Origin of the sequence: Sulfuricurvum sp. (assembly GCF_028681615.1) — a bacterium.
In the GTDB taxonomy this organism is placed as follows: Bacteria; Campylobacterota; Campylobacteria; order Campylobacterales; family Sulfurimonadaceae; genus Sulfuricurvum.
The window spans coordinates 1-57,671 of record NZ_JAQUHV010000001.1; the positions used below are offsets into that span (position 1 = coordinate 1).

Below are 57,671 nucleotides of genomic sequence, written 5' to 3' on the forward strand. Positions count from 1 at the left end.
GAAAGTCTCGAACCGTTTGACCTACTTAGTTTTCAATGATCTCAAACTCAAACTCAGTACCTTAACTCAAGGCCTATCAGCGTTTGTGGACGGGAATTATAGGGGAAAATATCAAAGAAGTCAAGAGCAAATTGAAAGAATTTATTAAAAAGTGAAAAAAATCACTTTTTAATTGTAGCTGACCGATACATAGCCAGTTTCGGGATGGATTGTGATCACAGATGTACCATCATTATGGGTAAGTGTAATATTACAGTCACTTGTTAACAATCCTGCAGTAGGAATATTACTATCAAAAGTATCATATGGTCTACCTAGATTATCAAAAGAAATTGTTGACCCGCAATTAGAAGTTGCCGTTACATTAAACTTATTAGTCAATAAAAGATTTGGATCACGATCAGGATATGTAGCAGGATCACATTCGCCATTCAACCAATACATTTTTTTACCGGATAAAGGATCAATTGCTGCTTCATCTGCTGCAATATTACTCGGACCACTCAAATCTTCATCTTTTCCAATATAATAATAAGTACCTCCAGTTGCACCACAACTTCTAAAACTTATTTGAGGTCTCGCATAATACCAATGAACCTGTGAAGGATTATAAATATCATCAACCATAGCCAAATGTTGTGTGTATCGGATATGACTGGCAACTTGATCAGTAGCATTTTGAAGAGGATTAGTAGTGAAATTTGGCATTGCCAAAACTGCTAAAATACCTATTATTATAATAACAAAGACTAATTCAAGCATGGTAAAGGCAAAACGTTTCATTATGAATACCTTATAAAACAAATTTCATCAAAAAACGATTATAACAAAAAAAGGGAAAAGATTGATAAAGAAGAGTTTGGACCCCGCATATGCAGGGTTCAAAAAAAGAATTAAATTTCGTCAGCAAGTTCGACGTTATAGAGGATATCGTCTGTCGGATGACGATACATCGGCATACCGAGGCGTTTTTCATCCAAGATATGACCGATAAATCCGATAGAGCGACCGACTACGAAGAATGCGTTCAATGCACCCGCTTCGATAAACCCATCGATCTCTTCTTCAGAGTATCCGAGTGCACGCCACATATCAACCATCAAGATACCGATCGTACCGTCAACGTTCAAGATCAAGTTATCTTTTTTAGATGTTGTCAATTTTTCAACTTCTAGAGCAAAATCAAGCAACGGAGTAGCCGGGAAATGCTCAGCCGCATATTTTTTCAATCCCGATACGCGAAGGTCAGGGTTACGGACCGATTTGATACGGTGACCGATACCTGAAATGGTTTTACCCTCTTTTTTCATATAATCGATAAATTCAGCCGGGCTCATACCACGGTCATTCGCGTATTTGAAATATTTTGCCGCATCATCGATCGCTCCACCGAAACGCGGCCCAATAGTAAGCAAACCGGTAACCAATGAACTGATAACGTCTTTACCTGCACGTGCGGTAACTTTTGCATTGTGTGCACCCGATACGGCAGGACCGTGATCGGCAACGGTTTTAATAACCGTTTCAAGATAATCGGTTGCCCATTTCGGATAACGTTTTTTGAACCAAAGAAGTGAAATGACATCACCGATACCGAATCCGGTTTCCGGAGTTGCAACTGAACTGATCGGGTATCCCGCATACGTTGCTTCATCACCGCGGTCATCAGAGATAGTACAAATGAACTCTTTTTTACGACGTACTTTTGGTACTGAGCGCAATTCAGGTTCAACGATTTCACCGATTGTTCCCTCCGCACGAAGTTTTCCGTACACTTCCGCGATTGTGTGCGGAAGATCGTTAAAGCTTGCCGGAACGTAAATACCCGCTGCTGCCATCGCTTCATTTTTAGCCGCTGCCGTTTCAGCATCCGCATTTGCAGAAGCACCCGCATGACCGAATTGGACACCTGAGCTGAAATGTTTAGCAATAGTACCGATACACCATGCGATAATCGGTTTTTTGATTTTACCCGATTTTACCGCTTCAATCACTTTGTACTCTTCAGTACCCCCTACTTCACCGAGAAGAACCATGTATTTTACTTCAGGGTTGCTCTCCATACGAAGAAGATTGTCAATGAATACAGAACCAACAAATCGGTCACCGCCGATAGCAACACCCTCTGCAATACCATCAGCATTGATAGAGATGATGTTTGAAAGTTCATTGAACAAACCGCCTGAACGGGTTACAAGTCCGCATGAACCGGCACGGTGAAGTTTAGAGTTAATGATATTTTCAATCGTTCCGCCGACGTTAGCGATTTTAAATCCGCCCGGAGCAATACCGCCGACCGTTGCCGGTCCGATAACAACAACACCCGCGTCACGAGCCGCTTGGTTCATTTTACGAGCCAAACGTTCAGGAATACCCTCAGCCGTGACCATAATTGTTTTGAATTGTCCTTTGATCGCGATAGCTTCCATTGTAACATCGTACGCCGTTCGGAACGAACCGAAGTTTAATAAAACGTCTGCATTTGGAAATGCAGCAGCCGCTTCAGTTGTATTACGAAAAACTGGAACCATAACTTCATCAGGACCGTAGAAAAATTTCTCGAATTTATTTCCTGATGTAGGAGCAACGATAGCCGCAACCGATGGTTTAGCACGGTTGATAACATAGTCATAATCCAACATACGTTGGATAGCGCTCGCGTTGTTGTTCCAAAAAATTGCTTGTGTATCTTTGGTAAATAAAGCACCCATCATTCTCTCCTTATTTCTCTAAAGCCATACGTACGATATCCGTTACGTGTGTTTCTGGCCCATAAACTTCGATATAGAGACCTAAACGGTCTGCCGCTTCTTTAATATCTTTTAGACCTTTTTCATAGTTCGGTCCGCCACGACGTACGTAAATACGAGTCCCGACCGCTTTCATTTTGTCTGCATAGGTTTCAAATGACTGGATAATTCCGGTAAAAGTTTTCGCAACATCGGTAAAGTTTGCAATCGCACCGCCGATGATCAAAATTTTATCGCGCCCTTTAGGATCTTTGTGACGTGTCATTAGATCAAGAACAGTATCCGCATAGAATTTAGTTTCGCCCGTTGTCGGTCCGCCTGAATACTCACCGTAGTTCGCAAGATCCGCTACGTTTCCTGATAGGTCCGCAATAGTATCGGCATAAACAACCGATGCTCCACCACCCGCAACCATCGTCCAAATGCGCCCCATCGGATTTAGGATCGTAAGTTTCAAAGAAGCACCTGATTTTGAGTCTGCTTCAGCAATCGCTTTTTCTTCAGGAGATTGATCTTCCATACCGAATGCAGTTGGAAACTCAGCACCGCACCATGCATCACCCATCATGAAACCTGCCGTGTCATCAAGACGAGCGACAAGGTCTAGAATGTGCATATCATTGCCGATCATTACAATCGGATTGATTTCAAGGTAAGCAAAGTTCAAATCACGGTAGAATTTATAAAATTGCTCAGCAAATGTAATGAAACGTTCTTTGTTCTCTGCCGGAATTCCCGCAGGTACATTTGCACGGATCAAATGAGCAATATTCGCATCATCCATAGTAATAGGAATCGTTACTTCGTTAACTTTTTCTTCCCATCCTTCTTCAACTTCCATACCGCCTTCAGCCGATAGATAAAGAACATCGTCTTCACCTACAGTTGTAGCTGAAATATAGTACTCTTGGTCTTGTGAGTGCGGAGTGAACGGCTCAACGATGAAATGAGTCAATGTCCCGTGTTGACCTGAAAGAAGAGTCGTTTCGTGAGAAATTTTATCGTCAATCCATTTGGCAGCTTCTTCGAGCGTGACATCGCCTGGTTTGTTGGTTTTAAACAATACTAGATCGTTTTTACCACGTTTACCAAAAAGCATATCCGGTTTTGCAACCAATGCTTCTTGTTTCAACCATTCAAAACCGTGTTTTTGCGCACATGCACGTAATTCATCACCACTGGTTACCAATACCGATTTAAATCCGTAATGAAACCCGCTGAAATATTTTTCCCAGTGTTTTGAGAAAATTGCTTTACCGTCGTATTCACGAATCGCTCTTTGAGCCATTGCAACTCCTTCGAAGAATCTTTTGCCAAGATTATATCATTTATGGGCTATTTGAATGATTTCTTAGAAGTTTTCAATCAAAGAAGATGCTTATTTGTTTACTTTAGTAACATATGTTACATATACGGGAATATTTTTGTAACTTATTGTAACCTTTTTTCCATTTGAAGTTCGCATATTCTCTAATCGATACGATTGGCACTGAGTGATTCCGTAAAAACGGAGACGCAACTGTAGCTTATCGTTACCTGCATCGATGCATCGGATCTTGTTATGATGTATCACTTGGGATAGTTCTTTCGCTACATGCATCGGATACGAAAAGTGATGGGTCGGATTTTTAATGAAACGATAAAACCACTGATTATAAAAGACGGCCATTACGTTGAGGATCAATATAATAAAAGCACTGTAAAACAATACCCGATATCGTCCCCTGAATTCCCGAAGACGGATTCGATACGTGTGGAAGAACGTTTGTGCCGCTAAAGGAAGAGCAATCAACAAAAACGGGGCAAACGTTTGCACTTCAACTTTTTGGCGGAATGAAAGTAACAAAGATACAAGAAAAGCACTGCTCGCAATCATCCATATCAGATCCCACTCTTTCGCAAAAAAACGGCGATAAAGGACATAAAAAAGATACAAAAAGACGATAGGAGAAAAAATTGCCGCATAGACACCCAATGCATCCAGAAATCGGCTTTCCGGCAATCCGCCAACATGGATACCGTATAAGCGCATTGAAACAAGTAATAATCCCGATCCGATACCGATAAACAAGTAATCTTTTCGATACATTCCATACAAAGCTACTGCAAAAAACAAATAGGCAAACGCCGGATCAACCATCAATAAAAACGGAAGCAATCCCAAAGCGTATTTTTCATATCGAAGATAGAGATAACTAAAGAGGAATAAGGATGCAATGACGAGTCCAGCATTATCAACAACCAAGGCAGCACTGGTGACTCCGGGTAGTAACACGTAAATCAAGATAATCCATAGACGGTCTCTGTCACGTTTAACGTAAAACTGAGATATGGCATACAATAAAATAACCGAAACGAGATGCAACAGTATCATTGGAAGACGCAATGCGTAATCGTTGTGTCCGAGTATATTTAATGAAAGGTTGAGAAAAGACTGTAAAAGGGAAAAGTCGCCATAAAGTATTTTGGCTTCGTTATAACTGATAGAGAGACCTTTAATTTGCAATACGAGAAGAAGAGTATTAACTCCCAGTAAGGCTAAAAAAAAGGCTTTTTCTCTCATAACTTGAGAAAGTTGTCAATAATCTCGTGTCCGAATTCACTCATTATCGATTCGGGGTGAAACTGAACGCCGTAAATCGGTTTATCTTTAATTTCCAATGCCATAATTTCATGATCATCTTCACTGTACGCGGTCGGAATGATCACTTCCGGCAGATTCTCCTGCTCTACAATCAAAGAGTGATAGCGAGTAGCCGTAAACATTTCCGGTAGTTTATGGAAAATCGGTGTATCACCCTGGCGGATCATTTTAGACGTTTTACCGTGCATCATCCGATTTGCACGTACAACGTTCCCTCCGAATACCTGTGCAATGCTTTGATGTCCCAAACATATCCCTAAAATAGGGACTTTATCGGCAAAGTAGCGGATTACTTCCAGAGTAACTCCGGCATCGTCAGGTGTTGCAGGACCGGGAGAAATAATAATTTTTTCCGGATGAAGTGCTTCGATCTCTTCTACCGTCATTTCATCATTACGGATAATTTTTAAATCAGCTCCGAGCTCCAAACAATACTGAACAATGTTGTAGGTAAAACTGTCATAATTATCAATCATTAATATCATTCTATTTCCTTACCACGCTTTAATAACATTATACAAGCTATCACGTTCAATCGGTTCAAATCCGCTGTTTTTAATCAGTCCGACAAATTCGCTCAGATTAACGCCGTGTGCACTTTTTGCCCCCGCCGCCGAGTTGATTGATTCTTTTTCAATCGTCCCGTCTAAATCGTTGGCGCCGAACTCCTGTGCTACAAGCGCCAAATTAACCGTCGAAGTGACCCAATACGCTTTTAGATTCGGTACATTGTCCAAAACAATACGGCTTATTGCCATTGTTTTTAAAATCTCATGTGCAGTAATGTACTCTTTGACGTTCAAAAAGTTATTTTCACTTTGATAGACAAGCGGGATAAAACAGTTAAATCCGCATGTCACATCCTGCAAATCACGAATACGCATCATATGATCGATCCGATGAACACGCTCTTCGACGTGACCGAATAACATCGTGACATTGGATTTCATCCCCCGTTCATGCCATTTACGGTGAATTTCAAGCCACTGCTGTGAATTGACTTTCCCTTTACAGATGTAATCCCGTACTTTTTCATCAAAGATTTCCGCTCCGCCGCCCGGCATCGAATCGACCCCGTTGTCAACCATAAGATCAAGTATCTCATCGTAGCTTTTGCCGTACTCTTCCGCGAGGAAATGGACTTCTGCCGCCGTGAGGGCTTTGATATGCAGCTGTGGATGGCGCGCTTTGATTTTACGAAATACTTCCAAATACCATTCCAATCCCGTATCCGGATTATGGGCGGAGACGATATGCACTTCAGAGATTCCGCGAGAAACAATATCATCAGTGATTGCCACGATCTCATCATGACTCATCGTATAGGGATTGGGATTTTTGCGGCTGGCACTGTATGCACAGAATTTGCAGACGTCTTTACAAACGTTGGTCGGATTAATATGGCGGTTAATATTAAAATAGGTTTGTTTTCCATGAAGCTCGCGTCGTCGCTCATCGGCGAGTTCACCGAGAGTAAAAAGATCTAACTCATAGAGCGCCGTCGCCTCTTCCAAACTCAAACGTTCACGCCGTTTTACTTTATCAATCAAATTCATATTAAAATCTTTAGTCGCTTATTTTTGGCGCATTATAGCAAATGTTTTTTAGGTCTGTCACCTTCTGTGAATGTTGATAAAAACTATAATTTTACAGAAGCTATTGACATTATTACTAATTAGTACTATTATTCTTTTATCTAGAAAATTTCGAGGAGGCAAAGTATGAAACGGGTACAAAGTTACGGCAAACATGAAGACATTGTATTACGAGCCCATATTGAACTTTCGAGGTCTTTGATTAAAATCCGGGCTAAAGAAATAGTATGGCTCTCAGAGAGGGATCTCACCCTGCCCCAATTTGGAATTTTAGAATCGCTCTACCATTTGGGCAAACTCAGTGTCGGACAAATCACAAAATTGACGTTGAGTACTCCTGGCAACATGACGGTCATCGTTAAAAATCTTCAATCAAAAGGATTGATTCGTATTCTGACGTCCGAAGAAGACCGCCGGATTAAAATGCTTGAGATCACGAATGAAGGTTCAGAGATTATCCAATCGATATTTCCAACACATGTGGAAAATCTGACCGGATGGTACGACAAAGCATTAAATGAAGAAGAGGTACAAACTCTCTCCCGATTACTGCGCAAATTAGAAAAAGCGCAATAAAAAAATTTAGCCATATATTACTAATTAGTAATTAAAAGGAAGGTTCCAATGTCATTTACACTTCATCACGCATCTGAACGAGGTGTTGCCGAACACGGTTGGCTGCACAGCCGATTCAGTTTTTCTTTTGCCGAATACCATAATCCTAAACGTATGGAATTCGGAGCTTTGCGTGTCATCAATGATGATATCGTCGAAGCGGGCAAAGGTTTCGGGATGCATCCCCATCAGAATATGGAGATCGTCTCTATCGTCACGAAAGGAGCACTTGAGCACCGTGACTCGGAAGGAAATCACGGCATCATCAAAGCGGGAGAAATACAATATATGAGTGCCGCATCAGGGGTGTATCACTCAGAGCATGCCACCAAAGATGAATCGGTTGCGTTATTTCAAATATGGATACATCCGAATCAAAAGGGGGGATCTCCTCTTTATGATCAACGCAGCTTTATCCACCATGATAAGACGAATAAATGGGTCACTCTCGTCAGCGGTGACGGACGTGAAGATTCCATCGTCATCAAACAAGATGCCTCAATCAGCGTGGCAGAAGTCGAGGATGGGGCAACAATAACGATCCCTCCGGTTACAAAAGATCATGGGCGATTGCTTTTGATCATCGAAGGAAAAGTAGAAATAAACGAACAAATTCTCGACTCAAGAGATGAACTTCAAATCACCGACGAGGAGGAATATGCCCTGATAGCTCATACAGCATCCAAGGTTTTATTATTTGACGTGCCGATGCACTCACACTTATCATGAACCGTCGTCATTTTTTAGCCCTCATGGCAGCTTTGGCTGCCAATGCATCCGAAGAAAGGAGTCTTATTATGCGTCAACCTGCCCTTTTTATCAGTCACGGTTCACCGATGAATATCGTCGATGACAATCCTTATACGCGACGTTTAAAACAGCTTGGCACCACTTTGCCTAAACCGAAAGCGATACTCATCCTTTCAGCGCATTGGGCGACAAACGGTTCGGCGGTGTCCGTCGTCGATAAACCCGAAACGATACATGATTTTTACGGTTTCCCCGATTCTCTTTATTCTATACAATATGATGCAGAGGGTGAGATGACGGCGAGTTTGTTATTAGCCCATCTGACACATGCCCGGATTGATCGTCGTCACGGCCTCGATCACGGTGCATGGTCGGTTCTGGTACATCTTTTCCCCAAACATGATGTTCCGGTTTTTCAATGTTCGATCGATTTGAGTAAACCGGCACTGTGGCATTATGAACTCGGCAAAACACTGTCCACACTTAGAAATCAAGGGGTAATGATCATCGGAAGCGGGAATGTCACCCACAATCTAGGCGATATCGATATGAACCGAGATGCTCCGGTTGCACCATGGGCAAAGGCATTCGACGATTCTTTTGCAGATGCGCTCGTCCATAAGCATGAAAAACTGATTAATTTTGATTTCCCCTACTTTGAGCATGCCCATCCTACACTGGAACATTATCTACCGATATTACCTATACTGGGTTCACAACAAGAGAATGAAAGCATTACGACTATTTACGAAGGGTTTCAACACGGCACTCTCTCAATGCGATGTTTTCAGGTTGGATAGTGGTTATGAATTCTCTGCACCATTACCAATCAAATAATATCGTACAGTTTTTATTCGACTTTTTGGCGCAATAGAGTGCTTTTTCCGCACGGGCGATAATGCCATCAAACGTATCTCCCTGCTGATGAATCGTAACCCCTGCACTGATGGTAACATGAACACTTTTTCCTAAATAGAGCAAATTAGAATGCTCTATTTTTGCGCGGATTTTATCCGCAAGTGCAAATGCCTGTGTCACATCACATCTTGTTAAAACTACAGCGAATTCTTCTCCTCCATAACGATACACTTTATCGGAATCACGAATTATCGATTTAATCGTTTGTGCTATAAAATAGAGAACCTTATCCCCTGCCACATAACCATGTTCATCGTTAATAAATTTAAAGTTGTCCACGTCAAACATCATTAAAACCATGGAAATATTTTTATTCATCCCGGCCTCAATGGACAATTCCATATCTTCTACAAACCCTTTTCGATTTCCGACTTTAGTGATAGGATCAATCGTAAGAGAAGTGAAAGCTTCATGCAAATCGGTAGTAAGCTCGATAATTTTGGATTGTGCTTTGTCAAGTTCACCAGACATATCTTGATTTAAAGCATTCAAATTTTCAATAAAAGTAATATGTTCTTTTTCCGTACTAGATGGAGCATTTTCGAGTTGTTCTTGCTGTTTCTTGGCCACCGAAGTTATATCCGCATGCGTTTCGACAAAAGACATAACGGAGCGTTTGGCAAGATCAAGATGTTTTGTGCCGTCATCTTTTGAAGCTATGAAAATCTGATGTTCAACGTCTTGCTGTTCTCTACGTAACTCTTCATCAGCTAATTCTAAAAAAAGTTCATCAAAATACTTTTTATAATGTGCCGGATAAGGTGAGATTTCCCTAGAACGTAAAAGTCCCATTACTTGATCATGAATGGCCATAACTTTTTTATAATTGTCTGTATTGTTCATACTGATATACTCCTCTTCTGCATATTATATCTTCTATTTATAAATCAATTTAAATGGATATAGTTCATTTTATCAGCAACCATTTCAATAATAAAAAGATCGATTACGATACAATTAAAACAAAAAGTAGTCAGCATGAGTATTACCGAACAGATTGAAGACCTCATCGAACGTAAGGCAAGCGATTTCGAGATATCCAAACTTTTTAAATCCCATATATCCGATTACAAAAATTCTCTTCCTGAACTTTTCGAACGGAATCAGGGGAAAGATTTTCTCGTCATCCACACCAAAACCCTCGATTCAATCATCTCATTGATGTACAAAACCGTCTTACGACGATTATTTGGCAACTATTTACCGATGCGCAGTTCTATCCCGATTGCTTTCATCGCTTTGGGAAGTTATGGACGTGAGCAGCTGTGTGTGCATAGTGATATTGACTTGATGATCGTCTATGAACAAAACGGTGGTTATAACACTTCAGCCATCATTGAAAAATTCCTTTATCTAGCGTGGGATGCCGGACTCAAACTTGGACACCGTGTCCATGAAGTCGGGGACCTTTTTAATGCTTCCCGTGAAGATATTACGATCAAAACGGCCATGATGGAGTCGCGGCTTATCATCGGGTCGTCATTTACGTGGAGTACAACACAAAACCGTTTAAATGCCATACGCCATGACAATCCAAAAGCCTTTATTATGGCAAAAATCGAGGAAGCCGAACTCCGTCGCAAAAAATTCCCCTCTTCTATGCAGCCGCATATTAAAGAAGGTGTGGGAGGACTGCGCGATTCTCAGCTGCTATACTGGATCGCTAAAACACTCTATGGGGTCAATACCCTTAAAGAGCTCACGGGAATTTTGTTTAGTGAAGAACAATACCGGGAATACCGCATTGCCTTAGAATTACTTTTCAGGGTCCGGAGCGCTCTGCATCTGATCAGTGGAAAACAACAAGACCAACTCGTACTGGACTATATGCCACGCATTGCCCAGATGTTAGGGTTTAGTGACGAACGTAGACTCGTCACTAAACTTTTGGAAGCCCAATGGCGTATCAATAACTTCACCCAAATTTACGTTAAAAAAATGGCTCGTTTCCAATTATATCATGCTGCTTCAACCGCGAAAATCCGTGCCGGTCGGATTCAAAAAGGATTTTATGCGGTAGATGGGACATTATACGCATCCTATAATGCCACACCTCCCTCTATTGATACTCTGTTGGAATTGCTCATCAGTCTGGAAGATCGTGAATGGAAATTCGATTCGAGCGTCCTGTTCCATTTCACCTACTCGCCAATCAAACATCCGCTGAAAGTCAAAACATATACCTTGCTGCGTAAACTGTTCGAACGTAATCATCTTTATGTTATTTTGAAACTCTTTTACGATGCGGGGATTTTACATCACCTCATCGGAGCATTTAAAAAAGTACTTCATCTTCCTCAGTTTGACGGCTATCACCTATATCCGGTCGATTTGCACTCCATCAAATGCATCGAAGCCCTCGAGAAAATCAATGATCCTTATGTCGAAGCACTCTATAAACCTCTAAGCGTGAGCGATAAACTTCTGCTAAAAGCCGTTATTCTTCTGCATGATACCGGCAAAGGACGCAAACAAGATCACAGTGAAGTAGGGACAAAACTGATTGTCCCGTTCCTCAAAAATCTCAAACTTCCGACACAGCAATATGAGCGGGGAGCACTATTGGTACGGCACCATATTTTAATGAGCAATGTTGCTTATCGCGAAAATCTTTACCATGAAAAAACCCTTTATCAGTTTATGTCTAAAATCAAAACACCGGAAAATCTCACCCTGCTTTATATTCTCACCTATGCGGATATCAACGGCGTAGGGCCTGGAACCTATACAAGTTTCGGTGCGAATTTACTCCATGAACTCTACGAAGCTTCTCTCGAAATTGCTTCCCAAAATGATCGAATTACCGATGCGATTAAACGGGTCAATAAAGAGAAAAAACTTCTTAACGATCCCGATTTTACACAACTTAGTAAAGTTGAACAGAAAAAAGTCCTCTCCATCGAATCCAATCTCTTTTTCTTTAAACACACACCAAGCGATATTTTAGCTATATCCAAAGAGGCGTTTCAATGCCAGACTTTCACCTATCAATTGAACATCGACGGGGGGCTCATAATCCATATTTTCCGGAAAATTCCTCTGAATTTAGGATATTTGTTAGGAAAACTCAGCTATTTGGATGTTGCATCTATGGATATTTTTACACTCTTTGACAGCATCAAATACTTTAAGATCGAATTTTTGCAACGCCCTCGTGAGGGGACGATGGAGCAAATCGAGATGATTGTGGAAGAAGCTTTCGATATGACTAAAAAAATTGATCTCCCTAAACCAGTCATAAAACCTAATGAAATTACAATCGATTGCGACCACTCAATCCACTATGCTCAGCTAAACTTGAATACCACAAACCAAAGAGGACTATTGGCTTATTTTGTCCAATGTTTCGATGAGGCAAATATCAATATTGCAACCGCTAAAATTCATACAAACAAAAATATGGCCAGAGATCACTTCTTAATTGAAAAACAGCATAGAATGTGCGATAATGCGCGCGAAATAATCAATAAATTGGTAGGGATGTAATAATGTGTGGCATTGTAGGGTATATCGGAGTAAAACCTGTTAAAAAAATATTGATTGACGGGCTTCGAGAGCTTGAATACCGAGGATACGATTCTGCCGGAATCGCAATATTGCAAGAAGGGCATTTTTCTCTTTTTAAAGCCGTTGGAAAACTGATCAACCTCGAAGAAAAAGCCAAAAATTATGAAAGTTCCGGATTCTCGGTCGGTATCGGACACACCCGCTGGGCAACTCACGGAAAACCAACGGAACTAAACGCCCATCCTCATTTGGGACAAAACTCTTACGTGGTTCACAACGGAATTATCGAAAACTATCAAGAACTTAAAACGATGTTAATTGGACATGGGATACACTTCCTTAGTCAGACGGATACCGAAGTCATTGTACATCTATTCGAATATCACCTTAAAAGTGCCTCGACACCGTTCGATGCCTTTAAACAAACGCTTGCACAAATAAAAGGTGCCTATGCAATTTTGCTTGTCAATGCAGATGCAGAAGGAACCATCTTTTTTGCAAAACACGGTTCTCCAATGATAATCGGACGTAACCACGATAATGAAACCTTCTTCGGATCATCAGATGCCGCCTTGATCGGAAAGTGCCATGAGGTAATTTATCTGGAAGATGGGCATTACGGCTATGCATCATCCGGTGCCATCGCCCTGTTTGATGAACAAAACCGTGAAGTAGCTCCACGATTCACCGCTTTATCCGAAAACAAGCTCTCAGCACAGAAAGAAGGTTACCGCTTCTTTATGGAAAAAGAGATTTACGAGCAAAGTACTGTCTTATCCGACACGCTCATGGGACGTCTGCGGGATGAAAGCCTCTATTTTGAAGAATTGGATAAAACTTTATTCGATGGAATCAACGAAATCAAACTCTGTGCATGCGGAACAAGCTATCACGCCGCTTTGGTTGCCAGCTATTTATTTGAACGTCATTCCAAAATCCGCACGTCCGTTGAAATTGCCAGTGAATTCCGCTATCGCGAACCGTTTTTAACCTCCGATACCCTTTTCGTTGTTATCAGCCAAAGCGGAGAAACGGCTGATACGCTAGAGAGTCTGAAAATGGCCAAGAAATTCGGTCTCAAAACAATGGTAATCTGTAATGTCGACAACTCGTCGATGGTACGCCTTGCGGATGCGAGTATTCTTACACGTGCAGGTATTGAAAAAGGGGTGGCTTCTACAAAAGCATTTGCAACACAGGTCTGTGTTTTATGGATGCTCAGCCTCTATTTAGCCGGTGAACGTAAAACGCTGAGCAGCAGTGACATTCAGCATCAAATCGGATTATTACGTTCTCTCCCTGCTATAGTCAGTGTCGATAACGCTATCCACGAACAGCTTCGCCGCCTCTCAAAACGCTACCTTCACGGTCACGGTTTCTTCTTTATCGGTCGTGACGTATTCTATCCGCTCGCATTGGAAGGTGCATTAAAACTAAAAGAGATCAGTTATTTGCATGCAGAAGGGTATCCAAGCGGGGAAATGAAACACGGTCCTATCGCTCTAGCCGATCCGGAACTGTTTACCATTGCATTGCTCCCTCAACATATGCTTTATGATAAAACAAAAAGTAATATTGAAGAGCTAAGTGCCCGTGACTCAACGATTTGTTCAATCAGCCCGCTTGATTTTGATAAAGCGGATGATCACATATGTACGAATAATGCTGAAGATTATATGCTCGAATTTTTTGAAATGATGGTCGTATTACAACTCCTCTCCATGGAAATTGCGATTCGTCTCGGCAATGACGTCGATATGCCTCGCAACCTTGCAAAAAGCGTTACGGTTGAATAAACCGTAGCCTTTTACTCCACTTTCATATATATTTAAAAATTATTTAGCTATCCTCAGCGATTACATCTTTCTTTTCAATTATTTATAAGGTACTAATGGATGAATGCCAACCGCAAAATATTATTTATCGTCGCATTAATGTTGATCGGGCTTGCCGTAGCTACGATCACAAACGTCGCACTTAATTTTCGCGATTACGGCTATAACAATGCCATTGAAAAATCAAAAATGACTGCTGAAATCGTACGTGACGGTTTAACGGCACATATGGTTAACGGTATTATGGACAAACGGGAATTCTTTCTATCCAACATTGCCAATATCAAAGATGTACAAAAACTATGGATTGTACGTTCTCAAACCGTTATTGCCCAGCACGGTGAAGGATTAGACAACGAACATCCTCGTGATGCGATTGATCGAAGAGTTCTCAAAGAAGGAACTCCTGTTCGTGAGATCTATGAGGATTCGACAAATGCCGTTTTACGTGTAACAATCCCTTACATCGCAACTGCTTACGGAAATCCAAATTGTCTTGCCTGTCATAATGCCAAAGAAGGGGATGTCCTAGGTGCAATCAGCATGGAATTCAATATTAATGATATTCGCCAAACCGGTGCAATGACGATCGCTAAAATATTTGCAATTAACGTTATCTTCATTATCATTGCCCTTTGGGTCACCAACCACTATTTCAAACCTTTCATGAAACTCTTTGAAAACCTTCAAAATGGGATTAAACGGGCACGAACCGGAGATTTCAGCTATCGCTTCACTACAACACTCAAAGATGGCGGAAGTGAAGTAGCCGAGCAAATGAATACCCTCTTTCAAAAAATGGAAGATACCTTCGGAGGGATTAAACATAATCTCAATACCTTTGCTTCCCGTTCAAATATCTCGTGCAGTGATCCGCTCAGTACGGCTGGAATGATTATTCAAGAACTTTCTGATGTTTATAAATTCAAAAAAACCATTGAGCTTGATAGTACTAAAGATGCGATTTATGAGCGTTTTATCTATGTTTTAAAAGAAAAATTCAAATATGAGCATTTTGCACTTTATGAAGTGGACAAAACTACCAAAGAACGCAAGTTGATCCATATCAGTGAGGGGAAAACCTTTTGTCTCCCTATCGCCGATAAAGATGCATCGGAATGCAGAGCCCACCGTACAGCAAGTGACGTATATTCAACCGACTTCCCTAATCTGTGCACGAACTGTATGCATGATAAAGAATACTCGTGTATTCCGTTTAATATCAATGATGATTTAGCCCTTGTTCTCTCTTTCTCAGCAAAAACGGTGGTAGAAATCGAGACAATGAATCTCTCATTGCCAAGTATCAAAAACTATTTTGAAGCGGCAAAAGCGGTCATTGAGAGCCGGACTCTTATGGATAAATTGAGGGATTCTTCACTCCGTGACGGCGCTACGCGTCTTTACAATCGCCGCTTTTTGGAAGAATTTATTGACAAGAGCTCAGAACAAGCGTTACGTTCTAATATCTCTTACGCTATTTTAATGATTGATATCGACTATTTTAAAATGGTTAACGATACCTACGGTCATGATTCAGGAGATATTGTTATTAAAACCTTGGCCGAAATCCTCCAAGAGAGTATCCGTAAAGCCGATCTGGCCATCCGGTACGGTGGAGAAGAGTTTTTGGTTCTTCTCTATAATACGACACCGGAGGGTGCAGTACAAGTTGCCGAAAAGATCCGTGCCCGTTTCAACGAGAAAAAATACCATTTCGGAAACGATACTGTTGAAAAAACACTCAGTATAGGTGTAGCCCATTTCCCTTCACAAGCCGATTCCATCTGGAAAGTCATTAAATATGCCGACTTGGCTCTGTATGAAGGTAAAAATACGGGGCGTAACCGTGTTATCGAGTTCCAAAAACATATGCATTCCGGAGATCAGTTTTAATCAATTTGAGTATTAAAAGATGAGAGAAGGATATCTCTTCCCGATTGTACGGGAAGAAAGAAAAGAGTTAGTGACAGCCGCAGCCTGTGCCACAGCTTCCTGAACTTGCAGGAGCCTCTTGTTTTGGTGCAGCAGCTGTAGAACATGCTGATACGCCCGGAGGTGTATTGGGTTGAATCGCTTGGTTATCAACTCCGCCCTCTTCATTGATTTTTTCGATTGATGCCCAAAGGCCTTCAGCGGCTTTCATATAACGCTTTGCCGTTTCCGATGTCGGTGCATAATAGGTAACCGGTTTTCCTTCATCTCCACCTGTACGGATTGAAGGCTCGATCGGGATCTCGGCAAGAATACACGTTTCGAACTGCTCTGCCATCGCTTTTGATGTCCCTTTGCCGAAAATGTCGTATTCAACACCGGTATCCGGAGCAATAAAGCCGCTCATATTTTCAATGACACCTGCAATCGGAATATGAAGTTTTTTAAACATATCCAAACTTCTGCGGGAATCGTCCAAAGAGACCATTTGCGGAGTGGTTACGGTAACACCGACAGTAACCGGTACACTTTGAGCAAGGGTTAATTGAGCATCCCCTGTGCCCGGAGGCATATCGATAACGAGACAATCCAAATCTGACCACATGATATCGCGCAAGAACTGCTCGATCGCTTTCATAATCATCGCACCGCGCCAAATAAGCGATTGCCCCTCTTCCATCAATGAACCCATAGACATAACTTCTATTCCGTATGCTTTGATCGGAAGAACCTTATTTCCGACAACTTCAGGCTTGATCCCGTCAATCCCCATCATACGCGGGATATTAGGTCCATAGATATCCGCATCCAAAAGACCCACTTTTTTCCCTTGCATTGCAAGCGCAACAGCAAGATTAACCGAAGTAGTCGATTTACCGACACCCCCTTTACCCGAGCTTACCATAATAAAGTTCTTAACTTGAGGGGCGATATTTTTACCCTTAGATGAACTCTCGCGAGGCATTTTAGGAGCAGTAATCGTGACCACTACTTCTGATGCACCTGCACGCTTTAACTCATCCGTTGCTTCAACAGTGATCTGATGAGCTACTTCAGGAGCACTTGAGGTGATATCTACCGTTACCTGAACGTTTGATCCCTCAATCTTAATCTCTTTTATAAATCCGAATGTCACGATATCTTTCGTGAATCCCGGATAGGTTACTTTCGATAATGCTGATTTTACAATTTCTTCTGTCATGTGTATAATTCTCCTCTTCTGTCTTGGTTAATACGCCAACGGAACTCGTCCCGTTTGACTACGCTAACGCTAAGTTTACCTCAGCGGTAGGCTCAAAATCGCTTACGATTTTCAACTTGCTGATTGTGTTTTTGCTTCTTCGGCAATCCATGCAATCGACTCCGGATTGTCCATAATTTGCTGGGTAATTTTGTACGAACAAAATTTAGGTCCGCACATGGAACAAAACTCCGCCTCTTTAAATACATCTTGAGGCAATGTTTCATCATGGTATTCGCGCGCACGTTCCGGATCAAGCGCCAGTTCAAATTGACGGTTCCAGTCAAACGCATAACGCGCATCACTCATCGCATCGTCAATATCACGTGCACCTTTGCGTCCGCGCGCGATATCCGCCGCATGTGCCGCAATTTTATAGGCGATGATCCCGGCACGGACATCCTCGGCATTCGGTAGTCCCAAATGCTCTTTCGGAGTGACGTAACACAGCATCGAAGCACCGTGCCATCCGCCGACCGCCGCACCGATAGCAGAACTGATATGATCATATCCTGCCGCAATATCAGTAACTAAAGGTCCTAGAATGTAAAACGGTGCCTCATGACAATATTCGCGCTGAATTTTCATATTACGCTCGATTTGATTGAGCGGGACATGTCCCGGCCCTTCGATCATAACTTGAACGTTTTTTTCCCATGCGCGAAGCGTTAATTCCCCAAGCACTTTAAGCTCGCCGAGCTGCGCTTCATCGGATGCATCCGCCAAACAACCCGGGCGGAGTGAATCTCCCAATGAAAGGGAAACATCGTAACGGGCACAAATATCAAGAATCTCATCATACGCGGTGTAAAACGGATTCTCGCGATGATAGTGCATCATCCATGCCGCCATCAATGATCCGCCGCGGCTGACAATTCCCATTTTGCGTTTAGCAACTTTTGGCATTGTCTCAAGCAAAAAGCCTGCATGAATCGTGAAATAACTCACACCTTGCTGCGCTTGACGCTCAAGAACTTCAAGCATTTTTTCAATACTTAAATCTTCGATTTTATTATGCACGTCATGCAAAATCTGATAGATGGGTACCGTTCCGATCGGTATTTTTGAATTGGCGATGACCGCACGGCGGATCTCATCCAAATCACCCCCTGTTGAAAGGTCCATTGCCGTATCGGCTTTATAGTGTTGGGAAACTTGAATCTTTTCAATCTCCCCTTGAACATCAGAGGCAATTGCAGATGAACCGATATTAGCATTGATTTTACATCGTGCTGCGATACCGATTGCCATTGGCTCTAAATTTTTATGATTGACATTAGCCGGGATGATCAAACGCCCTCGTGCTACTTCGGAACGAACCAACTCAGGATCGAGTTCTTCTACTTTGGCGACGTACGCCATCTCTTCGGTAATAATACCTTGCTTGGCATAATACATCTGAGTGCGAACGGTGTCGTTTTGTCTGTTGGCGACCCATGCGGTTCTCATGACTTTCTCCTTGATAGTTTACAAAAGCTTTATTGGACTTATAAATAAGACCCCCTAAAAGGGTCGTATCTGTTTTAATGTAGATTAAAAATTTCAAGAGGATTTAGGAAATGAATCATTCACTCCTCTTGATATACTCTATAATTTATCGAAAACAAGATAAAAAAAAGCTTTTTAAGTGTATAATTTCGTAACAGTTTACAAAATAGGATACATTTTGTCTGATTTTACACTTGTGTTGCTTGCAGCAGGTAACTCAACTCGTTTTAAAGTACCGGTAAAAAAACAATGGCTACGAATCGGACATGATCCTCTATGGCTTTATGTTACTAACCGTATCAAAGAATCTATCCCTGAAGCCGACGTCATATTGTCCGCACACGCCGATGAAATCCCTTTTATTACCCCATTATGTGATTTTACCGTCGTAGCAGGCGGAGAAACACGTCAGCAATCTTTGAAAAATGCTCTTAAAGAGGTCAAGACCCCTTATGTAATGGTGAGTGATATCGCTCGCGCATGTGTCGATCCGGACCTTATTTCTCGTCTTCTTTCCCATAAAGAACAGGCCGATACCATTGTTCCGGCGCTTGATGTGCATGACACCGTCGTATACGACAATAGTACGATCGAACGGACTTTAGTCAAACGTATCCAAACTCCGCAGCTTTCACGTACCGAAGTTTTACGCCATGCACTTGAAACGGATAGCGAATATACCGATGAGAGCAGTGCCGTCGTTGCATCGGGCGGAACACGTTATTTTATTGAGGGAGACGAACGCGCCGCCAAAATCACCCTCTCTTCGGATATCGGCGCATTGGGATGTTTACAGGGACCGTCGAATGTTGTTTTTACCGGGAACGGGTTTGACGTTCACCCGTTTGAAGAGGGAAAACCGATGGTTTTGGGCGGAGTACCTATCGAAAGCCCTTTTGGATTCAAAGCACACAGTGACGGTGATGTCGCGATTCATGCCCTTATCGACGCCTTACTCGGTGCAGCATGTTTGGGCGATATCGGAATGCTTTTCCCCGACACCGATAACGCCTATAAGAACATCGACTCAAAATATCTTCTGGAGAAATGTGTCGAGAAACTTCATCAATTCGGATTTGTCATTCTCCATGCCGATATTACTATTATTGCTCAAACTCCGAAAGTTTCCCCTTATAAAGAGGATATGCGAAAAACACTCGCCACATTGTTGCATCTCTCCCCTGCCCGTATCAATGTCAAAGCGACAACAACCGAGCATCTTGGATTTATCGGACGCAAAGAAGGCTTAGGCGTCATTGCAACCGCATCAGTACACTATTTTGATTGGAAAAACGGATGAATATACTCATTATCGAAAACGAGATTTATCTCGCACAAAGTATCGCTTCTAAACTCAGCGATCTCAGCCACAACTGCGACATCTCCAGCTCTACCAAAGAGGGGCTTCGAGGAATACCTTATGATGTCGTTCTCCTATCAACCAACATCAGCGGCCAGGATATCTATCCTGTCATTGAGGCTTATAAAAACGCTGTCGTTATTTTAATGGTGAGCTATATCAGTAATGACACGGTTTCAAAGCCTCTTGCTGCAGGAGCCAAAGACTATATTCTCAAACCGTTTATGATCGAAGAGCTCATCCGAAAAATCCAACATTTTCAAAACCATGAACGCTTGCGCCGTCAAAATCAAACGTATGAACGCTACCTTGCCCATACCTTTAATTCGATCAATGTAGACGAAGATTTGGATAAAACTGAACTGCCGCTCTTTATTTGCAGCGGATACCAAAAATATGCCGATGCATTTGCTTTTAGATACGCGGCCCATAAAGATAAACCGCTCCAGTTTATCTCTCTCACGTCAGCGAAAGCATTTAGTGATATAGCATCGCTCAGCGATGACTCCATACTTTTTATCACCGATTTCCAAAACCTCAAAAAAAGTGAGCACAAAGCTTTTTATGAGCTTATCGCTAACCGAAAATGCATAATAGCAAGCACCGATCCGATCGATTCGCCTCCGTTTAGAGTTATCGAAATCGAAAGCGACAATCATCTCTTCGACCAAGGAGAGATTTTACCGATCGAAGAGTACGTCAAATACATCATGATCCACTTCCAAAACCGCTTCCCAGATACGGAACTTTCAAAAAAACTGGGTATTTCACGTAAAAGCTTATGGGAAAAGAGAAAGAAATATGGCATCGTCAAGAAAAAATAGATCTCTCTTCATTGATCAAGAGGCTGTTTCTGCACTGATTTTACTCAAATCAGGGATGTTGGCTCCTGTCAATCGCCTTATGAATGAAGCACAGAGTAAAGAAGTCTTAGCCAGCGGAATGTTTCAGGGGAAAACCTTTCCTTTCCCTCTTATCCTCTCTCCGAGCGGAAAAGTCAATGAAACGGTCCTGACATCGGCACAAAAAGGTGAAATTCTCGACCTCATCTGTGATAATACTCTGGTCGGCGAATTGTGTGTGGATGAAATCTATCCTATCGATCCGCGTGAACGGCTCCGCCAAATCTACGGAACTGAAGATCTCACTCATCCCGGTGTCAGTGCAACCCATAAACGTCTCGGTAAATATGCAATCTCAGGTGAATATTCCATTGATCTGACCCCTGTAGAATCGATCCAAGCAATGATTCAAGAAGCAAAAGAACAAACTGCTGCCAAACATACTACTGCTTTATTCATGGCTGCAAATCCCCTTCACCGGGCCCATGAACGTTTCATCCGCCAAAGCTTGGAGCGTACTGACCTTATTGTTATTTTCTTGCTAAAACCGTACAACAGTGCCAATTTACAGTATGAACTTCGATACCAAACCCTTCAGTATTTTGTAGAAAATTTTCTTCCGCGCAACCGCGTCGTTATCGTTCCGTTGGAAAGCAGCTATATTTTTGCCGGAAGCAATGAAGTGATCCTGGATGCCATCGTTGCCAAAAACTATGGGTGTGATCGCCTTATGATCGGGCAAAACCATGCCGGTATCGGAATGTATTACGATCAGAATGCCAATAAATCGATTATTGACCGTTTGGTAGGTATCGATATCGAAGTGGGAATCGCCAGTGAATACGTTTATTGCAATCAGTGCAAAACGCTTGTCAGTGTCCAAACCTGTCCTCACGGGCATCATCACCATATTTCCTATCATGCGGAATCTATTTTGGAGCTGATGCAGCAAGGGCTTCTCCCTCCGGCAGTATTGGTACGTAAAGAGATATCTTCAATGATCGTGGCATCTCTCTATCCCAACCGATTTAAAAATTTGGCCAAACTCTATTACGATATTATGCCGGTAAACGGTCTTCTCGAAGAGCACTCTGAAAAAGATTTTTACGTCGAATTGATGCGACTTTATCAAACCACCTCTCTCACGTAAGGAATTGTTGTGAATTTTCGCTTGTTTTTTATCACCGTCGGCTACAGCGGTCTTTCTCCGAAGGCCCCCGGTACGATGGGAACATTGGCATCATTACCTTTTGGAGTCGCCATTTTAATATTTCTAGGGCCGCAAACCCTTTTTTTGGCAACGCTGCTCATTACCCTTATCGCCATCAAAACGATTGATCGCTATGAAGCCGAGACTCAAAGCCATGATTCTCAGCACATTGTTATCGATGAACTCGTAGGAATGTGGTTTGCCCTCTCTATCGCACCGGGAATTATGTTTGCTTTTTCAGACTTAGGAGTTTGGACAAACGGCATTGCAATTCAAATTGCACTCAGTTTACTATTTTTTCGTCTTTTTGACATTAAAAAACCCTCAATTATCGGTCGAATCGATCGTGAGGCTAAAGGGGGGCTTGGTGTAATGGGAGATGATATTATCGCAGGATTCGCCGGAGGTATTGCTTCAGCCCTTATTTGGCAGATGATCCTCAAATCCGGATTCATCGGCTAATTTTATCTCATAGATATCGAGGGATCACCCTCTTATCTTAAATATTCAACGGATCGTCTGTCGGTTCAATCTCTTCAAAATCTTCAATAATTTGATCTAAAATCTTTTGAGTCATTTTGATCTTTGAAATATTTTCATCAAATATTGGTTTTGATGCAGGAAACGCTTCCGAGAGCTCTTGATAAATCAAAACGCGTCCCCCGAAATGACGGTTGAATTCATCAAACGCACTGCGTAAATATGCTTTTTTCGTTGTATGACGGAAAAGCGCTTTGATCATTTTTTTACGCTCTTTGATCGGAATCGATTCATCGATCGCTTCAGCTACCCGTTTAATATCCAAACGCGATAAATAGGCACCGCAATGGTATGGAGACAACAATTTATCGGAGAGTTCATCAACGAATCCCGGAACCGGTTCTTCGTCAGGATCGGTCTCACTGCTCGTTTCACATGAACCCGTATCACATTTACCCCGCACAAATTCATCGAATTCGGCTCGTAAATCGCTGTAATCATTTTCTTTCATTCTTTGTCTCCTCGTATTAAGTCATAAAAATAGCGGCTTAGCGACCGCAGCGCAATATCGTCTTTAAAATCCTCACGCTCAGCATACTGTTCTAATGCCCTCGGCATGATCAAATCACCGGAGAGTTCATTGTTTTCAATCGTAATCAAATCAACTAAACCCTGTTCTTGTGCAAACTCCGATGCTGAATCTACCAAACTTAGTGCTTCAACTTGATATTCCGATCCGATCACAGCGCCGCTTAGTTTCGAATGCCTCATTTGAGAAATCGTAAAAACAACGTCATCGGGACGGATATTCATCGGAATCACCATTGCGTTAATCCCATCGGCTTTGAATAATTTATTCATCATCGATGAGAATCGGTTACTGTGTGCCTCTTCGGCAATAAAGCCGAAAAGTTTGGTCTCGACTGTAATCGAATTATCGTTGTTCATCATTGTTCAGCCCCCATAATTCCATAGCTTCTTCCTCTTCCAAACGGCATCTGCGACAAATTTTCTCACCGCCTACAGAACTAAACATTGCGTCACACTCATTACATCGCCGTACCAAGTAGGTAACCAGATTTTGAACCGTCGGTGTATACCACTCTTTGAGATTATAGGATGGCGACACCGTTATCGCATCACTTTCACATACGTCATGACACAAATGGCATTTGACACATAAAAATGGGTCAAAGTCGATTTTCGAATTGCGCATATCAGAAGTTAATGCACCCGTAGGGCAAATCCGATAACACATTTCGCATGCGGTGCATTTCGTTTCATCCAAAAGTTTTTGGGAGGTGAACGAAATCCGATCCCCTTCCACTACATGATAGACCGAAGGCTTTTCTAGCCGTTTAAGAGCTGTAAAAAAAACTTTCCTTCGATCGGTAATTTTTTTGGTCCGCAACCCTTGGGTGTGAGTACTATCTAGGGTATGTGATATATACTCATCTGTACTCATCTGTACTTCACGCTCAAAATTTGCTTTATACGCACCAATTTTTTTGAGATGAAACGTTTTAAAAAAATCTCTTCTATCCGGTGTCGATTCGGATTTTTCACTCTCAGTATACGCTTCTTCAACTAGATCCACACTATACTCTGATTCTATCGCTTCAAGAGCATAATTGACATTCTCTATACGTTCTCTAAGATCACGTAAAATTGACTCACCGATCGAACATGAACCGCAATGACCGATATCGAGTTTAAGCCCTTTTTTCATACCGCACAATGCGATTAAGTGTTCACTCCCCAATGCTGCCAGACATGGTACATTTTTTTGACACGATACAAGCAGTGACGTATCACTCACAAAATCGAAGAAAAAATCGGTTGGACTGAAATCATCCAGTGCCAAAGCTTCTGTGGGACATGATGAAACACACCCTGCACACCCGACACATGTAGATTGGTTAATTGAAGGCAAACGACCACTCAGGACAATCGCACCGGTTGGACAAACATCGGCACATATTGTACAAATCGAATTGATACTGAGTGCGCGAACACATCGTGCGGGTGATAAACTCAGCAATCCCATCTATTTTTAAACCTCTGCGCTCAAAGTTTCATTATCACTCAAAATAAATTCCAGTGCTGTTTCGGCTGCATCGTAATAAAGAGGCGTACGAGCTTCATACTTCATATTAATAAGATACATCGGTGCCCAACGAAGAAGATGGATATTTAAAAAACGGTGTTGTTCTTTTTTTAATTCTAGTACTGCTTCAGTATCATTTTCACTCAAAGCTTTTTTCTGTGCTTCGCATAAATGATGCATAAATTCAAACTCGATACCAATATGGTCTGATGATACGACACGTGCAACTTCATAATCAACTAAAAAGTCATATGCACTGTAAATATCCGTTACAGGGTTTGCGCCGCCTGTTTCAATCATCTGATCACTTCGGGTATAAAATGTTTCATACGGTACTAAATGCAAAATCGATAGATTCGTAAAGTCCGGATTCAGATACTCTTCCAATATCTCTTTATTCGGAAGATTTTTTCGCTGTTCCCATGATTCCCAATGAGGAAAAAATTCTAAAACAGTCGGGTCATTTTTGAGTGTCTCTAAAATATCATTATCCAGTTCTTGGAGTAATATTCGAGATAGCAATGCGTAAATATTGCTTCGAGCAATGATCTCATCCATAACGATTAAGCCTTTAAAAGTGATTGTAGGATTGTAGCCTAAAGGGCTGAAAAGCCCTTTAGGTGTCCTTATTAGAAAGAGAAGCAGAAAATTTAGCTCTTGATGTTTACATCATACGAGGTAGGATCAAGTTTAACCCACGGGCGGAAAATGTGTTTCGGACGGCGAAGTTTGGAATTTGAATCCAAACCGCGTGTAAGTTTATCTCTCCATGCTTGATACACTTTCATATTATTGTCGTAATTGACAAAAATATCTCCGATTTTATCTCCCGCTTGTGCCGGTTCAAGCAATACTTTTTGGTGCCAGCAGTGCATTCCCGAAACCGGGTCTGGATGCGGAGCCGCTACCGCATTTTGCCATGAACCGGAGAGTCCGTCCCACCATACGTTTTCAGAGTCACGGTTGTATTCAGCGAAGCGTTCCGCTTTAAACCCTTTGATTCCCTCAACGTATTTGAGTTTGCCCTCTTTGCCGTCCATTTGAATTTCTGCGACTGGAACCCCGAAACTGTTGATACCGGTTGTACCGCTATAATCATCAATTTTGGTTTGAGCACCTTCTTTACCGACATTTACAGGAGATTCAGCCAAGAATTCTTTATTCGTTAGATCTCTTGGTGCAACACCTGGTGCTACTTTACCGTCAGATACACCATTTGGAATGGTAACTGCATTGGTCAATTTCCAGCGTCCGCCATGATGTGAACATGCCAATGTTCCCGGTAAAACACCCTCTGTCGGTATTGCCATAGCAACAAAATGTCCGCTTTCCAATCCCGAAACCGTATCTACGATTCGAACACGAATCGCATCTCCGCGTTTAAATCCAAGGCGTGCGGCATCTTTCGTAGAAATCCAGATCGGGTCATGGTTTTGACTGATCTCCATTAGATGTTTAGAGTTTGCAGAACGCGTATGAATGTTATACGGTAAACGGAATACCGTATTGAGCGCAAAAGAGTTCTCTTCTTTCATATAGACATGATTGACGTGTGAAAGGATATGAACCATTTCCTCTTTCTCTTTGTCATTACGAGGATAGATCGCCATAGCATATTCCGGCCATTTCCAATCTTTTGCCACCCATTGAGTATAGACATCGAGTTTACGTGTAGGAGTCGTAAATCCTTGCACTTTTTTACCGTCTACTACAATACCGATTTTTTTCGAGTCGCCTTTGTCATCCACCGCACTGATGATACCTGCAGAGTCCACACTCATCGAACCTGCATCGTATTTATGCTCATACGATTCAACTTTTCCCTCTTCGATTTTGAGTTCACGTTCTTGGACATTGTAGATTTTATCCTCTTCGAGCCAAGTACCGTGATCACGCATATATGAATAAACCGGGAATTCATCGTTTGCATAGCGTTCGTCGTTCATAACAGTTTCGTGCAATTTAGGTAAATTATCCCCGAACGCTGCATCGTACCATTCAGCGATGGTGACCGGTTTACCTGGATTGCGTTTTGATTCCCACATTTGTTTAATGTTCAAACTACCATCCGGATCGATGTAGTTAACACATAAGTCAAACATGAACTCATTCTCTTCCCAAACTTCTCCAAGACCAGCTTTGATGTGTGCTTCAAGAGTCGCACGATTTGGGTTTTTAGGTTTCCACCCCGACTTTTCGAGAGCTACACGTAATACCGGTTGACGGAAAGATGTCCATCGTGCCGGAATTGTTGCTTCAGAATGTTGGTCGTGACGTTCACCCGCAAGTCCAGTTGGAAGAACATAGTCCATATACCAGTTAGTCTCAGACCATACCGGAGAAAGATTAACGGTTAATTCCATAATTTCTTCATTTTTCAACACTTCAAGCCAACGGAATCCATCCGGATTGATCCAAACCGGATTGTACATACGAGGCATATACACAGCAAGTTTGCTCGGCACTTGCAACCCGCGATCATTCCATTTTTTCTGCCACTCTTTGTCACTTAGCAAATGAGGGAGCAAGAATGAAAGCTCATACGTTGACAAAGGCCATTCAGGAGGCCATGTCAATTCATTCCAAGCTTTTACTTTCGGAACGTCTTTACCAGATTTTCCTTGACCAACCGTTGCACTTCCACCTTTTCCGCCGACAGCTATGTCATGCCAGTGATACCAACCCGTTCCACCGACATTTCCGATAGCACCGCGTAACCCGGTAACAAAGAAAACCGATTTACCATTCATCCAACCACCGCGGTTACCGGCTGCTGTTGCACGCCAAACATAGGTAGAAATCGCATCTTCAGCCCAAATAAACATTTCATAGAGTTTTTCAAGCTTATATGCCGGTATGTGAGTCTCTTTGACCGCAAATTCTAGGGTATACGGAGAATACATATCTTTTAATAGCTCTAAATAGCTCTCAAAATCACGTCCGGCAGGAAGTTTTGAAATATAGGTTTTCTCAACCATATAATTGAGATATTCGCTATCGTTCATCAATGTTTCCCAGTTGAACCATCGTTTTACAAATGCTTTATTAACTTTATTTTCATGCAAAATACGATTTGCCAAATAAAGATAAATCGCCGACTCTGTTCCCGGCCATGGAGCCAACCAAAGATCGGCGATCCCTGCAGAGTTTGAAAGGCGCGGGTCCATAACGACCATTTTCGCACCTTTTTTACGAGCATCAGCAATCATTCCGGCAGCTTGCTGAAAATAGTGGCCAGCATCTGCAGCATGCGATGAATTCAAGAAAATCAATTTCGCATTTGCCCAGTCTGGGCTGGTACGGTCATCATTTACAAAATGAATTGACGGTGTACGTCCGTTAGCCGAACAGATATTGGTATGAGAATTGTATGAATCCAGACCCAACGTCTCCCAAACTTTAGGAACAAATCCATTCTCATTCGGTCGTCCGATATGATACATAACCGATTTGCGAGAAAGTTCATCTCCTTTTCGGATCGTATCACCCATTTTTTTACCGATCGTGGTCATCGCTTCGTCCCACGTCGTACGAATCCATTTTCCTTCACCCCGTTTTGAACCCGGAGCACGTTTGAGTGGGAACGGAATACGATCCGGATCATACATTTGCGATTGTGCGGCATACCCTTTTGCACAGTTGCGTCCGCGTGACCCCGCATGGAGCGGATTTCCCATATATTTTCGTACCGTCAATGTTTTTTTATCAACCCATGCAGTCAAACCGCATGATGCTTCACAGTTTGAACATGCAGTCGGAATAAGCATGAAATCGTGCACTAAAATACCGTCAGGGTTCTCTTCACTTCGTACACCATGACGATTAATACCACCGCGTTTCCAATCGGTACCGTCAAGCTCTTGGAAGTTATCCCACTGATCAAGCGGAGGATAAAATGACAAGGTATCAGGTGTATTGGTAAATTTACTTGCTTTCACCGACTCTGCCACTGCGTCGGTTGAAAATACACCCTTCGCTATAGCGGCACCGGCTACAGTGAGAGCGGTCCCTTTTAAAAATGTTCTTCTGCTTTCTAAATACATCATAATTTACCTCTTAGCTCATATTTAACAATTGTGGAATAACGAGCCAAACATGTTTGCTCACCCACAAACCGACCAATGCCGATACGGCAGCGATTTTCAACAAATAATACGATTTGTTTTTCAAGCTCAAGCATACTAATGCCATCGGAGCCAAGAATGCCATTACTTGGCCGATCCAGAACATTGCAGTGTATTCACCGCCTTTGACAAAAGCCAAGGTTGCAGCAACCTCTTCGGCTTTCATACCACCGAAAATATACTCAGACATATAAAGGACAAAGGCAGCGAATGCACTTAAACCTAAAATAATGGCGAGATCTTTTTTGATTGCATCTGAAAATTTGTTTCCGCCAAGCAAAATCATTGTTGCAGAACCTGCCAAAAATGCCGCCAACATCATTTGTGCCGATTCAGTTGGCATTTGCCACAATTCGCGTGCTGTTGATTCTGCCATCAAAGCTGCGGTATACAATGTAACCGGAATTGCCAGCAATACTGTCCACCCGAGCAATTTATCGTACATTGCTTCATCTTTTTTAAGATAGATCGCATACGCCATTGCAAAGAGAAGTCCGACAAACCCTGTCGCCATCCACGCACCGATCGTAATTGCCGATGTCAAATGAGGATGGGCAAAAATATGCCAGAAACGGAACATTTGATGTAAATCAATGACCGTAAAGAATAAGAAGACATGGATAAATACAATCGAAATTGCTACAGCCGGAAAACGGATAAAACCGGTTTGCTCCGGATATTTTTTCAACAAGAAAAATGCGAGGAAAATAATACCGGTACCGATACTTTTCGCCCACATATTCATCGTAATAATCCAGCCCCAAAAAATAGCCGGTAATGGAACGTCAAGAACTACGATCGCATTGGTTGCCGCAAGTGTTTCGTGTACCATTAGTGGTGCCCTCCTAGAGGAAGATGGGTCAACTTGTTAAATAGGTTATGACCTTCGCCGCGGAATGATGCCAACGGATTGAGTTGAACGTTGCCGCCGCCGACATAGAAGTGGTGTGGATCAGTCCCTTTTTCAGGTTTACGAACTTGTACGTCACCTTGGTGCTGTTGAATATATTTACTGATGTTGGAGGTCGGATCATCCAAATCACCGAAAATATTTGCCTCTACCGGACATGCTACGACACATGATGGCATCATTGCACTTGCAATACGATGCGCACAGTAGGTACATTTATCTGCCGTTTGTGTTTGAGGATCAATATAGATCGCACCGTACGGACATGCCATAACACATCCTGCACATCCAATACAACGTTCTTTGTCAATATTAACAATTCCGTTTTCGATATAGTGCAATGCACTTACCGGACAAATACGTTCACACGGTGCATTGGCACAGTGATTACAACGAAGCGGAGTAAATGTTCGCTTCGTTTCAGGGAAAGTTCCCACATCGATATATTTTACACGAAGACGCCATGTACTAAGCGGAACTTCGTTTTCCACTTTACACGCAATCTCACAGCCCTTACACCCCATGCAAAGGTGAAGGTCTACCAAGAAACCTAACTGCATATATTCTCCTTGATTCCTATCTCACGTTACTTAATTTTCATACATAAGCGATATGAATAATCTTTATTCGATACCATGATTACAGGCATTTGACGGCATTACTGCTGCGTTGATAGTAACCTAATTAGCTTTAACTGAAACTAAAATAGAACACTGTTTTGCTATAACTTTTTGATATTTGTAACCATTTGGAGGTTTTCCCGGAGATGGGAAAATTTTATTGAATAAGATGTAAAGTTTTATTGATTTTAGTTATCTAAACGGCATCGTACAGATGCTTCATGTGCACCTAAACCTTCCGTATTGGCAATCAAAGCACATGCTTCACCGATTTCATTGATCGCTTGCCGGGAAAAAGAAATAATAGAAGATTTTTTCATAAAATTTTCTACCCCGAGCGGTGAATAAAACCGTGCCGTTCCGCCGGTCGGCAGGGTATGATTCGGACCTGCAACGTAATCCCCGATTGCCTCGGGAGTATAATGACCTAAAAAGATCGCTCCGGCATGCTTGATAGAAGGGAGCAATGCAAAAGGATTGTCGGTTGCTACCTCTAAATGCTCTGGTGCGATCTCGTTCATAAGATTGACCGCTTCTTCCATGGTTTCCGTCACAATGATTGCAGCGCGCTCTTTAATCGATTTACGGGCGATCACTTCACGAGGAAGTTTTTTCAACCATATTTCAATCTCTACGGCACACGCATCCGCGAATTTTTGTGACGGCGTGATCAAAATGGAACTTGCCATCTCATCATGCTCTGCCTGAGAGAGCAGATCAATCGCGATATGAGAGGGGTTTGCCGAATCATCCGCCAACACACCTATTTCACTCGGCCCTGCGATCATATCGATATTTACTTCCCCGAACACCATTTTTTTGGCTGTTGCGACAAAGATATTTCCGGGTCCCGTAATCACATCGACTTTCGGAATCGTTGCTGTACCGTATGCCATTGCGGCAATCGCACTCGCACCACCGACTTTAAACACTTCCGTAACACCGCATAAATGACATGCTGCCAATAAAAGCGCATTGGGCTCATTATCCGGAGTCGGAGTGGTAACTACAATATGTTCAACGCCCGCCACTTGAGCCGGGATGACATTCATCAACAATGAGCTTGGATATGCTGCTTTTCCTCCGGGGATATAAAGACCTGCACGGTCAACCGGAGTCACTTTTTGCCCAAGAATGGTCCCATTGGCTTCCGTATCAAACCAACTTTTAGGAAGCTGTTTTTCATGGTATGATCGAATACGATCATACGCCAAATGCAATGAAGATTTAAGTGTCGGGTCTAATGCCTCGTACGCTCGTTTCATATCTGAAGGATTAATACGCAAATCATCGCCGCAAGAAGGATTCCAGCGGTCAAATTTCTCAATATGACGGATCAGTGCATTATCATCTTCACTACGGATTTCGTCAATCAACGTCTTGACAATCGAGGATACATGTTCCATATCCATCTTGCCGCGGCCGAGAAGTTCACTGAATACGGTTTTGAAATTGGCATCACCGGTATGAATAAGTGTCATAATTATCCTTTTTTACTTTTTCGTCGTACTTTTTTTAAACTCTTCTTTTACAATATCCAGAGCTTTTAAAAAACTCTCGGCATCTGCTGCTCCCATTATCGGTTCAAACATCGGCTCGCCATTCGGCTTGAGGAACCATGTTCCCGGTGTTCCCGGCACTTCCAACTGATGCGGGAAAATCGGATTTTCATCGATATATGCAATTGAACTGATAAAATCGCTATTCAATTTTTGAACTACTCTTGGATCTTTCATTGTCGTACTTTCATATTGGACACAATAATGGCAATGGTGATTAGAAACAATGAACATCAAAGGTTTATTCATCGATTTTGCTTTGGCAATCGCCGAACTGTAATCTTTTTCCCATTTGATACTTCCACCAAACAACGACAATACCGAAAGCAAAAGTATTAACACTAGCTTTTTCATCTTATTTCACCTTTTTTAAAATCTCTTTAGCAATTTCACTAAGCTCTTTATCACTGACATCGATAATAATATCGGCAACTTTTTTGTAAAGAGCTGAGCGTTCCTCATAGAGTTTTTTGGCTTTTTCTATGTCTTGAAACAGCGGTCTCTTGCGAAGTTTTTTTGCAGCATCCGGGTGTGCCAGGATGCGATTGTGAATCGTATCAAAAGGGGCAGATAAATAGACGATCGTCCCGATTTTTTTTAGATTAGGGACTTTAAAAAAGCCCCCTCCGGTCGAAATCAATGTCCCTTTTACCTCTTTTTGAAGCCAAAGGGCCACTTTTCTTTCCAATTCACGAAAATATTCTTCACCCTCTTCTGCAAAGATTTTCTTTATACGCCGATTTTCCATACTCTCGATGATATCATCGGTATCTAATGCAACCAGACTGGACAGTTTCACGATTTCACGTGCGACAGAACCTTTTCCAACTCCCATAAAACCGATTAAAACGATGTTTTTCATAAATTCTCTACTGTTGGTTTATAATGACGCAATCATATCATGCGTTAACTTAGGAGTGCTTCTTGACCCATATTGACAACCTGTATAAAATGCCAAATCCCACTGAAAACAATGAAATATTTTCGACACTTTTTCATAATGAAACACTCAAAATTGAGTCCATCCGTTCAAATCTGAAAACTCCCGGAGAACTCTATGATCAAGACCAGGACGAATGGGTTTTGCTTCTCGAAGGGGAAGCTAAGTTGGAGATTGGCACTCAAACGCGGGAGATGATTTCGGGCGATTACCTCTTTCTCCCGAAGCATACTCTTCACAGAGTCCTATCAACCTCAGAGAATGCTCTCTGGCTCTGTATTTTCAGCTCTTAAACTCGTTAATACGTTCTGATAACGAATTGGCTACATTCAATAATTGTTTTGAATCATTCTCAATTCTCTCGACACTGTGACGATTTGATTCGGAAACATCATTGATCTGAGAGATTTTATCTATAATCCATTCGATATGACCGACCACTTCAACCGAATCCTGATGAGAACGTTCAGCCACGGAAACGGAACGCTCCATTTCCAAAGAAGTGGCAGAAATTTTTTCTTCTACTTCATTGGAGATCACAGTCAACTCATTCATATTTCTGGCATTATCCCCCATTTTGTCGCTTACATCGTTAATAGCCTGAACGATTGTACTGACACTGATTTCTATCTCTGTCAAACTTTTTTGAGTCCGCTCCGCCAGTTTTCGTACTTCATCGGCTACAACAGCAAATCCGCGTCCGTGCTCACCCGCCCGTGCTGCTTCGATAGCCGCATTAAGTGCCAAAAGATTCGTTTGATCCGCTATATCTTTAATAACCCCTAAAACATTTTTAACCTGATCGGCGTCCTGACGCAACGAAACAAGCTGAGATGACATCTCATGTTCGATTTCAATGTATCCGTCTACCTCCTGAACCAAACGAGAAAGGGCATCTTTTGCAGTCACAAGCTCACCATTGGCGTTTGCCACATTACGTTGGGTCTGTTCCGACACCGTAATGGCAGCCGAAAGAATCTCTTTGATGGAATGGCTTTTCTGGGTTGTAGCCTCAACAATGAGTCGTTCTTGTTCGACGCCGCCGGAAATCGTACGTGTTGCATTGGTGATCGTTGTAGCGATAATCGCATTTTGTTTTCCGAGATCTTTAACTTCATTGACCGTTTCTTGAATCATAGAGACAAAATTATTCACGGCCAGAGCTGCTTGAGAAAACTCATCTTTTTTGGTGACTTCAAGACGTTTGGTTAAATCTTTATCTCCGCTTACCAATGCACCGATACGATTGCGCAGTCCTTCCAACGGCATCAGAACCTCTTTCCCGAAGAAAAGATTTAAGACCGAAACAAAAATAATAACAACAACGCTAAGTGCAATCAATAGAACTGTTTGAGTTTTGCCGATTTCAATATCATTTTTTTCAAGTGAAATGACCAAATCCATAACACCCATTACATCGCCGACTTGCGCATTTGTATGACAGGCAAGACATCGTTCTTCTGCGACAAGAGGCTGTAAAAGCCGTATCGTATGGGACCCGTTCGTATGTTCGATTACTTGAGCCTCTTTCGTTTTAAAAATTTCCCGAATAAGCGGTTCTTCCGTGAATTTTTCGTTAGGGGCAAGAAGATCGATTACCGCTTGGGATTTTTCTACTTTGAGTGTTTCAATCCCCTCAATTTTTTGGGCTTTGCTGATCGTTTCCATAACGACATTGGGATCACCCGCCAGCATACTCTGAGTCAGTGTCTGAAAAATCGATTGGCTTAACATCGTAAGCGAGCGTTTCGCCGTATCATTTGAAAAATCGTGAAACGTTGTCGTCAAATACCAATATATCGCCCCTAGCCCCATAAAGCTGAAAAGAAGCGTGGAAAAAATGATTTTCGATTTTACGGTATTGAACATCGGAAGACCCCATATTAAAAAATGTTAGGATTATTGTACCGTATATCGGTCGCCTTTTTGCGGTAAAGTTACAATTCCTTGTGCCGTTTGCATTTTTATCGGCAAATTCATAGGTCGGCGCATCGATAACGGATCTACTTTGCTGACACTGAAATGAAGGTGCGGACCGCTCGTATATCCGGTATTTCCGGAATAGCCGATCAAATCTCCTTTGGAAACTTTTTGACCGATTGAAACAGCGACTCCCCCTTGTTTCAGATGGTAATAATTCCCCATCGTTCCGTCGCTGTGCTCGATAATGACATAATTGGCATATTGACGATATTCAGGACTTGCACCGCCAAAGTTATTACTTCCTTCCGCTCCAACAACAATCCCCTCACGTGCCGCATATACCGGGGTTCCTACCGGCACGGGAAAGTCAACCGCATAAGCAGAAAGCCCTTTATGGGATGTTTCACCGTTATACCCTTGAGAGACAACGACTTCAGAACCTTTTATAAAAGGCAATTTATAAAGATAATCATCTTGATGCACCGCAAAAGCCGATCCCCGGACCCAACCATAAGAAGAACGGTAATCAACGCCTTCAGAAGCAGAAATACGGGAAAGTTCCAAAACCTTTTTTTTACTTCTACCCGGAATTTCGACAAAAAGAGGCAATCTGCCGGATGCCTTTAAATTAGTTAACGTTTCAAAATCGATGTGCAGTGTTACCGTATACGGATTTAAATTTTCGGCTTCAAATTCAAAATTTCCTGCTTTATTTTGATCCGCACTTAAAATAACGCTGTTCCGGGAGCCGATTCTCGCAATTTTTTTCACTCCTGATACTTCAGAGCGTTTTAAAATCCGTAAATGTTCTTCGTAGGCTTGTTCTTGTTCAAGGGCAAATTGAATACTTTTTTGTTCCAACTCCTGCTCGGCACTTAAAGCTTCAATGCTTTTAATCGAATGATGGGGATAATTCTTTTGATAGAAGGCAATAACTTCGGCACGGATACGAGGATTGTGGAGCGGATCCATCGGAACGGAAATCAAATCTTCAAAACTCTTTTTGTCTGACTGCGTTATTGCGGTATTCAAGGATTTGCGGTACAGCGCGTCAATCGATTCTTTGGTGCGCGATAGCGTCCGTAAATCTTTCAAATAAGCACTCAATACCTCATTATCAATCTGTTTTGCACCGGAGAGCTCATTGCCGACAACCAATGTCGCTTCAACACTGTCCAAAAAATTGCGCAAAATATTTTTGTTGGGCTCCATAATAGGTTGTTGACTCAGTTTTTCAATCGAGACGGTACTTTTTTGCAGAGGCTCAGCCAAAGTATTATAGACAACAGGCGCAGGTTCGGCGTGAAGCGTCAAAAAAACGAGAAAAAGCAACATTGCGACACGTACCAAAACCAACTCCATTTTTTTTTAATTCTATCATTATTGCTCTAAGAGTATAATATCGTCAATTTTAACTGTGGGGTAAAGAATGTCCAAAGGTATTTTAGAAGTAATGAAACCTGGTGTACTGTTCGGTGATGATGTTCAAAAACTATTTGAAATTGCAAAAGAAGAGGGATTTGCACTCCCAGCGGTCAATGTAGTCAATACTGATTCGATCAACGGTGTCCTCGAAGCGGCTAAACTGGTTAACTCACCGGTCATTATCCAATTCTCCAACGGCGGAGCAAGTTACTACGCAGGAAAAGGGCTCAGCAATGAGGATGAAAAAGCGGCTATCGTCGGAGCAATCGCCGGAGCAAGACACGTTCACATGATGGCTGAAGCCTACGGTATTCCCGTAATTTTGCATACCGACCATGCCGCTCGTCATCTTCTTCCATGGATCGATGCCCTTCTCGATGCAGGTGAAAAGCATTTTGAACAATACGGTAAACCCCTCTTCAGTTCACATATGCTCGATCTCTCCGAAGAGAGCTTGGAACAAAACGTGGCAACGTGTGTAGAATACATGAAACGTATGTCTAAAATCGGTATGACTTTGGAGATCGAACTCGGTGTTACCGGTGGAGAAGAAGACGGTGTCGATAATAGTAATATCGATAATGCCCTACTCTACACTCAGCCTGAAGATGTTGCATATGCATATGAGCGACTCAGCGCAGTGAGCAACCGATTCACCATTGCCGCTTCATTCGGAAACGTCCACGGTGTTTACAAACCGGGTAACGTCGTCCTCACTCCGATCATCCTCAACAACTCCCAAAAATACATCAGAGAAAAATTCGCTACCGCATCCGATAAACCGGTAAACTTCGTATTCCACGGCGGTTCAGGGTCTACCCACGAAGAGATCCGTGAAGCGATCAGCTACGGCGTTATCAAAATGAACATCGATACCGACACCCAATGGGCGACATGGGAAGGGGTAAAAGATTATTATGAGAAATACAAAGATTATCTCCAAGGACAAATCGGAAATCCTGAAGGGGAAGAAAAACCGAATAAAAAATATTATGACCCGAGAAAATGGTTGCGAGACGGACAAAAAACGTTAATTAATCGTGTGAAAGTAGCATTTGAAGATTTGAACGCTATTAATAGAAACTAAGCAGTATTGCCTCGAAAGAGGCAAACAAACCAAAGGGTGAATTCCCCTCGGTATTTATATCTGATTATTTATTTAGAGTAAGTGATTTTCGCTTTTGCGCGTAAGTCAGCCATTTTTTTATCCATATAGGCTTTAAATTTATCCATTTTCAAACGCTGCTCGATAAAGTTTTTAACATCATCAAATCCAAGTTTTTTAGCCGCTTTTCTGTCTTCGACATAGATAACGTGATATCCGAATTGGCTTTGAACCGGAGTAGAGGATATCGTTCCCTCTTTCATTGCGAATGCGGCATCGTTAAACGACGGTACCATTTGTCCGCGGGGGAAGTATCCGAGGTCTCCCCCTTTTGCCGCGCTCGGTCCTGTTGATTTCGATTTCGCCTGTGCGATAAACTCATTTCTCAATCGATCTCCGCTGAGCCCTTTCATACTTTTGATAATCGCGTTGGCTTCCGCTTCTGTTTTTACCAAGATATGGCGTGCGTGGATCTTCTCTTTATCCACGAACTCATCCGGGTTTGCATCGAAATAGGCTTTAACTTCTTTCGCATCGATTTTAATCGATTCGAATTGTTGTTGTTCCCATACTTTTGCCGCCAGTTGTACTTTTAGTCGGTTGACCAGGTTCTCTAATTCTTGTTTGTACTCTTTGGTATCCAGTACTCCTGTTTTTTGAGCATCGTCGTATACCAGCTCCTGGGCTATCATCCCTTCGATGATCCGTTGGCGCAATTCGTTTTGTTTATCCGCCGGAAGAGAATCGAATCGACCCTGTGTCCCCTCTAGCAATACTTTATTCACTTCATCCGATGTAATCTCATCGCCGTTGACGGTCGCCAATACGGCTGCAGATGCACTCGCTCCACTCAACAATAAACCCAAAATCCAAGCGCTGTAATATCGCTTCATTGTTATCCTTGTGTTGTTCCCCTGTAGAAGGGGTTTTTGATTTCGGCATTATAATACATTTGTGAGTATAGTACGCAATAAACAACCAAAATTAAATAATAGTAGTACTGCGTTTCTGCTGTGCAATTTTTAAATAGCGGTCTATAGTCTGTAATAGGAAATGTTTATCAATCGGTTTAGCCAAATGGGCATCCAATCCAGCTGCAATGATTCGTTCTCTGTCTCCGATTAATGCATGAGCGGTAAGCGCAATGACCGGTACAAATCCTCGAGAATCACGTTTATCGATCTCTTTAATCAGACGATTTGCCATCAAACCGTCCATAACCGGCATATCGATGTCCATCAAAACTAAATCAAAACGTTCTTTGAGATAAACATCTACGGCTTTTTGTCCATTTTCAACTGCTACGACGCGGAAGTGCTCTTGTAATAAGATAGTTTCAAGCAGTTTAAGATTGATAAGATTATCTTCCGCCACCAATATTTTGATGTTCTCCGCTTGAGGAATACTTTGTGCCTCAAAGCTATGCGAAATATACTCTTTCGGCATTGCATTCCAGATGACCGCCAATGTTTTATGGAGAGAACTAGGGAGTATCGGTAACGTTACAATTGATTCAACCGAATCTATCAACGCATCGGCTTTCTCACCATAATCAAGTTTCATAATCGGAACAATGCGCAAGTTCGGATATGCTAATTTAATTGCATCAATCTGAGATTTTGAGATATGCGGTATGTCTAAAAACAAGACGTCACTCTCATGCAACTCTGTATTGACTAAATCGTGAATCCCTTTCGGCTGCACACTGAAAAGCTCCAAATATTTGTATAATAGAGCTCCTTGTGCTGAAAGTTGAATATCTTGGGTATAGATAGCCGCACGGGTCCCTTCGATAAAGTCAAAGGTCCCCTCTTCATTCATTTGATGCGTAACACGGAATGAGAAGCGGGAACCTTTCCCTTCTTCCGAAGCAAGCATCAGATGGGAGTCCATCATATCCACGTATTTATGGCTTAGACTAAGCCCGATTCCGAGACCGTCTTTGCCTTTGCGTTGATTATCCCAGGCAGAAGCGAACGGACGCAAGAGTGTTTTAATTTTTTCATTTTCAATACCGACGCCCGTATCACTTACGGCATATTCCACCTCGATAAAATTGCTTTCTTCTTTTACGATCAATATTTCGACAAGTACACGCCCGCCGTTTTCAGTAAATTTAATACCGTTTTGGACTAGATTACGCATAACTGCAAGTATTTTATCCTGGTCACCGATCATTGTTTTAGGCAAATGCGGATCGATCAGAAACATCAAATCAATTTCTTTGGAAAGAGCAATATCTCCAAACTGCTGAGAAAAACTTTCATAGACTTCAAGCGGGTTAAAGAGCGCCAAGTTGGTATGAACGCTTCCACTTTCGACCTGCATTAGTTCTAAAAGATTTTCAATATTTCGCATCATGGACAGAGCACTTCGGCTCGTCATCTGAACGTATTCCAGCTGCCATGAACTTAGAGGCGAGCTTTTGAGCAGGTCGCTGAAACCGATAATAGCATTCATCGGTGTTCGGAATTCATGAGAAATATTGGTCAGGAATTTCTTTTTGAAATCTTCAAAATAACGTTCTGCAGCACGTGCTCTCTCAATAATCGAGGTATCTCGGAAAACAACACCAACCATCGGAAAGTTATCCAGCACAATCGTTTCTGATTTTACTGAAACATCGTACGTCACTCCACCAGCATTGATTTTACCCCGATAGTTCCCGGATTGTGAGAGAAGAAAAGTGAGATTGACCCCCTGCGGTTCAAACCACTCATTTAGCGGAGCAATAGCATCAAGTGCTTTTGTTCCTAAAAATTCCATCAACAAGTCATTGCATCCAATCAATGATCCTGAAATATCCGCATAAATCATCGGATCAGAATGTAATTGGGCACACGAAGTGAGCAACGTTACTACAGAAGCGTGATCCTTTGTGAAGCTTTCTAAGTAAATCATCTTCGTTCCTTATGCACTTACGTGTAAATATTTGTGAAGAATATATTCAAGTTTTTCACGAGTAAGCGGTTTGGAAAGGTAATCATCCAATCCGCGTCCTAAAATATACTCGCGATCTCCTTCCATAGCCAGTGCGGTTAATGCGATAATTGGCATTCGTCCAACGCGCGTCGGCCCTTCTGCGGCCTTGATCTCTTGGGTAGCCAAAATACCGTCTTTGATCGGCATATCAATATCCATAAAGACGATATCAAACCTATGTTCTTGACAACTCTCTACCGCTTCATCTCCATTCGAGACAGCTGTTACAGCGATCCCATACTCTTTAAGCAGCAATTTAATCAAACGCTGATTGATTAAATTGTCCTCAACGACCAGTGCACTCACCCCCTGCTGAATTTGTGGGGCAACAGCCGGAGTCTCTTTCTGAAGACCTAACACATCCACTAAATGCTCCAATAATGTGGTCGGCAATAGCGGTTTGGAAAGAGACGTATCAATCAGATGAAGCATTTTTGCCTGAAGCCGTTCATGTTCTTCCAGCAACAAGACCGTTTTACATGTCCGTTGCATCCGTGCAAGCGGCATCGTCCAGTCGCTTTTTTCCTGTGAAGCAATAATATAAACCACTTCTACATCCGAAAAAATGGATTCATCTACCATTTGTGTTTTCGTGACACTAACTCCGAAACTGCGTAAATAGTTGGTTAGATGGTTGGCGTCATCGAGGCGTTTATCATCAACAAGGACTACTTTGACACTATGGGCGTTGATCATTTGCATCGCATGATCGGAAGATCCGTCCAAGGTCAATGCAAAGCTAAACGATGAGCCGCGCCCTTCATCACTGGTGATTTTGAGTTCACCCCCCATCAGGGAAATAAGACCATGAGACAGACTCAAACCGACACCCAAACGGCTATCGGCATGATCGCCCGAAACAAACGGACGGGTAATATAACTCAGATCGGACTTACTGATCCCTTTTCCCGTATCTTTGACCATAAAACCGATATTGCACGTTCCCGTCGTATTGCGTTTGAGAAGCTTTACCTCAACCGTAATACGTCCACCCTGCGGAGTAAATTTCAATGCGTTATTGTAAAGGTTATTGATGACTTGTTTAATTTTACGGATATCGCCGCTTGTGTAGGTCGGAAGTTTCGGGTCAATAAAAAATGAAACATTGACTCCTTTATCCCCTGCCATCGAAACAGCTCCTCGAGCGAGTTCTTCCATCTCGGCAACAATATTAAATTCACTTTTGCTGACGTTCAAACGGCCGTTTTGCATTTGGGCCAAATCAAGCAGATTTTCGATATTTGACATCAGACTGCGCGCTGAACCCTGTACCGAATGGATATATTCCAGTTGTGTATCGCTCGGAGATGTTTTAGACAAAAGTTCGATAAACCCTAAGATACCGTTCATCGGAGTACGGAATTCATGTCCGATATTGGCTAGAAACTTCGTTTTGAGCTGTTCAACTTTGACTATTTCAGCCTTCAGATCCACAAGGGCACTCTGATCTTCCAGCCGCAACAGATAAAGATCCGTTCCGCTTTCTTGGATTAATGTGGATGTTGCCGACATTGTGTGCATTTTTCCCGAAGGATCTCGAATAGTAAGCCCATACCCTTTCGGAAAATGGGTTCGTAGATAGTCCAGCCAGCTTTTATCAAATTCGGTAAATACCTCTTCATCTTCATGATCAAAAAGCTCACGGATACTCTCATGATTGTTACGTAATTGTTCGATCGTTTGGAGGGGTACCAAATCAAAAAAAGCTTTATTTGCTCCGATCCATCCGTTCTCTTTTGTAAAGAAAAGCAATGCGGCGGTATCCGTGTCCAAAACCCTGTAAAAAAGCTCTTTATTGATACTTTGATCACCTACCTCTGCAAAACGATGCTCGTCTTTCGTAAAAAGTTTTTTAATGAATTGTAGTAACCCCAAAGTTGTCCCCTGAATTAATTTGCATGGAAATTAGTTATTGTAACACAAAATCTTCATACTCATGTTTTTTTTTCGGGTCGTGATACAATACGCATAAAAATTATGGGCAGTCTGAATGAAAAAAGCGACCAGAAAAGAGATAGAAGCTATTAAAGCGGCTCTCTTGGAACGATATTCCGATGCGGTAACGGAACTAAGCTACGCAAACGCGTATGAGTTAGTCATTGCCGTGGCTCTATCCGCTCAATGTACCGACAAACGGGTCAACCTCATCACTCCGGCATTATTTGAAGCATATCCAACCCCAAGAGATCTGGCAAATGCCGATATTGAAGACGTAAAAAAAATCATTCAAAGCTGCTCGTTTTTTAATAACAAAGCGATTAATCTCATCGCAATGGCGAAAAGGGTTGTTGACGTTTACGGAGGAGAAATTCCGCTCGATGAGAAAGAGTTGGTGACGTTAGCCGGAGTAGGTCAAAAGACCGCACATGTTGTCCTTATCGAATACACGCAAGCCAACTTGATGGCGGTTGACACTCATGTCTTTCGTGTCAGTCACCGATTAGGGTTAAGTGATGATTTCACTGCTATCTCGACGGAAGAAACTTTGGTCAAAAAGTTCAAGACCAACCTCCATCAACTCCACCAGGGTCTTGTATTGTTCGGACGATATATCTGTACCGCAAAAAATCCTAAATGCGACAGTGAGTGTTTTTTGAGAGAGTTTTGTAAAAGCACCGACAGCTTTAAACCCAGATGAGATACAATAACCCCATGAAAAAACACTACTTTTTAATTCTGCTACCTGTATTAGTTTCGGGCTGTTTTAATGATCGCGGAGTCAGTATGCGCTATTACAACGACTGTGAAGAGTATTATGATGCCCAAGGGTATTACCACAAGCAATGTGACAAAAATCTAATCGATTATAAAGATATGAAAGAGGTGCTTCAGCCCGCACAGAATCCTGAAAGAGGAAGCGTTAGGTAAGGGCGTTATTTAATCGCTATAAACGTTGCAAAATTAGCCCATCTGAAAAGGACTTCACACGTTTTGAATCCATTATTTTTAGCCATTTGGATATTTTCATTCATGGTATACGGGATTAAGACGTTTTCGAGAGCTTCACGTTTTTGGACAATCTCGTATTCACTGTAACCCTGCACTTTTTTAAACTCATAATAGCAATCGATCAGTTCTTTATTCAGTTTCGGATCTTCACTCACCACTTTTTCGCTAAAAATAAATGACCCGCCTTCATTCAATGTTTCGGCAATCGTCCGCACCAATGTATCACGCACCATCGGGCGGATAAACTGAAGGGTATAGTTACTGATAATAACTTGTGCTTTTTCATACGGAAATTGGAGGATATCGCCTTCGTAGAGTTCGATGGAAGAGCCGTATGCCTCTAATTTTTTGTGGGCATGGGTAATCATGGCAGGTGAATTATCGATACCGATTAAACGAACACCGCTGTTTTTCCCTGCAGCGCGCTCTATCTCTAGGAGCAAAGAGGCCGTAGAACATCCTAAGTCATACACGATTCCCCCCTCTGCAAGAGCATTTAAGGTAAATCTGCGTGTTAGCGCTTGTGATTCTTTGTAAAACGGGACTGAGCGTACAAGCATATCATCAAAGACGGCAGCAACATCTGCATCAAATTCAAATTGTTTTGAAATAGGTTTCGTAAATAGGGTATCGGTTTTCATGGATGAAATTGTAGCGTAAAGGATCGAGTTTGGAGGGGCTTGTGTGTGACGAAACAAACATTTAGGCCCCTCATCGACACTTAAAGCAATTTTCAGTCCATTTTTTTAGAACAAGGTAGGAATCGAATTTTCCTCGCTTTTTTTCCCTTTGCTCGGCTGCGGTTTCGTTTCTCCGAAAAATGTGAGCTCGTTTTCACGTAAAATTCGGATCACATTCGTAGTACCCGGTGTTCCGATCGGATATCCCGCCGTAAAGACATAAGTGTTCTTTTTGTTCAGGATATTGCGAGAAAGCCCGCTGTGGATAATATCACTCAACATCTCTTCCAAACGCCCTTTTTTAGTTATATAGGCAGGAACTACCCCCCAAACTATTGTCAGAAGTCGAGCCACACGTTCTTCATGCATTGCAGCATATATCGTCATTTTTGGACGGTACCGGGAGAGTTTTTTTGCAGACGCACCCGAGGTTGTCATTGCAATGATCCCCTCCGCATCGAGTGAGTCGCCTAAACGCACTGCGGATTCATTGACCACATCCATCTGATCGTCATATCCGAAATCAAACTTGCCGAAAGGATAAATCTCCTCAATAGCCTGAATCGTATTTACCATTGTCTCAACGACCAAAACCGGGTTATGTCCGACCGAACTCTCTTCAGAGAGCATTACGGCATCCGTACCGTCAAGCACCGCATTCGCTACGTCACTAATTTCGGCACGGGTTGCAGACTCTTTTTCCGTCATCGACAGCAACATCTGTGTTGCGGTAATAACCGGTTTGGAATGTTCATTTGCTTTATCGATTAGCATCTTTTGAATGGTCGGTACCCGGTAATACGGGACTTCAATTCCCAAATCCCCTCTGGCCACCATTATCCCGTCCGAACTACGTAAAATTTCATCAATATTTTCAACTGCATCAAATTTTTCTATCTTCGCAAACAACTGTACCTCTCCGCCATAGGAGCGAACCACTTCACGTGCATTGATCATATCCTGAGCATTTTGAACAAAGGATATCGCCATAAAATCGACCTTATTCGCCACACCCCACTCTATATCCGTTTTATCTTTTTCGGTCAAAATATCGATACCCAAACGGGTATTAGGAAAATTGACCCCTTTGTTTGACGAGAGCTTTCCTTTGTTTTCGACTGTCGCCCGGACATAAAGATCACAAATTTCATCGATACGGGCTCGAATAGTACCGTCGTATAAATACATTATTTCCCCGATATTCAACTTCTGTAAAATATCTTTTTTATTGATTGAAAGCTTATAGTGTTTTTCTTCCACCTTTAGTCCAACACATGTTTCAAAATAAAAATCGAGACGATCTCCGCTTTCGAGATAAAAGTCTTCTTTAAGCTCTCCGATACGTATTTTCGGACCTGAGATATCTTGTAATACTCCGACCAGCAATCCTGTATCACGCATAGCCTGACGGATATTGGATAAAACTTGTGAATGATATTCATGCGTTCCATGTGAAAAATTAAGTCGGAATACATTGACTCCGGCTTTGATAAGTGCAGTCAGTATTTCAACCTTATCCGATGCCGGACCAACAGTTGCTACTATTTTTGTTCGTTTTTGCATAAGAATTGCCTGCCTTAAATTTTCGGAAATGGTAACACATTTCCATACTGTTCTTGGAAACGATGTCGTTAAGTTTTGAGCAATCTCAGCTAATTTAGACTACAATAAGATATATAAGTGATAGGAATGCAATAATGAACCAAAGAGCAATTGATACCGATATTGTATTGATCGATATTATTGACTTTTCGCGTCTATCGATGAATGAGCAGCTTGAAATCATCTCCTATCTCTCACTGACCTATAAAAAAATGATCCAAAAGATGGTCAAAAGTTCCGGTATCCCCATGGAAAAAATGCTGCAGGGAATTATCCCGACCGGAGATGGGTTTTATTGTATATTGCATCCAAATCTAAAAGGATTCGGTCCTATTTTAGGGCTTTCATTTATCCATTTTTCCGATTTAATCGCAAAAGAATACCCTTATTTCCGCGGGATTCGTGTTGCGGTTCACACAGGAAAAGTACATCGCTTCGAGGATATCTTAGGACACGAAAATTTTGTCGGTGACGGACTAAACGAATGCGCCCGTTATATTGAAATCAAAAATCTTATTATCAGTACGGTTATTATTTCAGATCGCGCATATGAAGTGTTACAGGATTTTTTACACTTACATGAAGATTTTCATGCCCTTTTGGAGAAATGTGAATTTCGCCACAGTTCTTTGCATACTTTCCAAGATAAACACAACTTTACCCGCAACGGATATCTGATATGGATGCGCAAAGGTGGAATCATCCCTCCGCCAAAACCTGACTGGAGTATCCCTTCAAAAAAACGATAATCGGGGTCATTGCAATTTTTTGCTAAGATAATAGAGATAAATCCCAAAAGGAGGATATGTGCGTTTTACCGTTGATGAATATGCAAAGACATTTAAAATGTCAAAAGAGATGATCCAAAATAAACTCCGGACCAAACGGCTTAACTATATCATAGAGGGGGGAGTGACCTATATCATAGTCCCACGAAGTTCTTTAGATGATGCCAAGCGTCAAGAAATTGCACAAAGCACTAAACCTACATCCTCCGTACCTGCCCCTCAAAAAACAACGGTAGGGATGATTATTGCCCTCTATCAAAAAGAAAATCAGCAGCTAAAGCTTAAAATCAAAGAACTTGAAACTAAAATAGACCGCCTTGTCAATGATAAAGAGCAAATGCTCATTGCCGAACGCGAGCGGATTGAAGAGATTTATACCGCCAAAGATGAGCAATTGAAAAATCTTTTGGAAGTCATTAATACAAAACTGCTCCTTTCGCAAGGAAACAGTGTTCATGATGTCGACATAACAGCGACACCCCCAGTCGCACCGTCCCTGCCGAACGGGGTAATAGAACTTAAACGCTACCTCAAATTTATCGGCATGGGTTCAGATGAACGGAAATCGGTTAAACGACGCTTTGAGCTGGCCTATGGAAGTGATATACGCATTATCCAAAAAGAGGGAGAATTTTACGTCGACCTCTCTAAATACGACTACACGGATTTTCTCTCTTAAGGGGAATTCCCCCTTTTACCCCTTTTACCCCTTTTTCTATCATTCACTTTCCTCTTTTTCTCTAAATTTTTAACACCCAACCCGTTTCAAATCGTTAAATCCGCTTCTTTCGTCCATTTCTTGATCTATTTTTGAAAATTAACATACGATTTTCCGTATATTTTATCCATTATATTAGTATTTAAAGTTGGTATAGATCATGCTTTGTAATTAAGTGCGTATATATACTACGTTATTTATGTATATATATGTATTTTTAATTATATTTTATACGTTTTAATGTTTATTTTAAGAAAAGCATATTACAATGGAGCAATGGAAATGAGTGATCTTTTTAATCTTCTTCACAATGCCATTGAGGCACAACACAACGGTAAGAAGATTTCTCAAAAAGAGATGGCAAGCAAACTGGGAATTTCCATGCGAACCTATCAGGATTGGAGACTTGGAAATGCCAAGCCTCAAGCTGCTAAAGCGGTACTTGATATGTTAGGGATGCTTGAAGATGATGAAATAATTCGGGTAGTGCGAAAAATTAATAAGTTAGGGGATAAATCATGAGCAGTTTAAGTGAACAAGAACGCATCGGTTTGGAAGAGGTTTTTTTATCGATCTCTTCTTCTCAAAACTTTATGAAGAAATGGTCAATTTGGGGTAAAAACTTCAGTGAGCATTTCGATGCCAAAAAGTTTACTTCACCGCTTTTATTGACCCATAATTCCAGAAGATGGCTAAAAATCAGTCTAAAAAACCACAAAATCACAAAACTATTCAACAAAATGCAAAAAAGAAGAAAAATTTAAGGTAAGAGATATTAAAGTATTCGCGGCTAAAACACTTATACCTTCTATACTCCGATGTATGGGAGGTTCAAGTGTTATTCGCATATCTAAGATCAAGGGCAATAAATGAATAAAGCACAATTCGTAGAGTTGGTTCAAAAAAGCGGCGGTTATAAAACAAAAGTTGAAGCTGAAACAGCTATTAAGGCTTTCACGGAAGCTGTAACCGCAGCTCTTGTTGCGAAAGAAGAAGTCTCATTGGTAGGATTTGGAAGTTTTGCATCTTCTCTTCAAAAAGGGAAAAGCGGTAAAGTTCCTGGAACAACTAAAACATACAGCACTGCTGACAAAATGGTTCCTAAATTTAAACCGGGCAAAAGTCTTAAAGACAGCGTTGCTGCCGGAAAATAATTTTCTCTTTCTCTTCCGGGGGTTCCCCTCGGTACTTCTCTTCCCTATAAATAACCTGTTAGCACTGTATCATTTAAATTTAGTTATAATTTTTAGTACAATTGCGTATATACCCTCTAACAAATGCCGGTAGGAGAAGCTTTAAATGTTTATATCATTTTTAAATCGCTTTATCTCCAAAAAATCTCAAACGATTGCTACGGTGGAAGAAAGTAACGCCGAATCTGTCACATTATTTCAATCCATCGCCGATAAAGCGAATGGTGCCTTTTTCGAACATTTTAAACTGTATCATCAAAATACAGTCACCCCAATTGATTTACTCATCTTTCTTCCTGAGAGGGGGGTTTATTTCGGAGAAAAAATTTTATGGACTGTCGACGAGTTAAAAGGGGCACAAATCGAACGTTCATCCAAACGAAGCAATAAAAGTTCTACAACCCAATTAGAAAACACAGAACGGAAAATTCATCAGAAGCTGAATGACGTATTATCTTTTGACTCAACGCCCATAGAGCGTTTTTTTTGGATGCCTTATCTTTCTGAGGATGATTTTGATTCACTGGATTCATCTTTCCATGAACTGCTCCCTAAAGGGCGTCTACTCTTTAAAAATGAATCCAAAGACTCTATTGAAGAAAAATTGAAATCTCTTGCCCCTTCTCAGACTGAACCATTTTCATTGATAAAAGTCATTGGCTCACTCACGTCCCACACATTGCTCCTACCAACAGAAGCAAATTCTTTCGGTTCTTTAATTTCAGAAGAACAAATCCAATTTTTGAACACCCCCATCAATAATAGTATCAATCTGTTAAGCGGTGATTACGGAAGCGGGAAAAGTACTGTCTTGTTGCGTAAAGCATTGTTGATGTTGCTTGATGACCCTACACAAAAGATTATGATTATTACACCGACAAAACTGGGAGGAGAGCTTCTGCGGGATGAACTGATCGAATTAATCGATTATGCTGCGGTAAGCGTCGACATTGCTTCTCTCTCTTTTTATACGCCGGCTCAAAAGGATTCTTCTGACTATAAGAAAAGCTTTCAAGAATCAACGGCCATACTCTGTGATGATACCGATCATATGGAACCCGATTTTATTGAAACACTTAAAAAACAAAAATCAAGCCGGTATTTAGTGCTCTGTTCTGTTTCAGATTTGCCGACATCCACAAGCAGTGCCAAATTGATTAATCACTACCGATATAATGCACGGCATCATCTCATCCAATGCACCGGTCAAGCGCTGCTTACAACGCTTCTCAACAGTATACGCCAGCGAATGGAAACAGCATCTTTGTCGCATGTTTTAATCGTCCTCCCTGATTTTGAAGCAGCGAAAGAATATAAAAAAGTCATTGACGACTCTTTAGATATTTCCTGCCAAATTTTAACTCCCTCATTTAGTTTACAATACAGAAATCTGGATGATCTGATCCTCACTACGCCTGAATGTCTCAGCGGAATATCCGTTCCTCATTTATATCTTATATCCCTGCACGAGAATAACGATTATCCTTTTATACTAAGCCGTGCATCAGAAACCGCAACTATAATCTCATTACAGAATTCTTAGTTATAGAGGCTTGCAATGAACAAAGTGATCAAAACCGACCAAGAGTGGCAATCACTCCTATCACCCGAAGCGTATCATGTTGCACGCCAACACGGAACCGAAAGGGCATTCAGCGGCGAATATGCCGATTTTAAAGGGAATGGAATCTATAAATGTGTCTGCTGCGGCACACCATTATTTGATTCCTCCGCTAAATTTGATTCAGGTACTGGATGGCCGAGTTTTGATCGTCCCATTTCTCCTGAAGTACTTGAAGAGAAACGGGATATATCACACGGCATGATCCGTATAGAAGTGCTTTGTGCTACCTGCGATGCCCATTTAGGGCATGTTTTTCCGGACGGTCCCGCTACAACCGGACTGCGCTATTGCATGAATTCCGTTTGCCTCACCTTTACACCACACCCACAGGAGTCTTAATGCGCTTTCTTTTTGTTTTATTCGTCACCGCTGTTCTCAGCTTTGCTGCCGGTCATCCCCGCGTTTTATTGGAAACGACACAAGGAAATATAACCTTAGAATTATATGAGGATGTCGCCCCACTGGCTGTAGAAAATTTTACGACACTTACAAAAAACGGTTATTACAACGGCCTTACGTTCCATCGAATCATCCATAATTTCATGGTACAGGGCGGTGACCCGACCGGAACCGGTGCCGGAGGAGAATCTATGTGGAAAAAGCCGTTTAAAGATGAGTTTAAGTCCGGTGTCGTTTTTGATAAAGCAGGTGTTTTGGCTATGGCCAACGCAGGACCGCGCACCAATGGAAGCCAATTTTTCATTACAACCGCACCAACCCCATGGCTTAATGGATACCACACTATTTTCGGTCGAGTCGTAGCAGGAATGGACACTCTTGGTAAATTGAATAACGTTCAAACCAATGGCCAATACGGCGGTGACAAACCGCTTCAAACCCAAAAAATCATTAAAGCCACCCTTCTTCCTTAACCCCTCTTCTTCTGCCCGTCAAAGTCTCATCAAAGAGATAAACGGGCATAATTTCGTAATCATTTCGTAACCATTTTGTAATGGTTTCGTAATATTATCCCGGCCCTCGTTTATAATCTTAATTTTAGGAAGTATTCATGTTCTCGCGTGACAACCTCTTTTTCGGCGGTATTTTTGTCCTCATGACTACCATTTTTATGGTATGGGGCTTTAATTATCTCGCAAACAACCATACCCTTTTCATCATCGCAACCCTTTTTGGGATTTTTATGGCGTTTAACATCGGGGGTAATGATGTTGCCAACTCATTTGGCACAAGTGTCGGTGCTAAAACATTAACGGTCAAACAAGCACTTATGATCGCTTCAATCTTCGAGCTCGGGGGAGCGATGCTCGCAGGTGCGGCAGTAACAGATACGATTCGCAAAGGGATTGTCGATATCTCAGCAATGGATTTTGATCCGATGCTTTTTGTTTTCGTCATGATGGGTTCACTCCTCTCTGCAGGGACATGGTTGCTTTACGCATCAAGAAAAGGATACCCTGTCTCCACAACCCATGCTATTGTTGGAGGGATATTAGGGGGATCTATCGCCCTTGGATATGTAACAATGCAAGCGGGTGAGTCGGTTTTCGGTCTGGTTCATTGGGACCAAATCACAAAAATTGCTATCAGTTGGGTCGTTTCACCGATTTTAGGTGGGATGGCATCATATGGAATTTACTGGTATTTGAAAAGAAATATTTTGGATTACAACGATGCGGTCGAAGCCCATATGAATTCCATCAAAGAGCAACTGAGTGCCCTCAAAGCATCTCACAACGAAGAAACTGCCACATCCGAAGAAAAAGCAGCGTATCAAAACCAAGTTCATGAACTCAACCGACTCAAGAAAAAACAAAATGCTTTCTATGCTCTTCGTACGCATGCACCGATCGCAGCGGCATTCGGTACAGCGATGATTGCTGGAATGTTGTTGTTCAAAGGACTAAAAAATGCTCATCTCGGCTTGGATGACACCCAAATTTTTGTTCTCCTTGCCGTCCTTTCAACGCTGATGTACGGAGTTGTATATGCTATTATCAAAGTGATGCATAAAGATACTCCGCATAAAGCAACCATGCGTGTCTTTAGCATGCTCCAAGTCCTGACGGCTTCTTCATTCGCGTTCAGTCACGGAGCTAATGACATCGCAAATGCGATCGGACCATTTGCCGCAATTATCGATATCTTAGCGACAGGTCAGATCAATGCCGAGTCACCGGTACCGGTTATTGCCATGGCAACATTCGGTGTCGCTCTTGTTGCCGGTCTATGGTTTATCGGAAAAGAAGTTATCGATACCGTTGGAAGCCGCATTACAGAAATATTCCCTGTAACCGGTTTCGCAGCCGAACTGGGAGCAACGCTCGTTATTTTGCTCGCAACCAAGATGGGTATTCCCGTATCTTCAACCCATATTCTCGTCGGAGCGATCATCGGTATCGGAATGCTCAACCGCAATGCAAACTGGGCGCTTATGCGTCCTATCGCAATGGCATGGATCATCACGCTCCCTGCGTCTGCAATTATGGCAGCACTCTTCTTCTTTATCCTCAAAATCGTATTTGGCTATTAAGCCAAATACCTCTCACATATTTATTTTCCTATTCTGCCCAATCAAATTTATACATCAGTAATGATTCCGTTTCGGTTTATGATTCTCTGTCTTTGAGTGGGAGGATGCGGATAGTGTGAAGGGGAGCAGATTTACTTCCCCTTATGGAGTATTATTGAGGCTTTTTGATTTTACCTAATGCATCTAATACGGTTTGTTGTTTTTGCGGTTCAACTGCTTTTTTATCTGATACAAACATATAAAATTCGACACGTCGATTTTTGACACGATCTTCTTCACGGGCGTTGGATGCAATCGGATTTGAGGAACCGAAACCTGCTGAAGATAAGCGATCTGCACTGACCCCGTCACGAATCAATTCTCTGACTACGTTTGCAGCCCGTGCACTTGATAATTCCAAATTATCTTGATATCGTCCACCGGCAGGAAGTTGTGCATTATCAGTATAGCCCCTGACGGAAATATCAACCGACGCCGGTAACGTATTAATGATTTCAGCAATACGTCTCAGGAACATGTGTTTTTCTTCATCATCAATCGTCGCATCAGAACCGCGAAACGGCACACTAACCGGTAATTTCAATAACACACCGTCTATCGTTTCATCCAATGGCCCGGCACCGCTTCCGGTTTGGTCACCCATATCTTGCTGAAGTTTGCTCATCATTTTTTCAATCGATTGCTGGACCTGAGGATCACCTGTTAAAAGTGCCCCACCCTCTGAAACCGGCATTTGCCCTGATGGATTAGCCGAAGCGTCCGGTACCGGCTTTACCTCTGCTTCCATCGGAACTACAGGGCTGGTTGTTTCAGGTGCCGGAGCATAATCGTAGATTTTAACAAACTCCTCTTTTACCGCTCGGAGCTTTTCTTTATTGACAGAGGCTATCGCGTAAAGTGCAATAAAAAGTGCCAACAAGAGACTGAAAAAGTCGGCCGTCGGAACCGCCCATTTTTCCCCTGCAGGACATTCACATTTTTTACATTTTTTCTTGCCCATTTATTGTCTCATCAATTAAACTGACTGTGTTTCTCTTCCACAGGTGAAAGGAAATTAAGCAATTTGGCTTCTAATGTGCGTGGATTATCACCATGTACAATTCCGATGATCCCCTCTAGCATCATTTTTTGTTCTTTTACAACGTGATGTGCTTTGGCTTTCAGTTTATTTCCCATAGGCCCGATCAAAACGTATGCACTGAAAATCCCGGTTACAGTCGCCGTAAATGCCCCAGCGATCCCCTCAGCCATTTCTGCTGGACTATCGAGTTTTTGAAGTGCTAGAATAAGCCCCAAGACTGCCCCTACTAGACCCAAAACGGGAGATGTCTCACCGGCAAGGATCCAATAATGCGCACATCCATGATAATATTCTTCAGTCTCTTCGATTACTTGTTCAAGGGTTTCGGAAATCGTATGTATTTCATTTCCGTCAACGGCCATGCTAAGACCCTGTTTCAAAAAGGCGTTATCAAGTTGTGCAACTTTTTGCTCCAGCGATAATAAACCGTCACGACGCGCCATAATGGAGAGGTCAACGATCTCTTTAATCCGTTCATGCAGATTCACCTGAGATTTTTTGAAAATCATACCGAGACTTTTAAATGCCCCTTTGACATGCTCGACATCTGTACTGACCATCGATGCTAAAAGAGTTGTCGGCATGATAATAATAAGCGATGTGATATGGACAACATGTACAGGATTTCCACCCTCCATCAAGTCCCCGATAGAAATAGTGGTAATAGCGCCTAAGATTCCTAAAATGACCGTTAAATCCACGTGACTCCTTCTCGCTTAAGGTAACTTCTATCCGTATGGCGCTACCTTGCCTAATTTGTCGATTGTACCTTGTTTTCACTAAAAATTGTCAAAATCCAACCTATTTTCCACCTATATTTCGGTTGAAAAATGAAAATAAAATCTTAATTGTAATCATTAAAAATATTGCACTCCCCATACTTGCTACGATAAATGCGTAATACTCTTCATGACTTATTGCATGAGCATGATATCCGAGAGTTGCAATCGCTACCAAAAAGGTAAGTGGCATTGAGTTAGACAAAGAAAATAATAACGCGTTTTTAAACCCGAAATAGCCGGTAAATGCACTGACTCCGGCTATCAAGCGGATGGATACGATTCCGATCGCAATAACAAGCGCCGATTCCAAAATCATCGGATCCGAAAAAGCGTCCAATGAAAGAGTTGAGCCGACATGGATAAAAAAAATGGGGACCAAAAACCCAAATCCGAACGATGAAAGTTTTTCAGGAAGCTCTATCTTATGTTTAAAATAGGTTGTGATCAGCATCCCTGCTAGAAATGCTCCCAAAATTGCATCGATTTTAAAATGGAGCATTACCCCGATTAAGATAAAAAGCAAAGCCATAGAAAAACGGACATCCTGGTCTTTACTGTCTTCCATCGGCATAATGAGCGTTTTGAGTCCGGGATACCACCAAAAAAGAATTCGTATTCCCCGGAAAAAGAGGACAAAACCGATCAAAAAACCGATCAAGACGAGCAGCGTAAAGAAAAAATCGATATTAAATCCGTACGTCAACCCCCCGTTAAGTACCGTCATTGCCAAAATACTGATCAGTTCTCCGACAATACCGATATTCAGAGCCAACGCAAGCCAAGGTTCATTTCGACCGTATTCTTTGATCAATGCCATCAACATCCCGAGAGAAAATATCGGAAATGAGACCATGTAGACAGAGCTTAGGTGAAAATACGCAACCAATCCGAAGGAAAAACCGTACACCATGACGAAAAAAAGTGCCGTTCGCCGAATGAGCGATTTTTTCTCAAACTGGAATCCTTTAAGATCGACTTCCATCCCCGCTAAAAACATCAGATACAAAAATCCGACTTCGGCAATAATTTTAAAGAGTTCATTTTCCACTAAAAATCCGAAATATGCGGCAAAACTTCCCATCATGATCTCGACAACGACAACCGGAATTCTGCTGACGCGGGACAAAAACGGAGAGAGCAATACCAAAAGCGATAGTGTGATAATTACGACTGTATTACTCACAGTTAGCCCCTCAACGCTTTCCAGACATTTATTGCCTGTGCATGTTCTTTTACATCATGCACCCGCACGATGGAAGCACCCTGCTCTATCGCTTTGAGATGAATTGCCAAAGATCCTGCCAATCGTTCGTCACTGCTTGATGGAGAAATCGCATCAATCATTGATTTTCGACTTGCTCCCACCAACATTTTTTTTCCTAAACGAAGAAAATGACTTTGATTGGTTATCAGTGAGAGATTATCTTCCAACCGCTTTCCGAAACCGATACCGCAATCTAAGATAATTTCTTTAATGCCATACGATTCCGCTTTTGCAATCCGCTCACGGAAAAAATGTTCTACATCAGCAATGACGGAGAAATAGGCAGGATTTTCCTGCATATTTACAGGCTCACCCTGCATATGCATGATGACTGCCGTCGCACCGTAACTGCCGCACAGCCGGGCAACCTCATCGTTTGCCAATCCTGTGATGTCATTGATTATCGTAAATCCTCTCTCCAAGGCATATGAGATTACTTCCGGTTCATAACTGTCTAGACTGAATGTTGTTTTCTCATATAACCGCTGCTCGTACAGTGCATCGATAATAGGACGAACCCGTCGCAGTTCTTCTTCCGCACTTACAGCTACACTACCAGGGCGGCTCGATACACCACCCAAATCGATGATGTCAGCTCCCTCTTGAATCATCGTCTCAATCCGTTTTATGGCTTGACTACCCTGAAACCGGCTGGCATGATAGAAACTGTCATCATTGGCGTTGAGTATTCCCATGATGGAGACCCTGTTTTCGTACTTTAAATGACAAAAGCTCTCCAACTCCATGGAAAGCTGTTTGAGTCCGAATGGTTGCGCTTTCTCTTTTTTGACGAGTTGTTGAAGTTGACGCTCGGATGCAATCAGTAAAACATCTACACGAGGAGTTAATGCCGTTACTGTCCCTTTAGGAACAGCCAGATCGGCACCGATACTCAGGGCATCTTGTTTGAGAATATTGGCAGCACCCACATGCAGATCTCGAATCCGGATCAGATGAAGGGAGCCTTTGTCTTCTAAAATAGAGATACCGCCACCGTCTACTCCTAACGTTTTCAGTTCGCGACGGAGATCTATCGTATTAGAAAGTTTCTCAACGACCACGTTTGACCTCTTTGAGAAAATTCATCAAAACCATGACCAAGACACTTTGGAAACGGCTGTTAAGTTCGATGAGTCGAAGTGCCTTATCAAATCCCTCCAGCTGCGATGAAGTCAGAGGAAGCTTTTCGATGTGAATTGCCTGATGCATGAGTTGCTCGATAAGAGCTTTGGCTTCATGTTTTTTCAGACGGTCGTGTTCTTTGACAAAGGCAAACAGTCCGGAAAGATCAAGATTTTTTAAAGTGATCGGCAAAAGCTCATAAATACGTTCATGATGTTCTTGTGTCATAGTGAGCCGTGAACGGACGGTTGGTAAAAATGTACTTTTATTAGGTGCTATCAGAATAAAAACAATATTTCTCGGAGGTTCTTCGAGGATTTTAAGCAGAGCATTTTGTGCCGGAACCGTGAAACTTTTAGCTCCGAGAATCAGTGTTTTTGTATTCTCTTCGCTTTTATACGCTTCGGAAATCACCTCTTTGGCATCTTCGATCTTAAAATCATCTCTCATAAAAGTGACACAGCGCAAAGGGTGTAAAGACTCCTCTATCTCTCTGGCCCGCTCTTCCAGCTC

The 57,671-nt window shown here is 42.0% G+C and carries 54 protein-coding genes (1 of these 54 running past the window's edge); 23 read left to right on the top strand and 31 right to left on the bottom strand.

Features of this window, described 5'->3' with window-relative positions; translation table 11 throughout:
* Nucleotides 1–168: 168 nt before the first annotated feature.
* The 6 genes from PHE37_RS00005 to mqnE all read right to left on the bottom strand — a co-directional run bounded on the left by PHE37_RS00005 (nucleotide 169) and on the right by mqnE (nucleotide 6,950).
* A complete protein-coding gene (locus tag PHE37_RS00005) occupies nucleotides 169–783 on the bottom strand; it encodes a Tfp pilus assembly protein FimT/FimU (RefSeq protein WP_299997255.1) in 615 nt (204 codons plus the stop codon).
* 110 nt (nucleotides 784–893) lie between these two features.
* Complete coding sequence (locus PHE37_RS00010; RefSeq protein ID WP_299997252.1) at nucleotides 894–2,711, bottom strand: citrate/2-methylcitrate synthase; 1,818 nt, start codon at nucleotides 2,709–2,711, stop codon at nucleotides 894–896.
* A gap of 10 nt (nucleotides 2,712–2,721) precedes the next feature.
* On the bottom strand, nucleotides 2,722–4,038 hold the full coding sequence (locus PHE37_RS00015) for an ATP citrate lyase citrate-binding domain-containing protein (protein WP_299997249.1): 1,317 nt from the start codon (nucleotides 4,036–4,038) through the stop codon (nucleotides 2,722–2,724).
* A gap of 90 nt (nucleotides 4,039–4,128) precedes the next feature.
* Nucleotides 4,129–5,313, bottom strand: coding sequence for a hypothetical protein (locus tag PHE37_RS00020; RefSeq protein WP_299997247.1), 1,185 nt, complete (start codon nucleotides 5,311–5,313; stop codon nucleotides 4,129–4,131).
* A complete protein-coding gene (locus PHE37_RS00025) occupies nucleotides 5,310–5,879 on the bottom strand; it encodes an aminodeoxychorismate/anthranilate synthase component II (protein ID WP_299997244.1) in 570 nt (189 codons plus the stop codon). Before PHE37_RS00025 ends, PHE37_RS00020 begins: the two co-directional genes overlap by 4 nt.
* A 9-nt stretch (nucleotides 5,880–5,888) precedes the next feature.
* Nucleotides 5,889–6,950, bottom strand: coding sequence for an aminofutalosine synthase MqnE (gene mqnE / locus PHE37_RS00030; RefSeq protein WP_299997241.1), 1,062 nt, complete (start codon nucleotides 6,948–6,950; stop codon nucleotides 5,889–5,891).
* A gap of 165 nt (nucleotides 6,951–7,115) precedes the next feature.
* Here mqnE and PHE37_RS00035 point away from each other — a divergent pair, with 165 nt between their 5' ends.
* The 3 genes from PHE37_RS00035 (at nucleotide 7,116) to ygiD (ending at nucleotide 9,154) form a co-directional block, all read left to right on the top strand.
* Nucleotides 7,116–7,565: a MarR family transcriptional regulator gene (locus tag PHE37_RS00035; protein WP_299997239.1), complete on the top strand. Its 450-nt coding sequence runs from the start codon at nucleotides 7,116–7,118 to the stop codon at nucleotides 7,563–7,565.
* 48 nt (nucleotides 7,566–7,613) lie between these two features.
* A complete protein-coding gene (locus PHE37_RS00040) occupies nucleotides 7,614–8,333 on the top strand; it encodes a pirin family protein (protein ID WP_299997237.1) in 720 nt (239 codons plus the stop codon).
* Nucleotides 8,334–8,401: 68 nt separating this feature from the next.
* Nucleotides 8,402–9,154 carry a 4,5-DOPA dioxygenase extradiol gene (gene ygiD / locus PHE37_RS00045; protein ID WP_300008064.1) on the top strand — a complete coding sequence of 251 codons (753 nt, stop codon included), beginning with the start codon at nucleotides 8,402–8,404 and terminating at the stop codon, nucleotides 9,152–9,154.
* 22 nt (nucleotides 9,155–9,176) lie between these two features.
* Here the strand turns inward: ygiD and PHE37_RS00050 are convergent, their stop codons facing one another.
* Complete coding sequence (locus tag PHE37_RS00050) at nucleotides 9,177–10,115, bottom strand: GGDEF domain-containing protein (protein ID WP_299996773.1); 939 nt, start codon at nucleotides 10,113–10,115, stop codon at nucleotides 9,177–9,179.
* Nucleotides 10,116–10,250: 135 nt separating this feature from the next.
* Between PHE37_RS00050 and PHE37_RS00055 the strand changes: the two genes are divergently transcribed.
* The 3 genes from PHE37_RS00055 (at nucleotide 10,251) to PHE37_RS00065 (ending at nucleotide 16,510) form a co-directional block, all read left to right on the top strand.
* Nucleotides 10,251–12,758, top strand: coding sequence for an HD domain-containing protein (locus tag PHE37_RS00055; protein WP_299996776.1), 2,508 nt, complete (start codon nucleotides 10,251–10,253; stop codon nucleotides 12,756–12,758).
* A 2-nt stretch (nucleotides 12,759–12,760) separates the two neighbouring features.
* On the top strand, nucleotides 12,761–14,575 hold the full coding sequence (gene glmS, locus PHE37_RS00060; protein WP_299996779.1) for a glutamine--fructose-6-phosphate transaminase (isomerizing): 1,815 nt from the start codon (nucleotides 12,761–12,763) through the stop codon (nucleotides 14,573–14,575).
* A 99-nt stretch (nucleotides 14,576–14,674) separates the two neighbouring features.
* Complete coding sequence (locus PHE37_RS00065; RefSeq protein WP_299996782.1) at nucleotides 14,675–16,510, top strand: GGDEF domain-containing protein; 1,836 nt, start codon at nucleotides 14,675–14,677, stop codon at nucleotides 16,508–16,510.
* A 67-nt stretch (nucleotides 16,511–16,577) separates the two neighbouring features.
* Here the strand turns inward: PHE37_RS00065 and PHE37_RS00070 are convergent, their stop codons facing one another.
* Nucleotides 16,578–17,750, bottom strand: coding sequence for an Mrp/NBP35 family ATP-binding protein (locus PHE37_RS00070; protein WP_299996785.1), 1,173 nt, complete (start codon nucleotides 17,748–17,750; stop codon nucleotides 16,578–16,580).
* Nucleotides 17,751–17,861: 111 nt separating this feature from the next.
* Entirely contained in the window at nucleotides 17,862–19,238 is a 1,377-nt protein-coding gene (gene thiC / locus PHE37_RS00075; protein ID WP_299996788.1) for a phosphomethylpyrimidine synthase ThiC, read from the bottom strand.
* 217 nt (nucleotides 19,239–19,455) lie between these two features.
* Between thiC and PHE37_RS00080 the strand changes: the two genes are divergently transcribed.
* From PHE37_RS00080 to PHE37_RS00095, 4 genes are read left to right on the top strand one after another with little or no spacing between them, the layout of a single operon-like run.
* Complete coding sequence (locus PHE37_RS00080) at nucleotides 19,456–20,577, top strand: bifunctional 2-C-methyl-D-erythritol 4-phosphate cytidylyltransferase/2-C-methyl-D-erythritol 2,4-cyclodiphosphate synthase (protein ID WP_300008065.1); 1,122 nt, start codon at nucleotides 19,456–19,458, stop codon at nucleotides 20,575–20,577.
* Nucleotides 20,574–21,461 (top strand): response regulator, encoded by an 888-nt coding sequence (locus tag PHE37_RS00085; RefSeq protein ID WP_299994529.1) that lies wholly within the window; start codon nucleotides 20,574–20,576, stop codon nucleotides 21,459–21,461. The genes PHE37_RS00080 and PHE37_RS00085 overlap by 4 nt, the downstream gene beginning before the upstream one ends.
* Nucleotides 21,439–22,629: a sulfate adenylyltransferase gene (locus tag PHE37_RS00090; protein ID WP_299994527.1), complete on the top strand. Its 1,191-nt coding sequence runs from the start codon at nucleotides 21,439–21,441 to the stop codon at nucleotides 22,627–22,629. The genes PHE37_RS00085 and PHE37_RS00090 overlap by 23 nt, the downstream gene beginning before the upstream one ends.
* 9 nt (nucleotides 22,630–22,638) lie before the next feature.
* On the top strand, nucleotides 22,639–23,151 hold the full coding sequence (locus PHE37_RS00095; RefSeq protein ID WP_299994525.1) for a phosphatidylglycerophosphatase A: 513 nt from the start codon (nucleotides 22,639–22,641) through the stop codon (nucleotides 23,149–23,151).
* 37 nt (nucleotides 23,152–23,188) lie between these two features.
* Here the strand turns inward: PHE37_RS00095 and PHE37_RS00100 are convergent, their stop codons facing one another.
* The 10 genes from PHE37_RS00100 to PHE37_RS00145 all read right to left on the bottom strand — a co-directional run bounded on the left by PHE37_RS00100 (nucleotide 23,189) and on the right by PHE37_RS00145 (nucleotide 33,351).
* A complete protein-coding gene (locus tag PHE37_RS00100) occupies nucleotides 23,189–23,680 on the bottom strand; it encodes a hypothetical protein (protein ID WP_299994523.1) in 492 nt (163 codons plus the stop codon).
* On the bottom strand, nucleotides 23,677–24,120 hold the full coding sequence (locus PHE37_RS00105; RefSeq protein ID WP_299994521.1) for a hypothetical protein: 444 nt from the start codon (nucleotides 24,118–24,120) through the stop codon (nucleotides 23,677–23,679). Before PHE37_RS00105 ends, PHE37_RS00100 begins: the two co-directional genes overlap by 4 nt.
* Nucleotides 24,104–25,216, bottom strand: a complete 1,113-nt coding sequence (locus PHE37_RS00110; protein WP_299994518.1) for a 4Fe-4S binding protein — start codon at nucleotides 25,214–25,216, stop codon at nucleotides 24,104–24,106. Before PHE37_RS00110 ends, PHE37_RS00105 begins: the two co-directional genes overlap by 17 nt.
* A 6-nt stretch (nucleotides 25,217–25,222) precedes the next feature.
* On the bottom strand, nucleotides 25,223–25,834 hold the full coding sequence (locus PHE37_RS00115) for a molecular chaperone TorD family protein (protein ID WP_299994515.1): 612 nt from the start codon (nucleotides 25,832–25,834) through the stop codon (nucleotides 25,223–25,225).
* A 92-nt stretch (nucleotides 25,835–25,926) separates the two neighbouring features.
* Nucleotides 25,927–29,319: a molybdopterin-dependent oxidoreductase gene (locus PHE37_RS00120; protein WP_299994535.1), complete on the bottom strand. Its 3,393-nt coding sequence runs from the start codon at nucleotides 29,317–29,319 to the stop codon at nucleotides 25,927–25,929.
* 13 nt (nucleotides 29,320–29,332) lie between these two features.
* On the bottom strand, nucleotides 29,333–30,232 hold the full coding sequence (gene nrfD, locus PHE37_RS00125; RefSeq protein WP_299994514.1) for an NrfD/PsrC family molybdoenzyme membrane anchor subunit: 900 nt from the start codon (nucleotides 30,230–30,232) through the stop codon (nucleotides 29,333–29,335).
* On the bottom strand, nucleotides 30,232–30,870 hold the full coding sequence (locus PHE37_RS00130; protein WP_299994513.1) for a 4Fe-4S dicluster domain-containing protein: 639 nt from the start codon (nucleotides 30,868–30,870) through the stop codon (nucleotides 30,232–30,234). Before PHE37_RS00130 ends, nrfD begins: the two co-directional genes overlap by 1 nt.
* Nucleotides 30,871–31,118: 248 nt before the next feature.
* Entirely contained in the window at nucleotides 31,119–32,411 is a 1,293-nt protein-coding gene (hisD, locus tag PHE37_RS00135) for a histidinol dehydrogenase (RefSeq protein ID WP_299994511.1), read from the bottom strand.
* A 12-nt stretch (nucleotides 32,412–32,423) separates the two neighbouring features.
* Nucleotides 32,424–32,843 carry a DUF255 domain-containing protein gene (locus tag PHE37_RS00140; RefSeq protein ID WP_299994509.1) on the bottom strand — a complete coding sequence of 140 codons (420 nt, stop codon included), beginning with the start codon at nucleotides 32,841–32,843 and terminating at the stop codon, nucleotides 32,424–32,426.
* A 1-nt stretch (nucleotide 32,844) separates the two neighbouring features.
* Nucleotides 32,845–33,351: a shikimate kinase gene (locus tag PHE37_RS00145; protein ID WP_299994507.1), complete on the bottom strand. Its 507-nt coding sequence runs from the start codon at nucleotides 33,349–33,351 to the stop codon at nucleotides 32,845–32,847.
* A 62-nt stretch (nucleotides 33,352–33,413) separates the two neighbouring features.
* Between PHE37_RS00145 and PHE37_RS00150 the strand changes: the two genes are divergently transcribed.
* Nucleotides 33,414–33,722 (top strand): cupin domain-containing protein, encoded by a 309-nt coding sequence (locus PHE37_RS00150; RefSeq protein ID WP_299994504.1) that lies wholly within the window; start codon nucleotides 33,414–33,416, stop codon nucleotides 33,720–33,722.
* On the opposite strand, the gene PHE37_RS00155 is transcribed toward PHE37_RS00150, so the two are convergent.
* The gene (locus tag PHE37_RS00155) at nucleotides 33,712–35,298 is read right to left on the bottom strand and encodes a methyl-accepting chemotaxis protein (protein WP_299994503.1); all 1,587 of its coding nucleotides are present in this window, start codon (nucleotides 35,296–35,298) and stop codon (nucleotides 33,712–33,714) included. The two genes, PHE37_RS00150 and PHE37_RS00155, sit on opposite strands and share 11 nt — an antisense overlap.
* Before the next feature lie 30 nt (nucleotides 35,299–35,328).
* A complete protein-coding gene (locus PHE37_RS00160) occupies nucleotides 35,329–36,702 on the bottom strand; it encodes a M23 family metallopeptidase (RefSeq protein ID WP_299994501.1) in 1,374 nt (457 codons plus the stop codon).
* A gap of 79 nt (nucleotides 36,703–36,781) precedes the next feature.
* Here PHE37_RS00160 and fbaA point away from each other — a divergent pair, with 79 nt between their 5' ends.
* Entirely contained in the window at nucleotides 36,782–37,864 is a 1,083-nt protein-coding gene (gene fbaA, locus PHE37_RS00165) for a class II fructose-bisphosphate aldolase (RefSeq protein WP_299994499.1), read from the top strand.
* Nucleotides 37,865–37,932: 68 nt separating this feature from the next.
* Here fbaA and PHE37_RS00170 read toward each other — a convergent pair whose 3' ends face one another.
* The 3 genes from PHE37_RS00170 to PHE37_RS00180 form a co-directional block, all read right to left on the bottom strand.
* A complete protein-coding gene (locus tag PHE37_RS00170; protein WP_299994497.1) occupies nucleotides 37,933–38,775 on the bottom strand; it encodes a peptidylprolyl isomerase in 843 nt (280 codons plus the stop codon).
* A gap of 91 nt (nucleotides 38,776–38,866) precedes the next feature.
* A complete protein-coding gene (locus tag PHE37_RS00175; protein ID WP_299994495.1) occupies nucleotides 38,867–40,783 on the bottom strand; it encodes a response regulator in 1,917 nt (638 codons plus the stop codon).
* Between the two features lie 9 nt (nucleotides 40,784–40,792).
* Nucleotides 40,793–42,739, bottom strand: coding sequence for a response regulator (locus PHE37_RS00180; RefSeq protein WP_299994494.1), 1,947 nt, complete (start codon nucleotides 42,737–42,739; stop codon nucleotides 40,793–40,795).
* Nucleotides 42,740–42,854: 115 nt separating this feature from the next.
* Between PHE37_RS00180 and nth the strand changes: the two genes are divergently transcribed.
* Nucleotides 42,855–43,502: an endonuclease III gene (nth, locus tag PHE37_RS00185; RefSeq protein WP_299994492.1), complete on the top strand. Its 648-nt coding sequence runs from the start codon at nucleotides 42,855–42,857 to the stop codon at nucleotides 43,500–43,502.
* Between the two features lie 14 nt (nucleotides 43,503–43,516).
* The gene (locus tag PHE37_RS00190) at nucleotides 43,517–43,732 is read left to right on the top strand and encodes a hypothetical protein (protein WP_299994490.1); all 216 of its coding nucleotides are present in this window, start codon (nucleotides 43,517–43,519) and stop codon (nucleotides 43,730–43,732) included.
* Between the two features lie 5 nt (nucleotides 43,733–43,737).
* Here the strand turns inward: PHE37_RS00190 and cmoA are convergent, their stop codons facing one another.
* Entirely contained in the window at nucleotides 43,738–44,454 is a 717-nt protein-coding gene (cmoA, locus tag PHE37_RS00195) for a carboxy-S-adenosyl-L-methionine synthase CmoA (RefSeq protein ID WP_299994533.1), read from the bottom strand.
* A 105-nt stretch (nucleotides 44,455–44,559) separates the two neighbouring features.
* The gene (pyk, locus tag PHE37_RS00200) at nucleotides 44,560–46,056 is read right to left on the bottom strand and encodes a pyruvate kinase (protein WP_299994489.1); all 1,497 of its coding nucleotides are present in this window, start codon (nucleotides 46,054–46,056) and stop codon (nucleotides 44,560–44,562) included.
* A gap of 134 nt (nucleotides 46,057–46,190) precedes the next feature.
* Here pyk and PHE37_RS00205 point away from each other — a divergent pair, with 134 nt between their 5' ends.
* The 9 genes from PHE37_RS00205 to PHE37_RS00245 all read left to right on the top strand — a co-directional run bounded on the left by PHE37_RS00205 (nucleotide 46,191) and on the right by PHE37_RS00245 (nucleotide 52,909).
* On the top strand, nucleotides 46,191–46,844 hold the full coding sequence (locus PHE37_RS00205; RefSeq protein ID WP_299994487.1) for a hypothetical protein: 654 nt from the start codon (nucleotides 46,191–46,193) through the stop codon (nucleotides 46,842–46,844).
* Between the two features lie 58 nt (nucleotides 46,845–46,902).
* On the top strand, nucleotides 46,903–47,562 hold the full coding sequence (locus PHE37_RS00210) for a hypothetical protein (RefSeq protein WP_299994486.1): 660 nt from the start codon (nucleotides 46,903–46,905) through the stop codon (nucleotides 47,560–47,562).
* Between the two features lie 315 nt (nucleotides 47,563–47,877).
* Nucleotides 47,878–48,123: a helix-turn-helix transcriptional regulator gene (locus tag PHE37_RS00215; RefSeq protein WP_299994484.1), complete on the top strand. Its 246-nt coding sequence runs from the start codon at nucleotides 47,878–47,880 to the stop codon at nucleotides 48,121–48,123.
* Nucleotides 48,120–48,365: a hypothetical protein gene (locus PHE37_RS00220; RefSeq protein WP_299994483.1), complete on the top strand. Its 246-nt coding sequence runs from the start codon at nucleotides 48,120–48,122 to the stop codon at nucleotides 48,363–48,365. The genes PHE37_RS00215 and PHE37_RS00220 overlap by 4 nt, the downstream gene beginning before the upstream one ends.
* A 105-nt stretch (nucleotides 48,366–48,470) precedes the next feature.
* Nucleotides 48,471–48,755 (top strand): HU family DNA-binding protein, encoded by a 285-nt coding sequence (locus tag PHE37_RS00225; RefSeq protein WP_299924521.1) that lies wholly within the window; start codon nucleotides 48,471–48,473, stop codon nucleotides 48,753–48,755.
* A 145-nt stretch (nucleotides 48,756–48,900) separates the two neighbouring features.
* Nucleotides 48,901–50,337, top strand: a complete 1,437-nt coding sequence (locus PHE37_RS00230) for a hypothetical protein (RefSeq protein WP_300008067.1) — start codon at nucleotides 48,901–48,903, stop codon at nucleotides 50,335–50,337.
* Between the two features lie 15 nt (nucleotides 50,338–50,352).
* Nucleotides 50,353–50,757, top strand: coding sequence for a peptide-methionine (R)-S-oxide reductase MsrB (gene msrB, locus PHE37_RS00235; RefSeq protein WP_300008070.1), 405 nt, complete (start codon nucleotides 50,353–50,355; stop codon nucleotides 50,755–50,757).
* The gene (locus PHE37_RS00240; RefSeq protein ID WP_299995050.1) at nucleotides 50,757–51,290 is read left to right on the top strand and encodes a peptidylprolyl isomerase; all 534 of its coding nucleotides are present in this window, start codon (nucleotides 50,757–50,759) and stop codon (nucleotides 51,288–51,290) included. Before msrB ends, PHE37_RS00240 begins: the two co-directional genes overlap by 1 nt.
* 137 nt (nucleotides 51,291–51,427) lie before the next feature.
* Nucleotides 51,428–52,909 (top strand): inorganic phosphate transporter, encoded by a 1,482-nt coding sequence (locus PHE37_RS00245; RefSeq protein WP_299995052.1) that lies wholly within the window; start codon nucleotides 51,428–51,430, stop codon nucleotides 52,907–52,909.
* Nucleotides 52,910–53,060: 151 nt separating this feature from the next.
* Here the strand turns inward: PHE37_RS00245 and motB are convergent, their stop codons facing one another.
* From motB to PHE37_RS00270, 5 genes are all read right to left on the bottom strand, one after another.
* Nucleotides 53,061–53,909: a flagellar motor protein MotB gene (gene motB / locus PHE37_RS00250; RefSeq protein ID WP_299995054.1), complete on the bottom strand. Its 849-nt coding sequence runs from the start codon at nucleotides 53,907–53,909 to the stop codon at nucleotides 53,061–53,063.
* 11 nt (nucleotides 53,910–53,920) lie between these two features.
* The gene (gene motA, locus PHE37_RS00255; RefSeq protein WP_299995055.1) at nucleotides 53,921–54,691 is read right to left on the bottom strand and encodes a flagellar motor stator protein MotA; all 771 of its coding nucleotides are present in this window, start codon (nucleotides 54,689–54,691) and stop codon (nucleotides 53,921–53,923) included.
* Nucleotides 54,692–54,791: 100 nt separating this feature from the next.
* Nucleotides 54,792–55,955: a cation:proton antiporter gene (locus tag PHE37_RS00260; protein WP_299995057.1), complete on the bottom strand. Its 1,164-nt coding sequence runs from the start codon at nucleotides 55,953–55,955 to the stop codon at nucleotides 54,792–54,794.
* Between the two features lie 2 nt (nucleotides 55,956–55,957).
* Nucleotides 55,958–57,097 (bottom strand): dihydropteroate synthase, encoded by a 1,140-nt coding sequence (folP, locus tag PHE37_RS00265; protein WP_299995058.1) that lies wholly within the window; start codon nucleotides 57,095–57,097, stop codon nucleotides 55,958–55,960.
* On the bottom strand, nucleotides 57,087–57,671 hold the 3' portion of the coding sequence (locus PHE37_RS00270; RefSeq protein WP_299995060.1) for a DNA polymerase III subunit delta'. It continues 39 nt past the right edge of the window; only the last 585 of its 624 coding nucleotides appear in the window; the start codon falls outside the window, past its right edge; its stop codon occupies nucleotides 57,087–57,089. Before PHE37_RS00270 ends, folP begins: the two co-directional genes overlap by 11 nt.

Bases quoted from the DNA above. Each gene is read 5' to 3' on its own strand.
- PHE37_RS00025 (WP_299997244.1), bottom strand. From the start codon at position 5,879: ATGATATTAATGATTGATAATTATGACAGTTTTACCTACAACATTGTT.
- cmoA (WP_299994533.1), bottom strand. From the start codon at position 44,454: ATGAAAACCGATACCCTATTTACGAAACCTATTTCAAAACAATTTGAA.
- nrfD (WP_299994514.1), bottom strand. From the start codon at position 30,232: ATGGTACACGAAACACTTGCGGCAACCAATGCGATCGTAGTTCTTGAC.
- fbaA (WP_299994499.1), top strand. From the start codon at position 36,782: ATGTCCAAAGGTATTTTAGAAGTAATGAAACCTGGTGTACTGTTCGGT.
- PHE37_RS00035 (WP_299997239.1), top strand. From the start codon at position 7,116: ATGAAACGGGTACAAAGTTACGGCAAACATGAAGACATTGTATTACGA.
- PHE37_RS00140 (WP_299994509.1), bottom strand. From the start codon at position 32,843: ATGAAAAAGCTAGTGTTAATACTTTTGCTTTCGGTATTGTCGTTGTTT.
- PHE37_RS00105 (WP_299994521.1), bottom strand. From the start codon at position 24,120: ATGATGAACAACGATAATTCGATTACAGTCGAGACCAAACTTTTCGGC.
- PHE37_RS00155 (WP_299994503.1), bottom strand. From the start codon at position 35,298: ATGTTCAATACCGTAAAATCGAAAATCATTTTTTCCACGCTTCTTTTC.
- hisD (WP_299994511.1), bottom strand. From the start codon at position 32,411: ATGACACTTATTCATACCGGTGATGCCAATTTCAAAACCGTATTCAGT.
- thiC (WP_299996788.1), bottom strand. From the start codon at position 19,238: ATGAGAACCGCATGGGTCGCCAACAGACAAAACGACACCGTTCGCACT.
- mqnE (WP_299997241.1), bottom strand. From the start codon at position 6,950: ATGAATTTGATTGATAAAGTAAAACGGCGTGAACGTTTGAGTTTGGAA.
- PHE37_RS00055 (WP_299996776.1), top strand. From the start codon at position 10,251: ATGAGTATTACCGAACAGATTGAAGACCTCATCGAACGTAAGGCAAGC.
- PHE37_RS00240 (WP_299995050.1), top strand. From the start codon at position 50,757: ATGCGCTTTCTTTTTGTTTTATTCGTCACCGCTGTTCTCAGCTTTGCT.
- PHE37_RS00225 (WP_299924521.1), top strand. From the start codon at position 48,471: ATGAATAAAGCACAATTCGTAGAGTTGGTTCAAAAAAGCGGCGGTTAT.
- PHE37_RS00015 (WP_299997249.1), bottom strand. From the start codon at position 4,038: ATGGCTCAAAGAGCGATTCGTGAATACGACGGTAAAGCAATTTTCTCA.
- PHE37_RS00065 (WP_299996782.1), top strand. From the start codon at position 14,675: ATGAATGCCAACCGCAAAATATTATTTATCGTCGCATTAATGTTGATC.
- PHE37_RS00145 (WP_299994507.1), bottom strand. From the start codon at position 33,351: ATGAAAAACATCGTTTTAATCGGTTTTATGGGAGTTGGAAAAGGTTCT.
- PHE37_RS00115 (WP_299994515.1), bottom strand. From the start codon at position 25,834: ATGGATGAGATCATTGCTCGAAGCAATATTTACGCATTGCTATCTCGA.
- PHE37_RS00170 (WP_299994497.1), bottom strand. From the start codon at position 38,775: ATGAAGCGATATTACAGCGCTTGGATTTTGGGTTTATTGTTGAGTGGA.
- PHE37_RS00215 (WP_299994484.1), top strand. From the start codon at position 47,878: ATGGAAATGAGTGATCTTTTTAATCTTCTTCACAATGCCATTGAGGCA.
- PHE37_RS00205 (WP_299994487.1), top strand. From the start codon at position 46,191: ATGAACCAAAGAGCAATTGATACCGATATTGTATTGATCGATATTATT.
- pyk (WP_299994489.1), bottom strand. From the start codon at position 46,056: ATGCAAAAACGAACAAAAATAGTAGCAACTGTTGGTCCGGCATCGGAT.
- msrB (WP_300008070.1), top strand. From the start codon at position 50,353: ATGAACAAAGTGATCAAAACCGACCAAGAGTGGCAATCACTCCTATCA.
- glmS (WP_299996779.1), top strand. From the start codon at position 12,761: ATGTGTGGCATTGTAGGGTATATCGGAGTAAAACCTGTTAAAAAAATA.
- PHE37_RS00085 (WP_299994529.1), top strand. From the start codon at position 20,574: ATGAATATACTCATTATCGAAAACGAGATTTATCTCGCACAAAGTATC.
- PHE37_RS00050 (WP_299996773.1), bottom strand. From the start codon at position 10,115: ATGAACAATACAGACAATTATAAAAAAGTTATGGCCATTCATGATCAA.
- PHE37_RS00090 (WP_299994527.1), top strand. From the start codon at position 21,439: ATGGCATCGTCAAGAAAAAATAGATCTCTCTTCATTGATCAAGAGGCT.
- PHE37_RS00130 (WP_299994513.1), bottom strand. From the start codon at position 30,870: ATGCAGTTAGGTTTCTTGGTAGACCTTCACCTTTGCATGGGGTGTAAG.
- PHE37_RS00110 (WP_299994518.1), bottom strand. From the start codon at position 25,216: ATGGGATTGCTGAGTTTATCACCCGCACGATGTGTTCGCGCACTCAGT.
- PHE37_RS00120 (WP_299994535.1), bottom strand. From the start codon at position 29,319: ATGTATTTAGAAAGCAGAAGAACATTTTTAAAAGGGACCGCTCTCACT.
- nth (WP_299994492.1), top strand. From the start codon at position 42,855: ATGAAAAAAGCGACCAGAAAAGAGATAGAAGCTATTAAAGCGGCTCTC.
- PHE37_RS00010 (WP_299997252.1), bottom strand. From the start codon at position 2,711: ATGGGTGCTTTATTTACCAAAGATACACAAGCAATTTTTTGGAACAAC.
- PHE37_RS00175 (WP_299994495.1), bottom strand. From the start codon at position 40,783: ATGATTTACTTAGAAAGCTTCACAAAGGATCACGCTTCTGTAGTAACG.
- motB (WP_299995054.1), bottom strand. From the start codon at position 53,909: ATGGGCAAGAAAAAATGTAAAAAATGTGAATGTCCTGCAGGGGAAAAA.
- PHE37_RS00070 (WP_299996785.1), bottom strand. From the start codon at position 17,750: ATGACAGAAGAAATTGTAAAATCAGCATTATCGAAAGTAACCTATCCG.
- PHE37_RS00020 (WP_299997247.1), bottom strand. From the start codon at position 5,313: ATGAGAGAAAAAGCCTTTTTTTTAGCCTTACTGGGAGTTAATACTCTT.
- PHE37_RS00040 (WP_299997237.1), top strand. From the start codon at position 7,614: ATGTCATTTACACTTCATCACGCATCTGAACGAGGTGTTGCCGAACAC.
- PHE37_RS00005 (WP_299997255.1), bottom strand. From the start codon at position 783: ATGAAACGTTTTGCCTTTACCATGCTTGAATTAGTCTTTGTTATTATA.
- PHE37_RS00100 (WP_299994523.1), bottom strand. From the start codon at position 23,680: ATGAAAGAAAATGATTACAGCGATTTACGAGCCGAATTCGATGAATTT.
- PHE37_RS00230 (WP_300008067.1), top strand. From the start codon at position 48,901: ATGTTTATATCATTTTTAAATCGCTTTATCTCCAAAAAATCTCAAACG.
- PHE37_RS00220 (WP_299994483.1), top strand. From the start codon at position 48,120: ATGAGCAGTTTAAGTGAACAAGAACGCATCGGTTTGGAAGAGGTTTTT.
- PHE37_RS00190 (WP_299994490.1), top strand. From the start codon at position 43,517: ATGAAAAAACACTACTTTTTAATTCTGCTACCTGTATTAGTTTCGGGC.
- PHE37_RS00245 (WP_299995052.1), top strand. From the start codon at position 51,428: ATGTTCTCGCGTGACAACCTCTTTTTCGGCGGTATTTTTGTCCTCATG.
- ygiD (WP_300008064.1), top strand. From the start codon at position 8,402: ATGCGTCAACCTGCCCTTTTTATCAGTCACGGTTCACCGATGAATATC.